Below are 57,671 nucleotides of genomic sequence, written 5' to 3' on the forward strand. Positions count from 1 at the left end.
TGATCGCTCTTCCGCATCTCCTCCAAATAAAATCCACCCATGCGACCAAAGCCTATTATACCTACTTTTACTTTTTGATTCATATTCTATCTTTTAAAGATTCACACTGTTTTTGCCAAAATTAAAGCCCCTTGAGTCAAACAGTATTGCACTTTTCTCTCAAAATTATTACCTATCGTCTCAACAAACAGTCTTACAAGGAACGGCTTTTAAAGCCAAAAACCGAAGTCTGGACATTGAAACAAAATGAAAAACAATGATACGATACTGCTATGGAAAGTCTAGGAAAAGGCTTTATATTGCGCATGAAATACAAGGGAGATCTATGAAAAAAAACTTGATGAATTATTTATACGTCCTATTATTTGTAGTAACCGCAATAGAGCTCAACGCCCGGTCATACTACTTTAAATCCTATGAGGTAGAAGATGGATTAAGCAATAATAACGTGACATGTTGTGTCCAAGATCATTATGGCTTTATGTGGTTTGGAACACGGGACGGGCTCAATCGATTTGACGGGAACAAATTCCATATCATAAAAAATCAAACCAAACAGAGAGGAACTTTAATAAGTAGCTGGATTACCGACTTGGCGATAAGCCCTTCCGGTGAACTCTGGGTGGGTACTAATATGGGAGTACAAAAATACGATTACCAAACCGATACTTTTTCCTTGATAAAGTTCACGAAAGGAATCGGCTGTACCTATCTGGAATTTGATCACCAAGGGAATCTGTGGATGCTGTTATCCGGCTTTTCCCTTATTAAATATAATGAGCAATCCGAGCTACACCAAAACTACCTGTATAAGGATAGTGATCCGATCACCTCTTTCTATATCACCCCCCAAGATCAGATATGGGCCACCACGCTAAACGGTAATGTCGTTCTCTTAGACCCGACCGATAACAAATTCATCCCTCTAAATATCCATAACGGTAGCGACACCCTACATATAGATAATATGACGACTCTATGGGCATCCCCGTCCGATAATACATTACTGATAGGTACAAGCGATAACGGAGTCAAACAAGTCAATATACAAACAGGTGTTTGCCGAAATGTTCTTACCCGGCAAAAGAACAGCCCCCTCTATACCCGGGATATTTTCCAAGTGACAAACGACGAGGTATGGATCGCCACCTACAACGGTATCTATATCTACCAAATCCCCTCAAACAAGACCTTTCACATTGAGCAAGACAAATGTGATCCATATTCACTATCCAACAACGCTACCAAACAGTTTTGCAAGGACCGGGAAGGTGGCTTATGGATCTGTACGGATAATGGGGGCATTAATTACCTTCCTCCTTATCTCAAATTCAAGAAAGACTACAATATACCCGGGAAAAAAACAATTAACGGTGATATTATCCATGATATTTGCCAAGACGCTAACCATAATATATGGATAGGAACCGAAGACGCTGGTCTCAATAAACTCGACATCCGTACGCAAACCTATAAGAACTTCCAAGATAAAGACGGTCTTTCCCAAAGCTGTATCCACGGGCTTACCGTGATTGGAGACTATCTATGGATCGGGACACACGCTAACGGGGTAGACGTGATGGATATCCGTACGGAGAAAATCATCAAGCATTATACGATCGCCCCGAATCCTTACGCCTCCCAAAACGATATCATCGTATATCTCTATAAAACCCGGAAAAATAACTTGCTCATAGCTACGGCATCCGGCATGTATCAATATAATCCGGAGAAAGATATTTTCGAGCCTCTCGATCAATTCCCCGGTAATTGCAGGATACAAACGATCTTCGAGGATCACGAAGGGGTTATATGGGCCGGAACATTCAATATCGGATTATATTATTTCGACCCAATCCGGCAAAAACACGGCGAATTTAAATTGGATTCCATAAACACGAACGCCAACCGGACGATCAATCACATCCATGAGGATACTAAAAACAATCTATGGTTCGCTACCGGAAACGGAGTGAAAATGTATGACCGGAATTTAAAGAGTACGACAAGATACACGACTCAAGACGGCCTACCCAGTAACGTCATTTACCGGATCGAGGAAGACCCTAAAGGCCACATGTGGATCAGTACCACAAATGGCCTAGCCGTACTTAACCCAGTCAATCAAGAGATCAAGGTGTTCAAAAAAGAACATGGGCTCCTGTCCAATCAATTCAACTATAACTCTTCTTTAAAAGCTAAAGACGGCAAACTATATTTCGGGACCTTGAAAGGCTTGGTTCGGTTCCACCCCGATAATATCCAACAGTTCTCTATCCAACCGAAGATTTATATGACACAAATCAATTATTCGGACCCCGACCATAATCTATTGAGGCAAAAAGACATCACTTTTAAAAAAGGGATCACCTTAGAACATAATCAGTCCACATTCTACATCGACTACACATCATTAAGCTACCAAGCCCCCAACCTCACCCAATACGCCTATTGCATGGAAGGGTTAAGTTCCAAATGGTATCATGTGGTGGGCGAGAACCGGGTTTATTTCACGAAACTACCGCCCGGTAATTATACGTTTAAGGTGAAGGCGGCGAACCTGTCCGGTATTTGGAATGATGAGCCGGCGATGTTCCAGATTACGATCCTTCCCCCATGGTGGCTCTCTACCAAGGCGTTAATCCTATATGGGATTATCGCTATCGGATGCGTAGTGTTGCTGATCTTTATCATTTCCCGGCATAATAAGGCCAATATACAGCAGAAAATACAGGAGTTCGAGAATGAAAAGGAGAAGGAGCTTTATCAAGCTAAGATTGATTTCTTCATCAATATCGCTCATGAGATACGTACGCCCCTAACTTTAATTAAAAGTCCTCTGGAGAAAGTAACACGGGACATCAAGCTATCTCCCAGCGCAAAGAATTATCTGACAATTGTGGATAAAAACGCAAACCGGCTACTGGATCTGGTGAATCAACTACTGGATTTCAGGAAGACGGAAATCGAGGGATATAAACTAAACTTCATACATACGGACATCATCGCATTGATGCAAGAGACCTTTGAGCGTTTCCACGACACGGCAGAGCAGGAGGCATTGCAGATGATTATCGAGTGTAACGTGAAATCTTTCTACGCCTTTATCGATAAGGAGGCTTGCACGAAGATACTCAGCAACCTCCTATCGAACGCTATTAAATACGCAAGAAGCAAGATCATCGTTCGGTTCGAGGCGCAAGATGGCGAGCGATTCACGATCGATATCATGAACGATGGAAAGCCCATCTCGGAGGAGATAAAAGAAAAGATCTTCGAGCCTTTCTACCGGGATGACTCCTCTATCCATAAATCCGGGACCGGGCTCGGACTACCCTTAGCCCGTTCTTTAGCGGAGATGCACGAGGGATCGTTGACGTTGGAGGAATCTCCGGCCGGGCTTATCATCTTTAGATTACGTTTGCCGGTGAACCAACCGAACTCATTAAAACTAGAGGAAGAGAAAGCAGAGGTCCTGACCAACCCTGCCAGCGAGCGGAAATATGTCACCCAAGAATCCCGCCCGACGGTTCTCGTGGTGGAAGATAACACCGAAATGCTCCATTTCATCGGTCAAGAGATCAATGTCCATTACAATGTTGTCACCGCCGGTAATGGCGAGGAGGCGATTGCCCGTCTTCAGGAATATGGCATCCAATTAATCATCAGCGATATCATGATGCCTGTCATGGATGGTTTCACCTTATTGAAAAAGATAAAGACTAATCTGGAGTTCAGCCATATCCCGATCATCCTCCTGACGGCTAAGAACACCTTGCAATCTCGCATGGAAGGGCTTGAGCTGGGGGCGGACGCTTACATCGACAAACCTTTCTCCATGGATCTATTGCTTACCCAAGTGACGAACCTGCTGAACAACCGGAGCAATATGCGTGCCTATTATTTCAACTCGCCGATTGCCAATATCAAATCCATGGCTTACACGAAGGCGGACGAGAAGTTCTTGAAGAAACTGAACGATATCATCGACAGCCATATAAACGACGTGAACCTAGACGTGGACATGATAGCGGACTTGATGAATCTAAGCCGTCCGACCCTTTACCGTAAAATCAACGGCCTATCGAACGTAACGCCCAACGAGTTGATCAAGATCAGCCGGCTAAAGAAAGCCGCCGAGTTGATCCTTCAAGGCGATATGAGAATTTACGAGATCGCCGAGGCGGTTGGTTTCAACTCGCAATCCTATTTCAGCCGGGCCTTCTCCAAGCAATTCAACATGAGCCCCTCGCAATACGCGAAAGAAAATAATATCGAATTGAAATAGCCCGCTAGGAAGAATAGGTCTGGAACCAGCGGGTTACCTTCTCGCTATACGTCTTGGAGATCGGGATATCGGGTACTTTCTCGATCCCCAGCTCCAGATAAACGCCCTCCTTCTCCCTGCGGATCACCTTCACTTGGTCGAAATTTACCATGAAAGAACGATGGCAACGGAGTACATTCGTATCAGCGAGGTTCTCTTCGATCGCCTTCAAGGAGTTGCGAAGCATAAACTTCGTGAGCTGCCCCTTATTCAGATACCAGATACAAACGTAATTATCCGCCGATTCAAGATACAGCAGGTTACTTCGCTTCACGGAAAGGCGCAACTCGTTCTTCTCGTCATAGAAAGAGAAAACGCTTTGCCGAACCGCCGCTTCTGTCTGGTTCTCCTCCAACAATCGCAATTGCCGCTCTTTCTCTTTATAAGAGAAATACAGGTGCAGCACGGAATAAGGGAGCAATAAAACCAGACTGGTATTCACCGCCGAATCGTTAAAAACTTCCATATATTCTCGTTCCGGATTCAGTACCAACGTATAAATCGTATAGAAAAGCGACATGAAGAATATCTCCAGCACGATCCAGATCGCATAGGTCCGGACCGTGATAGCATGCCGCTTCCCCCAATGGAACAGAATAATACGGCTCAAGACAACCACCAATACTCCCGTCAAGATAATCAAGCTAGAGAATACGAAGAACTTAAACTCCGAGACCTTGTACCAAGAGGTGGAGCTAAACGGTTTGTAGATGTTGATAAACACCAACGCAAACAAGGCCGTCCACAAAATCAGCCTCACGATATTCTGTTTACCGTATATGTAACTTGGTATTTTTTGATCCCACATTCCCATCTTTTTGCCTCTATTTTGGAACAAATGTAATCATTTTCCCAGACGAAATTCACCCCTCTATAAAAGATTTCACCCCTAAATAACACTTTATGTCCCCAACAAAGCCCGTTTAAACCATTTATTTTGAAGAGATGTTTTTCTATTGTTTGTTTGCAGTAAAAAATCAGAGGATTATGGATATTTCACTTCGTACTAAGCAACTGAACAGTCTTTTCTCTTATGACAAAAAGACTGAATTGGAAGAGAGCCATCTGGAGATCATCCCGTTTCGCTTCACCCAGACCCGTGGCGCCAGCGAGATCGACGAGTTCCAGAAGGGACTTACCCCCACCGGATTCTGTCCGATGACAGACGATCGTATCCAAGAGAACAAATCTTTCTCGTATGCCATATTCACGCCCTCGGGACGTAAAAAGAATAATGAGGCGATTATCCTGTTGCATGGCCTGAACGAGCGAACTTGGGAAAAATACCTCACATGGGCGGAATACCTCACCCATACGACCGGTAAACCGGTCATCCTGTTCCCGATCGCTTTCCATATGAACCGTACCCCGGGATTATGGGCCAATCCCCGTGCGATCCTCCCTTGGGTAAGCAAACGCAAGGAGGAGATAGCGAACGTGACGAACTCCACCTTCGCCAACGTAGCCCTCAGCAGCCGGCTATCCCAAAACCCGTTACGCTTTTACGCCTCGGGCAGAGAATCCGTTTATAATATGTGGCAATTGGTTCATGAGATCAAGAACGGCGAGCATCCTTTGTTCAAGGAAGATACGTCCATCAACTTATTCGCTTATTCCATCGGCGCGTTACTCTCGCAGGTCTTGTTATTAGCGAATCCGGACAAGATGTTTACGGACACCCGTTTATTCATGTTTTGCGGTGGCTCCATCTTCAGTGAGATGGATGGCAACGCCCGTGATATCATGGACAAGGAGGCGTTCGCCAAGGTACGCCATTACTTCCGGCATGATTTCTTGGAGAACCGTACGCTTCCCACCTCGTTCAAGAATGATTTTCTGGAGCAAGCCTTTAAGGCCATGGTACGTGAGGATGTGTTACGAGATTACCGGGAGTCGTTCTTCCAACGGGCTTGCGATCGTATTCGGGCGATCTCATTGAAAAAAGATATCGTTATGCCTACTGGCGGGGTGATCAAGGCTTTAGGAAAAGCGTCCGGCAAGATATTGGAAGAACTGGATTTCCCGTTCGCTTACTCCCATCAAATCCCCTTCCCGACACACTCCCGTATCGATCCGGGCCTGATCAACCAAGCCTTTCATTCCATATTCACGAGGGCGGCGGCGTTTCTCTAAAGAGATCACAAATTGTGACCTCAAACACTCATATTCTTTTTTAGTTCATGCAGGTACAATAAAAAATCGCTAAATAACTAATATTACGTTATTTAGCGATCATCCATCGTGGTCCCACTTGGGCTTGAACCAAGGACTCCCTGATTATGAGTCAGGTGCTCTAACCAACTGAGCTATAGGACCTGTTCAGAGCTAGGCTCTGAAATCGGGTGCAATATTACGATTTATTATCGAGATATGCAAATGTTAAAGGGAAAAACTTATTTTTCCGCACTTTCTTCTCCGGCGAACTCCATCAAGTATGCTTTGATGAAATCGTCGATCTTTCCATCCATCACACCGTTCACGTCGGAAGTCTGGTAGTTCGTACGATGGTCTTTTACGCGACGGTCATCGAATACGTAACTACGGATCTGCGAACCCCACTCGATCTTTTTCTTTCCGGCCTCCACCTTGGCCTGCTCGGCCATACGATGCTGCAACTCCTTATCGTAAAGGATGGAACGCAATTGACGCATAGCGTTCTCACGGTTCTTGGGTTGGTCGCGAGTCTCGGTATTCTCGATCAAGATCTCTTCTTCCTCGCCTGTATACGGGTCCTTGAACTGATAACGCAAGCGAACTCCGGATTCCACCTTGTTCACGTTCTGTCCTCCGGCGCCGCCTGAACGGAACGTATCCCAAGAGATAGCCGCCGCCTCTACCTTTACCTCGATCGTATCATCCACCAACGGGGTGACGAATACGGAGGCGAAAGAGGTCATTCGTTTACCTTGGGCGTTGTAAGGAGATACACGTACCAAACGATGCACGCCATTCTCGCTCTTTAGATAGCCATAGGCGTAATCGCCCTCGATATCGATCGTAACCGTCTTGATACCGGCCTCATCCCCTTCCTGATAGTTGGCGATAGAGATCTTATAACCGTTATTCTCAGCCCAACGCTGATACATACGCATCAACATGGAAGCCCAATCTTGGCTCTCGGTACCACCGGCACCCGAGTTGATCTTGAGCACGCAGCTCATTTGATCAGCCTCGTCACGAAGCATATTGCGGAACTCCAAGTCTTCCAGTAAATGAAGGGCCTTCTTATAAGCCGCGTCCACCTCTTCCTCGGTGATAATCTCTTCCTTTACATATTCGTAAGCCAACTCTAGCTCCTCAGCCGCCGCATGTACCTCACCGTAAAGCTCGATCCATTTCTTTAGCTCCTTTACTTTCTTCATCTGGACTTCCGCGCGTTTGGCGTCTTCCCAGAAACCGGGGTCTTGCGTACGTAGCTCCTCCTCTTCTAACTGAATGGTCTTGCTATCGATGTCAAAGATACCCCCTCAGCGCCTTATCGCGCTCCAACACGTCATGTAGTTGGTCTGATGTGATCATATGTTCTTTTCTTTTTTAAATTTACCGCGAAGATAAGAAATAGTTGATAGCCGACAAACTCGTTATTCCTCGTACATCGCCTCTATCTCGGTAGCGTACTTCTGCAATACGACCGGACGGCGCAACTTTAGCGTATCCGTCAGCTCGCATCCCATCATGAAGGGTTCCGGCAACAAGGTAAAGCGCTTGATCTTCTCGTAAGAAGCCAAGTTCTTCTGGTGCTCCTCTACCCTAGCCTCGATGAAACGAATGATATCCTTGTTCTTCACCAACTCCTCCCGGCTCTCGAACGAGATGCCTTTTTCCCCGGCATACTTCTCCAACAATGGATAAGCCGGCACGATCAAGGCGCTCACGAACTTACGTTGATCGCCGATAACAGCGATTTGCTCGATATAATTATCACCGCTCATCACCATCTCGATCGCTTGCGGGGCGATATATTTTCCGTTTGAAGTCTTATACAAATCCTTGATTCGTTCCGTAAAGAATAACGTATTACCCTCCAAACGACCAGCGTCGCCGGTACGGAAGAAACCATCTTCGGTGAAAGCCCTCTTCGTCTCTTCCGGTTTATTATAATATCCGGACATCACGGTCTTGCCTTTCACCAAGATCTCGTTATTCCCCGGATCTATTTTCACTTGAACTCCCGGCATTACCTCACCAATAGAACCAAACTGGAATCCGATCTCCGGGTAGAAACAAACCGTAGCCGTCGTCTCGCTCAGTCCATAACCATAAGCGATCGGGATATTCACGGACTGCAAGAACTCATTAACCGTATCCGATAACGGAGCGCCCGCCACCGGGAAAAACCGTCCACGCTCAATACCCAATACCCTTTTCAATAAGGTGAAAACCGTTTTATTGTAAAATTGAAACTTCAACTTCAAACCACACGGGGCCGGAATACCTTTATTCTTATACTCCAGATTATACTTTCGCCCGGTCTCGATAGCATCCAAGAAAATCTTCTTCATGGCCGGAGAGGCGGAGTTGATCTTCTCGTGCACACCCGCATACACCTTCTCCCAGAAACGAGGCACATTGCACATCAAGGTAGGATGAACCTCCGGCAATGTCTTCTGGATCATTTTCGGGTCTTGGTTGATAGCGATCGTAACCCCTTTATGGAGACAATAATAGCACCAAGCTTTCTCGAAGATATGAGTCATTGGCAAGAAACTCATGGATAGATCCTTGTCGGTTACCAGAGGCAGACGGACATCATGTATCCGCATCGCCTCCAGATAGCAAGAATGAGGAAGCATTACGCCTTTCGACTCACCTGTCGTACCGGACGTATATATAATGGTAGCCAGATCCTCCGGAACGGCTTCCGTCATACGTATTTTCACCGTGCTCTCCGCATGCGCGTTATCCCCCAAGCGCAAGAAATCATCAAAATAAATGGACGTCTTATCTTCCGGATTCATCTTGACCGCCGGATCAAAGACAACCAGACGCTCCAGATACTTAGAGTCCTTCTGTACCTTGAAAGCGTTATTATACTGCAATTGCTCACCCACGAACAACGTGCGGATCTTAGCGTCATTGATGATGTACTCGATTTGTCCCGGAGAATTCGTCGCGTACATCGGGATGGAAACCACCCGGTTACCATACGCACCGAAGTCCGTATATAAACACTGAGGCATATTCTGGGAATAAACTCCGATATTCTCTTGTACCTTTATCCCGAACTCAGCCATCGCCTTGGCCGTAAGCATAACCTTATCGGAAAACTCCCTCCAAGAAATCTTCAACCATTTCCCCGTAGCGTTATCTCTATGTTTCAACGCTGTACGGTTCCCATATTTCTCTGCCTGACGGTGTATTAACTCGGCGAAATGATAATAAATCATAATTCCTTATTTTGAATTGATACCGCAAAAGTACGCTTTTCTCTTCTAAAAGACACGACATCAGTCCTTTTTTTACACATAATTGCTCTTTTTGTGCAAGTGTTCGGTTAAATAATAATAATTCATAGTAGCATGTATTGCATAGTACATATGTAATACATACATTTGTAGCATAAAATTAAAAGAGATGAATGCAGAGAACGTAAAATCACAAATGAGGAAAGGGACGCTGGAATATTGCATCCTCCTGCTTCTCAAAAAGGAACCCGCTTACACCTCTGATATCATTCAGAAGTTACAAGAAGCGAAGTTGATCGTTGTGGAAGGCACTTTATATCCTCTTTTAACCCGACTAAAAAATAGCGAGCTATTAAGTTATCAGTGGATAGAATCTACGCAAGGACCGCCACGCAAGTATTACCAACTGACCGAGAAAGGAGAACTATTCCTCGGCGAGCTGGAGGCTTCATGGCAGGAACTAAATGATACAATAAACCACATCAGAAACAATTAAAACGAAAGAGTGATGAAGAAGACACTTACTGTTAATCTGGGAGGCACAGTTTTCCACATTGACGAAGACGCATACCAATTATTAGACAAATATCTGTCGAACCTGCGCATCCACTTCCGAAAAGAAGAGGGTTCGGATGAGATCATGGATGATTTCGAGATGCGTATCTCGGAACTTCTTAACGAGCGTGTCCGCTTAGGCTACGAGGTCATCACGATCGAGCAGGTAGAGGAAGTGATCAAACGGATGGGTAAGCCGGAAGAGATTTTCGAGGACGAAGAGAAAAGCACCGACCACGAGGATAATTACCGGACACAACAACAGGAGACTCATACCCAGACAACCAAGAAACGCTTGATGCGTGACCCGGATAACCGTATTCTGGGAGGTGTCGCCGGAGGTTTCGCCGCCTACATGGATTGGGACCCGACTGCCGTACGTATCGTGCTTTTCCTTCTGATGTTCTTCTATGGAATCACGGTTCCGCTTTACTTTTTGTTGTGGATCATCGTACCGATGGCACGTACGGCGACCGAGAAACTCGAGATGCGCGGACAAAGCGTGACGGTGGAGAATATCGGAAAGACCGTGACAGATGGATTCGAGAAAGTCAGCAATAACGTGAACGACTTTATCAGCTCGGATAAGCCGAGGAACTTCTTCCAAAAGCTGGCGGATGTTTTCGTTCTGGTCATCGGGTTCATCCTGAAGTTTTTCATCATATTGGCCGGAATCTTCCTGTTGCCACCGCTAGTACTAGTCGTATTCATTCTGGTAGTCGTAACATTCGCTTTGCTCATGGGTGGAGCCGGATTCATCTATAATCTCTCTCCGTTCGGAGCGGACTTGATAAACGGAGCACCGCTGTCAATGGCAATCATGGGATGCATAGGGACGATCTTATTCATCGGCATCCCCATATTCTCCCTGATATACGCGATTTGCTGCCAATTGTTCAAGGTACGTCCCTTACCGACGCAAGCAAGATGGATATTATTAGCCTTATGGCTTATCTCCCTTGTATTATGTGGCGTATATATCCATCAATCCGGTATGCTATATGACTGGCATGATTACTGGAACGGTGTACACGGTTGGAACAGGCATGCCGTTTGGCTCCCCTAATCCTATTCGAAGATGTAAGATGAAGATATCAATTTAGTAGTTTATAATGTTTATTGTGTGTTTAAAAAAAGAAGGCCGCTCTGTCACAGAGGGGCCTTTCTTCTAAGGTTAACAAATTTATGAGTAAAAACCACTAATGAATCATATTAATGATTTGCTGTCCCCTTTGCATGATATTGTCACGCATAAAACAGCGGGTACAAATATAACCAATTTTTTATAATTAAAAAATTATATTCAATTATTTGAATTCTTTTCTAATCTTAGCGGCGATCTCGGCCAATTCTTCTTGACTTACAGCCAATTTCTTCCCGCCGAAATACATATCGGACTCCTTCGTGATAGGAATCAAATGGATATGCGCATGGGGCACTTCCAAACCCATGACAGCCAATCCTACACGCTTACACTCGATAGCGGTCTCTTGAGCACGAGCTACCCGTTTAGCGAAAGCTACCATCCGTCCCAGCATCGGATCATCGATATCAAAGATATAATCGACCTCCTTCTTAGGAATTACCAAGGTATGCCCCAAGGCTACCGGATTGATATCGAGGAAAGCAAAAAACTCATCGTCTTCCGCAACCTTGTGGCTAGGGATCTCACCCGCCACGATTCTACTGAAAATAGTTGCCATACGTCTTTCTGTTTTTAAATTGAAATATCCATAATCTCAAACGTCATCAAGCCGGAAGGCACACGGATCTCAACGACATCCCCTACCTTCTTTCCCATCAAACCTTGGGCGATCGGCGTGCTTACGGAGATCTTTCCTTCTTTTAGGTTAGCCTCCGAATCCGATACCAACGTGTAGGTCATGACAGCGTTATTCTTCGTATTCTTAATTTTCACCTTGTTCAAAATCTGAACCTCATCAGTTTTCACACGACTCTCATCGATCAGACGGGCGTTTGAGATCAAACCTTTTAACTGCGCAAGCTTAGCCTCCATGATACCTTGAGCCTCTTTGGCGGCATCGTACTCAGCGTTCTCGGATAAGTCACCCTTATCCCTCGCCTCAGCGATCTGGGCTGATATTTCAGGGCGCTTCACGGTCTCCAAATAGTTGATTTCAGCTAAAATCTTATCGTAGCCGTCCTTTGTCATATAACTAACAGCCATACTAAATCCTCCTTATTCTTTATATTAATATTGATTGATTATCGCATAATAAAAAAGAATCCCGACCAAGTCATATGGCCGGAACTCCCCTTTTTTATCATTTCAAGACTCCGCAAAGTTAGGTTATCTTTCTAAGATGAACAAGTTTACGAAAGTGCTTTATAACATATAAATCTGATGATTAAATCATGAACAATTTACAATACGGACTTGATGTCAGCCTCAAGTTTCTTCACGTCGTCCACCCGTTTAACCAAGTTTCCCTTGCGATCCAAGATAAAGATCGCCGGAAGCTGTTTCACGTTATACAACGCCGCGGTCTGAGAGTAAACCGACTGTGGATCACGCACGCAAGCCCAAGGTAAATTAGAAGCGGCGTTCTTCCAGAAGTGAAGATCACTATCCAAAGAGATCTGGTAAATCTCCAAGCCCTTATCGTGGTACCTCGTATATAAATCGCCAAATTCCATATTCAAGGCAGGAGACCATTCGGACATATAGGCCGTGAAGTTGATCAACACCACCTTACCTGTAGCGACAGAAGACAATTTCGTGTTTTCCCCATGTACATCCGGCAACTCGATATCCAAGAAACTAACCTCTTTCTTCTCCACCTTATCCAAGTCCATCGGGCGCTGGCTACGAATCACCTTTATCGATTGAAGAGCCAAGTTATACAGATGCTTAGCACGAGGGCTTTCCGGATAATAGTGATCGAAGCTGGTGGCTACGGCGCCATAAGCCTTCGAGTCGTTCTTGTCATACAAATCGAAGAACAGCAAGCCGTCAATTTGCTGGAACAAGGCAAAGTAAGCGGCAGCGGACATCGGGGCGGAATAAATATACTTACGAGCCACGTCCTTATAAGCCTCGGCGGCCTCGAGCACCTGGCGGGAATATACGGAATCCGCCAACAGACCGGACTCAGATTCTTTCCGTAAACGATGGATCGCTTGGTTCGCATCTAATTGAGCCAAGGTAATATTCTTGATCGCCTTGCAATTCTCTGAGCCCTCCACGCTATAAGAAGTAGCGAAAGTCCCGGCATCGGCCACGAACGAGATCGTCTCCGTAGAATCTACCGAGAAGTTGATCAATTGGTTATTCAGACGCAAGCGATAAAAATCTGGGAATGCCGGACGAGGCTTCGTAAAGCTGAATTTACCGGCCGCCGTCAGTTTTACGGAGTCCATCAACTCTACCGTCGACACACCTACATTCTCCAGATACATCATCTGGCCGTCTGCGCCGGACACTACACCTTCCACCGTAAAATCAGAATTCTTCTTACAAGCCGTGAACAAAAGCAACATAACACACAGCACAGCTAGTAAATTCGTAGATATTTGTTTCATTATTCCAGTTTGTCTATATTACTAATCCGGTGCAAATATACATTATTTTACAATTGTGGCACTATTATTCCGTATTTCTTCAAGGCTTTTTTCAAAAAAAGTGCTTTAAGACTGTTATTTCTTTTCATTTTCATGCAATTACAGGTAAACTTTCATTACATTTGCACCAATTTTTGACAGATAGAAAAATAAGAAAAAAGATTATGCTTAATCCAATTAACAAGACGATCGAGTTAGGTGATGGAAGAACCATTACCATCGAAACCGGGAAATTGGCCAAACAGGCGGACGGAGCGGTTACCGTTCGTATGAACAACACCGTGTTGCTCGCCACTGTTTGTGCCGCTAAAGACGCGAACCCGGGTGTTGACTTCATGCCGTTGCAAGTAGAATACAAAGAGAAATACTCCGCTTTTGGACGTTTCCCCGGAGGTTTTACAAAAAGAGAAGGAAAAGCTTCTGATTATGAAATCCTCACATCTCGTTTAGTAGACCGTGCGTTGCGTCCTCTTTTCCCAGACAACTACCACGCTGAGGTATATGTAAATATTATATTGTTCTCCGCTGATGGCGAAGATTTGCCGGACGCATTAGCAGGTTTGGCCGCTTCCGCCGCTTTGGCAGTTTCTGATATTCCTTTTAACGGACCGATCTCTGAGGTTCGCGTAGCTCGTACGGATGGAAAATACATCGTCAACCCAACTTCCGCAGAATTGGAGAAAGCTGATATCGACATCATGGTTGCCGCTACCATAGACAACATCATGATGGTTGAGGGTGAAATGAACGAGGTTCAGGAATCTGAGATGCTTGAGGCTATCAAGGTCGCTCACGAGGCTATCAAGGTACAATGCAAGGCTCAATTGGAATTATCCGAGGCTTGCGGCAAATTGGTAAAACGTGAATATTGCCACGAGGTAAACGATGACGAGTTGCGCAAGGACGTACACGACAAATGTTACGCCAAGGCTTACGCCGTAGCCACATCTGGTAGCGGCAAGCACGAACGCAGCGAGGCATTCGAGAAAATCGTAGAAGAATACAAGGCTCAATTCTCCGAGGAGGAGTTGACGGACGAGAAACTGGAAATGATCGGTCGCTACTATCACGATGTAGAGAAAGAGGCTATGCGCCGTGCCATCCTTGATGAGGGTAAGCGTTTGGATGGTCGTAAGACTACCGAGATCCGTCCGATCTGGATCGAGACAGATTGCCTGCCGGGTCCTCACGGTTCCGCTATCTTTACACGTGGAGAGACACAGTCTTTATCTACGGTAACTTTAGGTACGAAGTCTGATGAGAAAATGATAGACGACGTATTGAACCATGGATACGAGCGTTTCCTTTTACATTATAACTTCCCCCCATTCTCCACAGGCGAGGCCAAAGCAACACGTGGCGTAGGCCGTCGTGAGATCGGACACGGCAACTTGGCTCACCGTGCGCTGAAACGTATGATCCCGGACAACTATCCGTATGTAGTACGTGTAATCTCCGATATCTTGGAGTCTAACGGTTCTTCTTCTATGGCTACGGTTTGCGCCGGTACCTTGGCGTTGAGAGACGCAGGTGTCCCGATGAAGAAACCGGTATCCGGTATCGCTATGGGATTGATCTCCGAGAACAAGGGTACGAACTACGCGATCTTGTCTGATATCTTAGGCGACGAGGATCACTTGGGTGATATGGACTTCAAGGTAACGGGTACGAAAGACGGTATCACGGCAACTCAGATGGATATCAAGGTAGACGGTTTGTCTTACGAGATCCTTGAGAATGCTTTGGCTCAAGCTAAAGAGGGTCGTATGCATATCTTGGGCAAGATATTGGAGGCTCAACCGGAAGCTCGTGAGGATTTGAAACCTCATGCACCTCGTATCGAGACGATGATTATCGGTAAGGAATTCATCGGTGCGGTAATCGGCCCGGGCGGTAAGATCATCCAAGGTATCCAAGAGAAAACGGGAGCTACGGTATCTATCGATGAGGTAGACGGCGTAGGAAAGATCGAGATCTCCGGCACGAATAAGGCTACGATCGACGCGGCTGTCAAGGCGATCAAGGCTATCGTCGCTGTTCCTGAGATCGGAGAGGTTTATGAAGGAAAGATTTCCTCTATCATGCCTTATGGTGCATTCGTTGAGTTCATGCCGGGTAAGGATGGTTTGCTTCACATTTCCGAGATCGATTGGAAACGTCTGGAGACCGTTGAGCAAGCCGGCTTGAAGGAAGGCGATACGGTTTCTGTCAAGTTGGTTGATATCGATCCGAAGACAGGCAAGTTCAAACTTTCCCGCAAGGTATTGCTTCCGAAACCGGAAGGTTACGAGGAACGTCCGCCAAGACCAGAAAGAGGTGAGCGTGGACCTCGCCAAGATCGTGGAGACCGTGGTCCTCGTCAGGATCGTGGTGATCGCGGACCTCGCAGGGAGTACAGAGACTAAGATAAGGTCTTATACATTATATATAATCCCGGGTAGATTAAACACTATCCGGGATTTTTTTATCAAATCATCTACCACACCTACAACTATAGCTATAATCAATTGGTCATAAGTTATTTATCGGGTGGTGGTAGATAAATAGCATCTACCACTATCGGCTCGTATCTACCACCATTTACTACTTTTCAATCACAAAACACCACCGTCCCCTACTCGCCAACCGTATTATTAGTCCTATCTTTTTCAAGAAGCGACCGAAGACGGAGACATTGCTTAGCCGGCAAGCTATCTATTTGGTCATGCTTCATATATCATCTAAAAAACTGATTAATTGACATTTATAGTTTTTCTTGGTATAAAACAAAAGTTTTCCGCTATGGAAACATTTGTTTCCTCATGAGGAAACCTTAGTTTTGTGCTTACGAAACTTTAGTTTTCCCTAGGAGAAACTATTTGTTCGCCTAAGGGAAACGCTTTTCTCATGCCGGAAAAGTCAGTACTACTTACTTATCCATGGGATATATACTGCAAGTGGCATAGAAGATATACTGCGTTGGCAAGGTAAGTACTACTGATAATTTAGGATCATGTTGCCAAACATGCCTTTTGAGGGATAACGCTTCTCTTATACCTTACGGTACGTTCGTTGAGTTTATATCGGGCAAGGATGATCTGCTTCACATTTCCGAGATCGGCTGGAAGCGTCTGGAGACCGTGGTCCTCGTCAAGATCGTAATGATTGCGGGCCTCGCAGGGAGTACAGAAACTAAGATAAGGTCTTATACATTAATATATAATCCCGGGTAGATTAAACGCTATCCGGGATTTTATTTTATAGGACGTTACCATCTCCTAAGAAGTTCTTATATCTCGTTCTCCCAACGAATTTAGTCTTTATACTCCGTCGAACGATGTATCAAATGACCTATTAAAACTTATAGGCTACACCTGCCGCCAAAGCAAATTGCTGGAAATCCTTCGTAAGCTGGTATTTCCCTTCGGCACTTACATAAAAAGACGAGGAAATCGGATATTCCACACCAGCTCCAATATTTCCCCCAAATTCATTAGTCATGAAATGAGTATAAGTGACTCCCAGCAAAGGATAAACCTGCCATGTGTTTTTTATCGGAAATAAATAATGTACATCCGCACTAACCACATAAGAGGTACTACTGGCAAAATAGCAATCGAAAGAAGGCGACAAACGAATATGATCCGTTGCGTTCCAATTGAACTCAGCACCTAAGCGAAACGACTCAAAACTACTTGCTGTGCCGTAACCCACATTTATCCCGACACTTTTCTCTCCTTGTTGGGCAAAAACACTCAATATTTGTGTACACAAGCCCACGCAACTCAACAAAGTCAAAAGTAAAATTCTTTTCATCCCATTCATTTTTTGACTGCAAAAGTATCCGATAAGGTTGGATTCGGGGCTAAAACACTGTTCGCTTTTTGTTCGCTTTTTGTTCGCAGAGTTGTATAAGGCTAAAGACCAGCGATTAATTCATCCAGTTCATTCGGGGTTCCATCCTCTCCCTTTATTTTTTTATAAAGCCGTTTACGGGATGAGGATACGGAGGGTTTGGAGCGACCCAAGATTTTTGCCATATCAGTTACCTTGACTGATATCTTTATCAAGTAACAAATCCGGAGTTCTATCAATGACATTCCCGAGTATAGCTGATATAGACGATTCGTAAAATTATTGTATGTCTTATCTAACTCCTTCCGTAAAGCATTCCAATCTTCTTCCCTGATTATCTGATCTGCCTCATTCGTGGAATGGAATTTCATATAGATATCCGAATGCCTTAAATCCGACTCTAACAAATCACGCTCGGTACGCCGCAACTGTATTTGTTCATTGGTCACTTGCAAAAGTTCTTTTCGCACATGAAGCAATGAATTTGTATCTTCATAGTCTTTAGATAGTAAGGTTCCCAATTCATTCAATTTCGCGTTATTCGCTTCTACATATTGAAAACTTCTCTCATATTGTTCTTGCTTTTCCCGCTGAAGCGCCTCAAACTGCCTAGCCAACCGCTCTTTCTGCCGTTTCAGTCTATATATAAACAATAAGGTTATCGAAAGCCCCAATCCGAACAAGGATAATATCCGGTAAATACGAATCTGCATCCGGTCATTCTCGCCCTTTAGCCGTAAATTCTCAGTTTCCCGCTTCTGATAATTATACAAAGAGGTCATTTTACGGATTTCCTCCGAATCGGTTATCTTGCGGATGGTATCTTGCACTTGCTGGCCAAGACGGACATAGCGAATAGCCTCCCGATAATTCAACCGACGCTCATACAAAAGCGACAAGTACTCATAAATAGCGTCTCTAACATGTAAGTTAGGACTATCCAGGCACTTTCTTAAATAGTAATCGGCAGAATCCAATTTATTGAGTTCTAAATAAGTATTCCCCAAAACCGAATAAGTAGGATACATATTCCGGTCTACGGAATCTTTTAATGATTCAGACAAACATTCCAAAGCTTTATCATACATTACCAATTCCCGGTAAAGATCACCCAGCTCAGTCAATATACCGGAATATCGATGTCTATTTCCTGTTTCATTCGCTATAATTGCCGCTTTTTGAAAATAGAGAAGCGCACTGTCATTCTTATCGACCATATCATATACTCGGGCAATATCTCTCAGCACAAGAGAAAAACTAGTACTATCTCCTTTCAGTAATTTATACTCAGCCGCTTTCTCATACATACGGATCGCCTCTTCATATACATTCTGATAATCATAAAGCATCCCCATCTGCGAATAGACATTGGACAATAATCGGTACTTTCTCGTATCCCCCGCCACATCCAATGCCTTTTGGAAATACTTCAACGCTTCCGGGGCATCATTCAAATCCCGGTAGACACGGCCCATATAGTAATAAGACTCTAGTAATTTGTCTCGATCGCCATATGTCTCATAGAAAGCGGTGATTCGTTTGATCAAAGAATCAGAAGTATGCCGGACATACATCTTATCATTGACCTTCAAGTCGAGCAAGTCATAATACATACGCTGTTCCTCATCAAAGGACGAAAGGCTATCCCGCAATCGATCCAACAAAGGGCGGGCTTCCTCCGGATTTGTATCCGCAAGGGATTCGATCCGTGACAGGGTAGCGGGGTAAGGCTTCCCCCGATGATCGCAAGCATAAAAAGCCGAGATCAAGACCGACATCAAGAGGATGTATATACGAGGCATTGGAAATCTGTTTTATCACTTAAACGCAACAAAGGTAAAAAATTAAAGTGTAATAGTTTCATTGATATTTATACAAACTTTTGAAAGCCAATACGCAAAGTACGCTACGACCGGATACTTACAGGTTTTGCTTTTTACTCTTAACAAAAAAACACCAGATTTGCTTTTTGCCCTTAACAAATCCATGTACTTTTTGCTATCTATCTTGAATAAATCGTATATTTGTCATTCATTCAATCAGCGTATGGATAGTCTATTTATTAAACAAGAACGATTACTGGCACAAACGAGTACCCATATCATAAGGGAACTCATGAACCAAATTCACTGGGATAATCCTCTGATCGCCATCAGAGGATCAAGGGGTGTCGGAAAAACAACACTCATGTTGCAATACATCAAACTGAATTTCCAGCCGGGAAGCAGGGAGGTACTTTATTGCACGCTCGACAGCATCTATTTCAGTAATCACACCCTATCTGAACTGATTGAGCGGTTCTATTTGCAAGGAGGAAAACAATTATTCCTTGATGAAGTACATAAATATCCCACTTGGAGTAAAGAGATAAAAGAGGCCTACGACCTGTATCCATCTCTACGAATTGTTTTTAGCGGTTCTTCCCTATTGAATATATTGAATGCGGATGCCGATCTTTCCAGACGTTGCCTACCATATAATATGTACGGACTTTCCTTCCGGGAATTTCTCATGTTCTATAAGCAAATTGATATACCTGTCTATTCCCTACAAACGATACTGGAAAATCCAGGAAACATTTGCCGGGAAATAAATGAGAAATGTCGCCCCGTACAAATGTTTAACGAATATCTCCACGAAGGGTATTACCCCTTTTTTACGGGTAACAGAGAAGATTATTATATTAATATCGAGAATGTGGTCAATCTCATTATTGAGCAGGAACTCCCGTTGCTGTGTGGCGTAGATCCTGCCTATACACGGAAGCTAAAGGCTTTGATGGGTATCTTAGCTACCTCTGTTCCTTATGAGCTGGACATCACGAAACTAGCGGGAATGATCGGACTTTCCCGAAACTCTGTCATCAATTACTTACAGAATTTGGACAAGGCGGAATTGCTCAAGTTATTGTACTCGGATTTACTATCTGTCAAAAAGATGCAAAAACCGGATAAGATTTACCTACAGAATCCCAACCTATTGTACGCCATAGCTTCCGCTCCCGTACAGATCGGGACGGCAAGGGAAACTTTTGTCGTCAACCAGTTATCCGTAAATCATAACGTGGAATATGGAAAAACAAAAGGTGACTTTATCGTAGACCATGCCTACACCTTCGAGGTAGGAGGAGCGGATAAAACATTCAAGCAAATAGCGGATCTCCCCGATTCCTTCATCTTGGCTGACAATATGGAGTTCGCCACCGGCAAGAAACTACCGCTGTGGATCGTGGGATTAACCTATTAAAAAAACACGTACGACTTTTTTTTTAGAAAAAAGCGGTATCCAGCTTGCCGCCGGATACCGCTTTTCATTTATCTTTACCGATCAAGGAATCAGCAACGAGGCTTGATCTGCTTGAAGAAGTCATTACCCTTGTTATCTACCAAGATAAATGCGGGGAAGTTCTCTACCTCGATCTTCCAGATCGCTTCCATACCCAATTCCGGATATTCCACGCACTCGATGCTCTTGATATTGTTCTGAGCCAGGATAGCCGCAGGGCCACCGATAGATCCTAGGTAGAAACCGCCGTGATTCTTACAAGCGTCCGTAACTTGCTGGCTACGGTTACCCTTCGCCAACATGATCATGCTACCGCCATGGCTCTGGAACAAGTCAACGTATGAGTCCATACGACCCGCGGTCGTCGGGCCCATAGAGCCACAAGCCATACCTGCCGGAGTCTTAGCCGGGCCCGCGTAATAAATAGGATGATCCTTGATGTATTGGGGAAGATCCTCGCCACGATCCAGACGCTCCTTCAACTTAGCGTGAGCGATATCACGGCCCACGATGATCGTTCCGTTCAATGACAAACGAGTAGATACTGGATATTTATCCAATTCCTTCAAGATATCCGCCATCGGTTGGTTCAAGTTGATCTTGACAGCGTCGCCCTCACCCGCTTGACGAAGTTCCTCCGGAATCAATTCGCCGGGATGGCTATCCAACTTCTCGATCCAGATACCTTCCTTATTGATCTTACATTTAATATTACGGTCCGCGGAGCAACTTACACCCAAACCTACCGGGCAAGAAGCGCCATGGCGAGGCAAACGGATGATGCGAACATCATGTGCCAGATATTTACCACCGAATTGAGCGCCCAAGCCAATATTCTGGGCGGCGGCCAATACCTCTTTCTCCAACTCCACGTCGCGGAAAGCACGGCCACCCTCGCTACCGGTCGTAGGCAAGCTATCATAGAAACGGGTAGAAGCCAACTTCACCGTCAATAAATTCTTCTCAGCGGAAGTACCGCCAATCACGATCGCTATATGATACGGAGGACAAGCGGCCGTACCCAATGTCTTGATCTTCTCTACGAGGAAGGGAACCAATGTACCCGGATTCAAGATCGCTTTTGTCTCTTGGTATAAATAAGTCTTATTGGCGGAACCACCTCCTTTTGTCACGCAAAGGAACTCATACTCCATGCCTTCCGTAGCCTCGATATCGATCTGGGCCGGCAAGTTACATTTCGTATTTACCTCATCGTACATATTCAGCGGAGCGTTCTGGGAGTAACGAAGGTTCTCTTCCGTGTAGGTCTTGTAAACACCTAAGGAAAGCGCTTCTTCATCACAGTAACCGGTCCAGACCTGCTGGCCCTTCTCGCCGTGGATAATAGCCGTACCGGTATCTTGGCAGAAAGGAAGTACGCCTTTAGCCGCTACCTCGGCGTTGCGAAGGAATGTCAAGGCCACGTACTTATCGTTGTCCGTAGCTTCCGGATCGCTTAGGATCTTTGCGACCTGCTCGTTGTGAGAACGGCGAAGCATGAATGATACGTCGCGGAAAGCGGCGTTAGCCATAGCGGTCAAACCTTCTTTAGCGACTTTCAAGATCGGTTTTCCTTCAAACTCAGAAACGGAAACATAATCTTTTGTAAGCAAATAATACTCTGTTGTGTCCGGTCCCTTTTGGAACATCGGCTCGTAGTGAAACGGAGGTGTTGCCATATCTTTAGAATTTAATTATATATTGGTTTTATTTAAGTTTGTCCGTACTTTTCGATTGGCAAACTTAGCGAAAAAACTTGATATATAGATCATGGGGTAAAGAAATATAGTTATATTTGCCCGATATGAAAAAGTTGACCTCTTTATACATTATATTCCTGCTAACGATGCTCGGTTTTCAAGGAAATCTGAAAGCGCAGGTTAGCCACGGAGGCCGCCCGCTTCCGCTATCGCTCATGCGAAGTACAAACGGACAGATGTTTAAAGAAATGCCTCCGTTCGACGTCCAAGAGGAGTTACGCATCGACTCGCTGAATGAGAGCGACCTAAGAAGCGGTTTCCGTTTTGCCTATAAATTCATAACGGATTACAATCGGTACAACTCGGGCGTAACTTTCACCGGGCCGGATGGGACACGTGTATGGAGACTCGGGATCTACTCGCCCGGGGCCCTTTCCATCAACGTGCTCTTCACGGAATATGAACTGCCCGAAGGCGCCCAGCTCTTCCTATATAATGAGGACCAGACACAGATATTAGGCTCGTTCAATCACCTAAACAACTCGGAGTTAAACCTATTGCCGGTCTCTCCTATCCAAGGGGATCGCCTGATCATAGAATATCAAGAACCGGCTAACGCCTCTTTTCAAGGAAGACTGACCGTCGGGGAAGTCAACCATGGCTACCGGAGCTTGCGGGGGTTAGAACCGGGAGACAACACCTCACTGATCGGTAAAATTCCACCGTTAGCTTGCTATCAAGATGGGACAAACGATTACGCCCAATGGGGGCAAAGCGTCGTTCTCCTGATCATAGACGGAAGCGTAGGGTGCACGGGCACCCTGATAAATAATACGGACAATGACGGAAAGCCTTATCTACTCACCGCCTCCCATTGCCTGAACAAGCAATTCACGATGAAAAACCCCGATTATGAGAAAATAGCCGGAAGTATCGTCTGCTTTTTCAACTTCAACAGCCCTTTCTGCGACCCGATCCTAAGGGGAACGGAAGAGATGTCTACCGCATCCACTTACTTCAAGGCGGTTAATGAAATGGCAGACATGGCCTTGTTGGAACTTACCGCCACACCTCCGGTTTATTACAGGCCTTATTACGCGGGCTGGAACGCACAAGAGGTAGGACCTGCCCCCTATACGTGCATCCAACATCCCCAATACTCGGTAAAGCGAATCAGTATATCCGATGAGGATCTGGCTCCCTTTACCTTGACAGATCCAAACATGATTTTTTACAAGAACGCTCATTGGCATGTCAAGACTTGGGAAGTAGGTTATACGGCCAGCGGTTCCTCCGGATCTCCTTTATTCAATGCCGACGGAGAGATTATCGGAGCGTTATCCGGCGGGCAGTCCAGCGAGAATAGCCCGAAGGATGATTACTTCTTCTCTTTGATGAAACCATGGGACGCAATCGATACCCCCGAGAGACAGCTCAAATATTGGCTGAACCCGTCCAATGACGAGACCAAGGTTTGTGAGGGACTTGATCCGTATAAATCAGCCCCTTGTTTCCGGTTGAGCAACATCTATGACTCCGGTAATCAAGAAAACGCCGAATGTACGCTCTATCCCGGGTCTGAAAAAGCGTATTTATTCGGGAACAACCCCGCCAATATCACTGAATATGCGGAAGCTTACCAAGTAGCCGAAGCGGGTACCTTATACGGAGCTTATTTCGTAACACCGCCTGCCGGAGCGAATTACAAACAGATGGAAGTGGAAGTTACCGTTTACAGCGGCGACTCTAAGCCCTCTACATTATTATATACGGAGACATTCCAACCCACCTATAGCAATAAATCGATATTGGACGATACGTTTATTGAGACCGCTAAATCCCTAAATCGGTCACAGGAAAGTTATATCCATTTCTCCAAGCCCGTGAACGTCAGCGGAAAGTTCTACATCGGCTATCAGCTCAAGAGCGTCCCGGAGAACACGTATTTCTCCGCTTACAATTTGCCCAAAGGCAAAACGACCCGGAATACGGCTTGGGTTCATGATAAAAACGGCTGGAGACAAGCTACCGAATATACGCAAGCAGGTTTTAGCACCTCCTTGTTTATCGATCCCGTCATTCAATACGGTAACCCCATCAGCAACGAAAAGCTCGAGGCGAACGAGCAGGTACTCATTCATCTCGGTCCGGAGAAAGGCATGGTACACCTTGTTTTGCCGGATGGAATGGAGAAAGCGACTTATACATTGCACTCGGCACAAGGAAAAGTGTCGGAAAACGGAGAGATCACGGACAGGCAAGCTACACTCCATTTCCTAAAATTAACATCTGGAGTCTACTTTCTAACCGTGCATTATGGCGAGGAGCATTATACACAAAAGATTATATTTTAATCAAAAAATATACAATAAGAGTTCTGGGAAACCATCCATTGAAAAGAATGGCAAGAGGTACACAGCCATATTTTTTCAATAATTCTACCCATATTTTATGTATAAAACAAGCCTAGGATTCATTAATAAGTATTAATTAAAAAGATTTTATCGCTTCTTTGCTATCCATAACAAAAAAATACTTTAGTTTTGCACGATAATGGCTAAGGGATAATTTGGAAGTGAATATATTAACATAGTAACATTTTAAACTTACATCAAGATTATGAACAAAAAGTTTTTATTGCCATTCTTCGTATTGGCAGCCATTTTAACTCTTTCTTCTTGTTCAAACAAGTTGAAACCGTTGGCAGAACAGTACATTAAAGCAGAGCCGCAGCCGCTAGAGGCTATCGGAGGCAAAGTTCCTGTAACGATCAATGCGACTTTCCCCGCTAAATGGTTCAACAAGAAAGCTGTTGTAACTGTAACTCCGGTATTGCGTTACCAGGGTGGCGAAGCTTGGGGCACTTCTTACACTTACCAAGGTGAGAAAGTAAAAGGTAACAACCAAGTAATCCCTCAAAAAGAAGGCGCTAACGTAACTATGAAGTCTTCTTTCACTTACAAACCCGAGATGAAAAAATCAGAATTGTATTTGACTTTCGACGCGAAGATCAAAAACAAGACTGTTAAATTGCCGGACGTAAAGATCGGTGAAGGCGTTATCGCTACTTCCGAATTGGCAGACGCAGCTACTGCTACAGCAGCTATCGCAGCTGATAAATTCCAACGTATTATCAAAGAGGCTCATGACGCTAACATCATGTTCTTGATCCAACAAGCTAACCTTCGCGCTCAAGAATTGAATTCTGACGCTATCAAAGAATGGAAAGATCTTGTTAAGAACGCTGACGAGGCTCCGAACCAGAATGTAGCTATCGAGATCAGCGCTTACGCTTCTCCTGATGGTGGTTTCAAATTGAACAACACGTTGGCTGAGAATCGTGAAGGTAACACTTCTAAATATTTGAACAAGGAATTGAAGAAGATGAAAGTTGACGCTCCGGTTGACGCTCGTTACACAGCTCAAGACTGGGAAGGCTTCAAGGAATTAGTTTCTGCTTCTAACTTGCAAGATAAAGACTTAGTATTGCGTGTGATCTCTATGTACCAAGATCCTGAGACAAGAGAGAAAGAAATCAAGAATATCTCCGCTGTTTACTCTGACTTGGCTGAGACTATCCTTCCGCAATTACGTCGTTCTCGTTTGACCGCTAACATCGAGATCATCGGTAAGTCTGACGACGAGATCAGCGCTTTGGCTAAGAGCAATCCTTCTGAGTTGAATATCGAGGAAATCCTTTACGCCGCTACATTGACTAACAACGACGGTGAGAAGATGGCTATCTATACAAAAGCTTCTGAATTGTATCCTAACTGCTACCGTACTTGGAACAACATCGGTATGATGGCATTCAAGGCTGGTGATTTGGCTAAGGCTGAGCAAATGTTTAACAAGTCTAACTCTGTTAAGAATAACGCTTCCGCTAACATGAACTTAGGTTTGATCGCATTAACGAAGGGTGACCAAGCTAAGGCTCAACAATTGTTCGGTAACGCTGCCGGCGTAAACGAATTGAGCGAGGCTCTTGGCGTTCTTTACTTAGAGCAAGGCGAATATGCTAAGGCTGTTAACTCTTTCGGTTCTGTTAAGACTAACAACGCTGCTTTGGCTCAGATCTTGGTTAAGGATTACAGCAAGGCTTCTCAGACTTTGAACGGTGTTGCTAAACCTGATGCTATCACCTCTTACTTGAAGGCTGTTGTTGCTGCTCGTACAAACGACGCTAACGGTGTAGTAAGCAACTTGAAGGCCGCTATCGCTGCTGACAAGAGCTTGGCTAAGGAAGCTGCTATCGACTTAGAGTTCGCTAAATATGCGACTAACTCTGACTTCTCAGCTTTAGTAAAATAATTAGAAAATATTCTTTCTAAATAAGAAAAAGACCTCATCCTTTTGGATGGGGTTTTTTTATATTCCACCCACTCAAGCCTATATTTCAGAATATTGCAACACTTCAAAATAAATATTGATTATCAATGACTTTTTTATAAAATAAATCCGTAGATTTGCAAAATTCAATAAAGTTGTTGTAAATATTAATCAAATAGGGTAAAGAAATTATGAGATCACAAATCTGGAAACAAATGGTGTGGGTATTTTGTCTGCTCTTCCTTATGGAATCATGCGTTAAGCATGACATTTATCAAGGAGAAGACCCCTCGGTATATCCTCAAGAACCTACCAAAGAAGAAGAAGATTACATAGCCCAGTTCGAGAATTTCGAGAACATACAGGTTAACATATCTTCTCAGCATGAAGGGACCCTATATTCTATTTATTATGAATATCCTTATGAGGAAGGCTCTTTAGTCAAAGATCCTTATTTAATTGGTAAAACTCCGATCCATATGGCTCTGGAAGTACCTACACACGTAAAGAAACTCTATATCCTAAGAGGGGATGGGGAACTTATTGAGAGCGATGTAAAGGATATCACGATCGGTAGCGGAACCAAAAGCAGTTTACGGGCTACAAATGCGATCAGTGATGAAGTCCTTCATCTGATCAATAACAAATACTTCCCGGAAAAGTCATACAATGTGAAAAGCGAAGATTTATATAGATGTTCTGATCTAAAAATCACGGAAACCGTTTTTACCAGTAGCTTTGAGAAAGCGGATATTTGGCTAACCTATATAAGCGACGGAGGAATGTCCAAAGGCAACAGTAATATGCATGGTAAAATTTGGTTCTATACATATCCCTCCGAGAAGATGGAGAACCTTACTTTAGATGACTGCACCTTCTATGGAAAAACTAATGGTGCTATCCAAGTCACTGACTTCAATACGATCAACCAAGGCGATAATTATATATTCTACTCCAAAGAAGAACAGCCAAAGGCCCAAGCAGGAGAATATACCCGAATACCCTTGGGAAGATTCGACAAGGGGCTCAACGTCGGCTTCGTATATCGAGGCACAGACCGTCCACAGTTCTCCACTCCGGCATTAAATGGGCCGGATAACAATAAAGTACCAGATAATGGGACATTCTCCCATAATTACGTAGGCCATACCTTAAAATATGGTAATTCCTCTTTCAAAATAGAGAAAAACGTAGCAAACGGCTTCATTCACCACATTCAAGAAGGTGATTTTGAAGGAAATGTACTGGGAATGGAAAATCGCTGCCCAAACTATAGGGCCTATGATGGAGACTACAACGATATGCTTTGTCTAATCGAAAGTAATCCCGTTGCCATCGAGCCGGCAGAGCCGGTAACCCCTCCCGTCATAGAATCGCAAACGAACAAGAAAGGATTCCTCTTGTTCGAAGATAATTATCCAAACCAAGGCGATTTCGATTTCAATGACGCTGTCATATATTATAGCATCACAGCATATACCGATAAGAGTACCGCAGATGTTTATGCCCAGTTACTGGCTAAAGGCTGTACATTCCACAACCAATTTGGATTTAAGGACGCCAATGGACTAACTCCCTTTTTCTCCGATGTCAATGGATATGTCAATGTGAGAAAATTCGACAAGGAACCGGAAAGTGGGATTACAAAGACATTAACATATAGTGCGACTCAGCTGATCATGCCTTACATTGATAACGGGAAGGGACCGGTAAGTAAAAACGTCAAGAATACGGATCTATACCCATATGTATTGGATATTCCTTATTCGGAAAATCAACCTTTCCGTTGGTGTATAGAGAATAAAAGCATCGACGAAGCTTATAATTTTGACCAAGATTACCGAAAGGCACATGGAGATTGGTATGAGACTCCTAAAGATGAATCGTTAGTGATACAATTTACCACTCCGGATGAAGAGAAGAAAGATCCGGAAAATAAAGAATGAAGGATACACACTCATTGAAGGATCTCTAAAATCCTAACATCATATAAAAAACGGCGGGCTTTTTAAAGGCCCGCCGTTTTTTGTATCTATTAATAGAAGAATATATTATCTACCTTGGCGCTTACGCTCTGTCTCATCCAAGATGATCTTACGCATACGCATATTATTCGGGGTGATCTCTACGTACTCATCGCCCTTGATGTACTCAAGCGCATCCTCTAGGCTGAATACGATAGGAGGAGCCAAGGAAACTTTGTCGTCCGAACCAGAGGCACGCATATTCGTCAACTTCTTGGATTTGGTAACATTTACCACCAAGTCATTGTCCTTGGTATGCTCACCAACCACCTGTCCAGCGTAAACCTCCTCGCCCGGGGCGATGAAGAAACGTCCGCGGGATTGCAAGTTATTCAGGGCATAAGCGAAAGCCTGACCTGTCTCCATAGCGATAATCGAACCATTCATACGTCGTTCGATATCACCCTTCCACGGTTGATATTCCAAGAAACGGTGTGCCATGATAGCCTCACCGGCAGAGGCGGTCAATACGGCGTTGTTCAAACCGATAATACCACGGGAAGGAATCGTGAATTCTAAGTGCATACGACCATTCTTGCTTTCCATCATGGTCATCTCGCCCTTACGCTTCGTTACCATATCGATAATACGGCTAGAGCATTCCTCCGGAAGATTCACCGTCAATTGCTCTACCGGCTCACATTTCTCACCATCGATCTCCTTGATGATAACCTGAGGCTGACCTACCTGCAACTCGTATCCCTCACGACGCATCGTCTCGATCAATACAGACAAGTGAAGCACGCCACGGCCATATACCAACCAAGAATCAGCGGAATCAGTAGGAACTACGCGTAAAGCCAAGTTCTTATCCAATTCTTTCTGCAAACGGTCAAAAATATGACGGGAAGTAACAAACTTACCATCCTTACCAAAGAACGGAGAATTGTTGATCGTGAAAAGCATAGACATCGTAGGCTCGTCGATAGCGATCGTTGGCAATGGCTCCGGCTCGTTCACGTCGGCGATAGTCTCACCGATCTCGAAACCATCGATACCGATAATAGCGCAAATATCCCCGGACTGCACGGAATCAACTTTCGTACGTCCCAAGCCCTCGAATACATCCACTTCCTTGATCCTCGATTTCACCATACTACCATCACGCTTACAAAGCATGACATCTTGGCCCTCTTTCAACTCGCCACGGTGTACACGTCCTACGGCGATACGACCTACATACTTAGAATAATCCAAAGAAGTAATCAACATCTGCGGAGTACCCTCCAACATCTTTGGTTCGGGGATATACTTGATGATCGCATCAAGCACAGCCGCGATATCCTCTTTCGGCTCCTTCCAATCCTCGGACATCCAGCCCTGCTTGGCGGAACCATAAATAGTAGGGAAGTCAAGCTGCTCCTCGGTAGCATCCAGACTAAACATCAAGTCGAATACCATTTCCTGCACTTCCGACGGGCGGCAATTCGGCTTATCCACCTTATTAATTACCACGATCGGCTTCAAACCCAGTTGAATCGCTTTTTGCAAAACAAAACGAGTCTGCGGCATAGGCCCCTCAAAGGCGTCTACCAATAGCAAACAACCATCCGCCATATTCAAGACACGCTCCACCTCGCCACCAAAGTCGGCGTGGCCCGGAGTGTCAATAATATTGATCTTATATCCCTTATAATTGATAGACACGTTCTTGGCAAGAATCGTGATACCTCGTTCCCGTTCCAGATCATTGTTATCCATGAACTGATCCGGTTCTGCCTGTCCTTCACGGAAAAGCTTACCGGCTAATAACATCTTATCCACGAGCGTCGTTTTGCCGTGGTCTACGTGCGCGATAATCGCAATGTTTCTGATCTTTTGCATTGAAGACTAATTTATTGGCTGCAAAAATACGATATTTTTACGATATATATATGACATTCATGCTTCAAAACACAAAAAAGATAGCAGAATCTATTGCAAATCAAAAAGGAATGCCTACCTTTGCGACCGCTTAGATAACATAGTATTAATTTATTAAAGTAAAAAGAATCATGTATTTAGATTCAGCAAAGAAACAAGAATTATTTGAAAAGTATGGCAAATCAGCTACTAACACAGGTTCTGCTGAGAGCCAAATCGCATTGTTCACATTCCGTATCTCTCACTTGACAGAGCACTTGAAAGTGAATCACAAAGATTACGCTACGGAAAGATCATTGAAGATGTTGGTAGGTAAACGTCGTCGTTTATTGGACTATCTGATCAAGACTGACATCGAGAGATACCGCGCTATCATCAAAGAACTTGGTATCAGAAAGTAAGAAAAAGCTTACTCGAAAATATTAAAAAGGGCAATCCCAAATGGGTATTGCCCTTTTTATTTGTCTTAATCCTAGATATAATAAAATATTAATGTAAATTTGCGCCGTTTAGTATCAAATTATCAAACATTACAGGACTATAAATAACAAATCATACACATGGGAAACAACAAAATTATAGGCGCGAAAATTAAAAATATCCGGGAATCGAAACAACTCTCTATCGAGGAGGTAGCCGAACGCTCCGGGTTAGGTATCGAACAGATCGAACGTATCGAGGGTAACTTGGATTTTCCATCTTTGGCCCCTCTTATCAAAATAGCACGGGTATTAGGGGTACGTTTGGGTACATTCTTGGATGACCAAGCGGAGCTAGGCCCGGTCGTATGCCGCAAAAAGGACAGCGAGGCCGATGGTATCGGGTTCACGAACAACGCGACACAAGGGCACAAGCATATGGATTACCACTCGCTCTCGCAAGATAAGTCCGGCCGCCATATGGAACCCTTCTTGATCGAGATCGCTCCCTCCGAGGAAGGCGAGGATTTCATCCTGTCCACGCATGAGGGAGAGGAGTTTATCTACGTATTGAATGGCGTCGTAGAGATCAATTACGGAAAGAACACCTATATCCTAGAGGAAGGCGATAGCATCTATTATGATTCCATCGTGGCGCATCATGTACATGCGGCAGCCGACAACAAGGCCCGAATCCTAGGAGTTGTCTATACACCTTATTAAATCCAGCGTTTTATGGAATTACATAACAGAACCCTTGGCCAATGGCTGGAACATTGGGCCGAGACTACACCGGACAAGGAATATATCGTTTATTCGGACCGTGACTTACGTTTCACTTGGAGCGAATTCAACAAGCGTGTGGACGACATGGCGAAAGGCATGCTGGCGATCGGTATCACTCATGGCACACATGTCGGCGTATGGGCGACAAACGTACCGGATTGGCTGACTTTCTTATATGCCGGAGCCAAGATCGGTGCCGTACTGGTCACGATCAACACCAACTATAAACAAAGCGAACTGGAATATCTGGTTGAGAACGCCGATATCCATACGATGTGTATCACAGACGGCGTGTTTGATGGAAGTTACGTGGACATGGTCTATACCATGTTGCCGGAATTGAAGACCTCTCAACGGGGGTATTTGAAAAGCAAGCGTTTCCCACGCTTGAGAAATGTAGTATATATCGGACAGGAGAAATACAGGGGTATGTACAATACGCCCGAGATGTTGCTCCTCGGACAAAATATCAAGGATGAGACGTTAGAGGCTGCCAAAGCGAGAGTAAATTGCCACGACGTTGTCAATATGCAATATACTTCCGGTACGACCGGCTTCCCGAAAGGGGTCATGTTGACTCACTACAACATCGCCAACAACGGTTTCTTGACGGGTGAGCATATGAAATTCACCGCCGACGATAAGCTTTGTTGCTGCGTACCTCTCTTTCATTGCTTTGGTGTGGTATTAGCTTCCATGAACGTATTGACGCATGGATGTACGCAAGTGATGGTCGAGAAATTCGATCCGCTATTGGTATTAGCTTCTATACATAAAGAGCGTTGCACGGCCGTGTACGGCGTGCCTACCATGTTCATTGCCGAGCTGAACCACCCGATGTTCGAGATGTTCGACCTCACGTCGTTACGTACCGGTATTATGGCAGGTTCTCTTTGCCCGGTTGAACTCATGAAAACCGTGGACGAGAAGATGCATATGCGTGTAACCAGCGTGTATGGATTGACAGAGACCTCACCGGGTATGACCCACTCCCGTATCGAAGATCCGGCCGAGGTGCGTTATAATACCGTAGGCCATGAGTTCGAATTTACCGAGGTACGGGTTATCGATCCGGAGACTGGCGAGGAATGCCCCGTCGGTGTACAGGGCGAGATGTGTAACCGCGGTTATAATAACATGAAAGGTTACTATAAAAACGAAGCCGCCACCAATGAGGCGATCGACAAGGATGGCTTCCTGCATTCCGGCGACTTAGGCGTGAAAGACGAGAACGGCAACTATCGGATCACCGGCCGTATCAAGGACATGATTATCCGCGGGGGCGAGAATATCTATCCCCGTGAGCTGGAGGAGTTCCTCTATCATTTCCCCGGCGTGAAAGACGTGCAAGTAGCTGCTGTTCCTTCCAAGAAATATGGAGAGGAAGTGGGTGCCTTTATCATCCTTCACGATGGTGTGACGGCTACGGAGGAAGAGGTGAAAGACTTCTGCCGCGGAAAGATCGCCCGGCATAAGATCCCGAAATACATCTTCTTCGTCGATACCTTCCCGATGACCGGAAGCGGAAAGATACAGAAGTTCAAGTTGAAAGACCTCGGGCTGAAACTATTGCAAGAGCAAGGTATCACGCCGGCCTAACGATTTAGTGGACAGTTAACAGTTACTTTAAAATCCTCATAATGGGCGGCACGATCTTCCCGTGTCGCCCATTTTCCTAAAGAACGATGGACGGGATCAACACACTGCGTTACTCGGATTTATTTTTAGCGATGTATTTCGATGGCGGAAAGAGCTGCCTGCACCGGAATCATTCGCATGTGTTGGTGTATGTATACTCCGGAGAGATGGTAATCGACGAGAAAGGCCAAATCACCCGGTTACATAAAGGAGAATGCGCTTTCATCCGCAAGGACTTCAGCGTACAGATGACGAAACAAGCATGGAATGGCGAGCAGTTCAAGGCGATCTTCTTGATGTTCACCATGAAGTTCCTACGCGACTTTTACAGCAAATTAGATCGAAATACTCTCCCTAAAGACGCCAAGCGAGATCAGGTAAGCCTTTACAAGCTACCGTCCAACCGTCCCGATATCGTAAGCTTGTTTGAGTCGATGACCCCTTATTTCAATTCCAAGATCCAACCGACAGACGAATTGCTTCAACTAAAAATGGTCGAGGGCGTCTATGTGTTGCTCAATACCGACAAGAATCTATATGCCTCTATCTTCGATTTTACCGATCCATGGAAGATAGACATACTGGAATTTATGGAGCGGAATTATATGAACGATATTTCCATGGAAGAAATCGCCAACTATACGGGACGCAGTCTCTCCACATTTAAACGTGATTTCAAGAAATGTAGCGCTCTCTCGCCCCGGGAATGGCTCATCCGACGCCGCCTTGAAGCCGCACATGGGCTGATACGTAAGGGGGGACGTAAGGTCTCGGAGATTTGTTTCGAGGTAGGCTTCAAGAACCTTTCCCATTTCTCGAAAATCTATAAGATAGCGTATGGCGTACCGCCAACCGAGGATATATAATATTTATAATGGCCCACACAACAAAGCTATTTGAACCACATAACAAAGCCTCTATACCACTCCCTCCTTATCTTCGCGACATAAATAATAACAAAATGTAAATCAAATGATCATGACAAAGACAACGGAAGAGAAAGTAGCTTTAGTAACCGGTTCAGCGATGGGTATCGGACTCGCTTGCGCTGAAGCCTTCGCCAAGGCTGGATACATAACCGTATTGGCAGACATCCGTGAGCCGGGAGAACAGGTAGAGAAATTAGTAGCCGAGGGACATAAGGCCGTAGCGTATCGGTGCGACGTGTCAAACACGCAAGCCGTAAAAGAGATGATCGACTGGACCGTAGCTACCTACGGAAGACTGGATGCGGCTCTTAACAACGCAGGCATACAAACACCGCAACGCCCAATGGCGGAAATCACCGACGATGAATTCGACCGTACCGTGGCTGTCGATTTGAAAGGTGTCTGGAACTGCATGCGTTATGAGATCCTGCAAATGCTGAAACAAGGCGGCGGCACCATCGTCAACACCTCATCGCAAGGTGGAGTCACGGGATTTCCGGGGCAAGCGGTCTACATAGCCTGTAAGCATGCCGTTATCGGACTGACACGTACCGCCGCTATCGACTATGCGGCAAAGAACATCCGCATCAATGCCGTATGTCCGGGCGTTATCCGTACGCCGATGGCGGAAGACTTAATGCGGCGTGACCCTTCCTTGGAGAAGGAGCTGGTGCGCGACATTCCCGCAGGGCGGCTCGGCAAACCGGAAGAGATCGCCAACGCCGTACTTTGGCTATGCAGCCCGCAAGCGAGCTTCGTCGATGGCCATGCGCTATTGGTAGATGGAGCCTTCAGTATTCATTAAAGCGCAAAACTACAGAGAGCCCAATACTGCAACGGCGTTGCAGTGTTACTGCAATGCAGGTTGCAGTAATGCTGCATGGCTGTTGCAGAACTGCTGCATGGCAGGTTGCAGTAACGAACCCACCGTACCTCTCAGCAAGCCTCTGCCCTAGATGGAAATTCATAGATAAAGAACACCTACTATCAACGCTTTTTCGTACCTTCGCGTCTCAACCATTTATAGTATTAATTTATGTCACAATTATTTCCAACTAATCTGCCTTATAAAGTGGCAGATATGAGTTTGGCTGAATTCGGTCGCAAAGAGATCGAGATCGCCGAACACGAAATGCCGGGATTAATGGCGCTACGCCAGAAATACGCCGATCAGAAACCCTTGAAAGGCGCACGTATCACCGGCTCACTGCATATGACTATTCAGACGGCAGTGTTAATCGAAACATTAGTTGCGTTGGGAGCGGACGTTCGCTGGGCTAGCTGTAACATCTTCTCCACACAGGACCATGCGGCGGCGGCTATCGCAGCGGACGGCGTACCGGTATTCGCTTGGAAAGGCGAGACGCTGGAGGAGTATTGGTGGTGTACGGACATGGCGCTTCGTTTCCCGGAAGGCAAAGGTCCTCACATGATTGTTGACGATGGCGGTGACGCTTCCTTATTGATTCACATGGGCTATCGTGCGGAGAACGATGCGGAGACCATCAACCGCAAAGGCGGGAATCATGAGGAACAGGTTATTCTAGATACATTAAATCGTATCCTTCAAGAAGATAACAGCCGTTGGCACCGTACGGTAGCCGAGATGAAAGGTGTGTCGGAAGAGACGACCACCGGCGTTCACCGTCTGTATCAGATGATGGAGAAAGGTGAGTTGCTGGTTCCGGCTATCAATGTTAATGACTCCGTGACGAAATCCAAGTTCGATAACCTATACGGTTGCCGTGAGTCTTTGGCGGACGGCATCAAACGGGCTACGGACGTAATGATCGCCGGCAAGGTAGTAGTCGTGGCCGGATACGGTGACGTAGGTAAAGGCTGCTCTCACTCCATGCGCTCTTACGGGGCTCGCGTACTCGTGACCGAGATCGATCCGATCTGCGCCCTGCAAGCCGCTATGGAAGGTTTCGAGGTTACGACCATGGAAGAGGCCGTGAAAGAGGGTAACATCTTCGTTACAACCACCGGAAACTGCGATATCATCACGATCGAGCATATGACACAGATGAAAGATCAAGCGATCGTATGTAACATCGGTCACTTCGACAACGAGATACAGGTGGATAAGCTTGTCAACTATCCGAATATCAAGCACACGAATATCAAGCCTCAAGTAGACAAATATACGTTCCCGAACGGAAACTCCATCTTCTTATTGGCAGAGGGACGCTTGGTAAACTTAGGTTGCGCTACGGGACACCCGTCATTCGTAATGAGTAACTCGTTCACGAACCAAGTGCTTGCCCAAATGGACTTATGGCAAATGGCTTATGAGGTAGGTGTATACCGCTTACCGAAACGCTTGGATGAGGAAGTTGCCCGCCTACACTTGGAACGTATCGGCGTGAAATTATCTACATTATCACAAAAGCAAGCTGATTATATCGGCGTACCGGTAGAAGGACCGTACAAGGCTGATCATTACAGATACTAATTAATTGAAGATTGAAAGTTGAGAATTGATAATGAAGGGAGGGCAGCTCCTGTAGTTCTCGATTCTTAATTTTCAATTTTCAATTCTTAAATTTCAATTACCATGCGTTTCGCTATTCTCTCCCCTATTTATCCCTATCGTGGCGGTATCGCCCAATTCAGCGGGATGCTCTATACGGAATTAGTAAAGGAAGGCCATGAAGTGAAAGCTTTCAACTTCAAACGCCTCTATCCGGATATCTTATTTCCCGGCAAGACCCAATATGTAGAAGAAGGAGACCGTGCGATCAAGATCGAGAGCGTGCGAGTATTAGATAGCATCAACCCGGTTAGTTATTTCAGCACCGTAAACGCCATTCGCACTTATGCGCCAGACGTACTGATTATCTCTTACTGGATGTCTTTTTTCGTTCCCGGATACGCCCACGTAGCGAACCGGATGAAAAAGCATTGTAAGGTAATCGCGCTTATCCACAATGCGATTCCCCATGAGCCACGCTTCTTTGATAAACCTTTAGCTTCGTTACTTTTCAGGCAGTGCCATGGCTTTATCGTAATGAGCGATAACGTGCGGCATGATTTGTGGAAACTCTATCCGGGCGCTAAATATATCCAGAACCCACACCCGCTTTACAATCATTTCGGAAATAAGATCGAAAGAGACGAGGCGTGCCGGAAACTAAGTATCAGTCCGTCCCAAAAGAACCTCTTATTCTTTGGATTGATACGGGACTATAAAGGGTTAGACCTGCTGATAGAAGCGATGGGACAGCTTAACGAGGATTACCATCTCATTATAGCCGGCGAATGTTACGGTAGTTTCGAGAAGTATCAGGCTCTGATCGACGCATCTCCGGCAAAAGAACGTATATTCATCCACTGTGAATATATCAGCGACGAGGAAATCCCCATTTATTTCTCAGCGGCGGATGCCTTGGTACTCCCCTATCGCTCCGCCACTCAAAGCGGTGTCGTATCCGTAGCCTACAATTACGATTTACCTATGTTAAGTACTCCCGTAGGCGATTTCAAGAACAGCATCGAAAAGCCGGGTACAGGCATCGTAGTGCCTGAGATATCCGCGACGGCCCTCGCCCAAGGTATCGAGGAACTTTTCACCCCCTCACAGCAAGCCACCATCCCTGCGAACATATCCAAAGAAAAAGCAGCCCTCTCGTGGGAAACCCTAACGAGAAAACTGCTCGATTTTATCAATAGCGGTTTCATCTAGTTGTAGAGACGGGGCGTGCCCCGTCTCATCCTAGCAAAACAGTAACTTAAAATACGATCAGACAGTAGAAAGACGGGGCACGCCCCGTCTCTACAACCAACCGGAATTTATATCTCTTTTTGCTTTCTAGCTTTCCAAATCGAATATCCTACCGCACCAATCAATAACAACAAGATAATCAACGAACTGAAAGAAGTAATATAAGCCGCCGTAATATAACCTTGCGGTCTAAACTCAAATACGATCTGATGCTCTCCCGCAGGAACTAACATAGCCCTTAATATCCAATCCGCCCGGAAATGCGGAGCGGGCTTCCCATCAATCGTAGCTTCCCATCCCGGTTGATAATAGATCTCAGAGAATACCGCTAATTGCTCAGAATTCGTCTTCGTCGTATAAACTAACTTATTAGGGCGATAACTATCCAATGTTATCGTAGCGGTAGAGTCCAATTGAGGCGTGAAACCTTTCACCTCATTGGCGAAACGTTTATCGACAACCGCCGTCGTTAACGGATTAATCGTATTCAACGCCGCTATTTCCGCATCCGCATTCTCCACGACCTCCACTTTATCCACAAACCAAGCGTTGCCGAAAGCAAACGGATTCCTCAAAGGCGGTTGCTCCGGATTATAGATAATATAACGTGTATTGAGCATATTCAAGGACGGGCAAGCAGCGAACGCCCCCATCAAATCCTCTGCGGTCTGCGCTTTCTGGAAAGCCCCGATAACCGAGTTAAGCTCTCCTTGCAGACGGTGGTCGATCAATTCTTGGTACCGTCTCAGCTTCGCAGCGTAATAACCACCGACGGAATGGTGATAGTACGAGGTCGTTGTCTCCAAGAAAGGATTATTCAAATTCAAGACACGATAAGAAAGGTCCTTATCCTTCATGATTTCTTGATCGGCTACCGTCTCTTTATATACCTCTGTAGGTTTCTGACGGATAAAGTTACTATCGTTCAAATACCGTTTATCCACCGTCCATAAGTCAACCAACATCAAGACCGCAACACCGATCCCTACGAATGTCGCCACCTTTTTCCGATCTTTCGAAGTATAGAACCAGAACAACAAAGCCGCCCCTAATAAGATAAAGACCAAAGAGCGCAACGCATCCGCCGAAGCCAAGGAAGCACGATCCATTAACAAGGCGTTGTAATACCAATCCGGCAACTGATATTGAGCGTCGAAAGAAGAACGGAAATCCAACAGCATACTCGGCATCAACCAAAGGATTAAAGAAAGCCCCCCCGTGATAGCCAAAGCAACGATCAATCCTCTCTTCAACAAGGCATCGCTCACGGTCTCCGATAGCACCTCTTTCAATCCCCATATAGCGATAATAGGAAATACCATACCCGGAATAACCAATGCCATCTCTACGGTACGGAACTTATTATACATCGGCAAGTAATGGAACATAAAGTCATTGAAGCTATCAAAATTACGTCCCAATGCCAGCAATATCAAAAAGACAGAACCTCCGAATAACCACCATTTCATCGGATTCCGGATCACGAACATTCCCAGAACAAACAAGAAGCAGACCAATGCCCCGAAATAAACCGGCCCGGAAGTAAATGTCTTCTCTCCCCAATAGGTAGGAGCCTGTACCTCTTTTCCGACTTGAGCGCCTTTCGCCCTTAATTCCTTATATAACTCAGAATCCGGGCCTAGCATTCCACCCGAACTTCCACCATAGGCATTCGGAACCAACAAGGTCAACAACTCCCCTTTTCCATAGCTCCAAGCGAACGCATAATCCTTGTCCAAGCCGGAAGAGATCTTCTCGCCCGAAGGGGTCGTTGTCGTTAATTCCGTAGCCCCACGGATAGAGTTCTGTCCCAAATCCCATTGAGCATACATATTCTGGGCATTCGGCAACACCGCCAATATCACGCATCCAGCCATAATAGCGGTTACCGTACCCAGTTCTTTATAAGCTTTTTCCTTCAGTTTATTGAACAAATATCCCAAATAAACGAAGAAGCAAAGTAATAATAAATAATAAGTGATTTGCAGGTGCGTATTCGCGATAGAGAAAGCGACACCCAACAAGAACACGACCGCCCCCCATAAATACTTACGCTTGAACAACAGGGCCATACCCGCCAACGTTAATGGCATATAAGCGATTACATACGCTTTCGTGACATGGCCGGCCTCTATAATGATCAGATTATAAGACGCTAAAGCGAAAGCGATAGCACCAGCGATCGCCAACCACCAATTTACGCCCATGACACACATCAAGATATAGAAACAAACGAATCCGGTAAACACCATCCCCGCATCCATATACCCCAGCGCTTTTAAAGGCTTCTCCACTAAAAGATATCCGGGAAATCGTGGAGCCGGATTTCCATATCCCGACACATAAGGCATTCCGCCAAACATGGCATCGGACCATGCGCTGAATTCTCCCGGTTGGGCCGTCTTCTCATATTCATCCATCTGGCTATTCCCCATACCGATAGCCTTTTCCGTATCCCCTTGCCGGACTACCTTACCCTCAAATACGGCCGGAGAAAAATAAATCACTGTCAATACCAAGAATACGGCTATCGCTGCGATATGTTTTCCCCATTTACTCATTATACTCCGCATAAAACTTATCTATAATTTATTGTTTATACTCTACCTTTAAACCATTTGGCAAAATAGAATCTCACGGCGAACCAACCATGCAACAGAATCGTCGACACCTTGCCATAATACTTACACATGACCTCATATCGCTCCTTTAAGGAAGCTTTCCGGTTCACACTACTTAACCCTTCCTCCAAAAAATTAGACAGGATCAAACGTGTATTATGTATTCTTTTCGATCGTCTCAGACATTGGATACACCAATCATAATCCGCCGTCAAACGGTATTCCGTATTATATAACGGAGCGATCTCCCGTTTTGATATAAACGACTGGTGACAAACCAACATTCCCATCCGGAAACTTTTCCAAGTCAGTTTCTCCGGTGCTTTCAATCTGCGCATCCCTAATGATCTACCCTCCGCGTCAACGATCCGGGTTTCTCCGTAAATCACGTCTGGCAAAGATACTTTCTTTTTCAAAGACGCCACAATTCTTTGCACGGTATCTGCGGTATAAAGTGTATCACCCGCATTCAAGAACCACACATAGTCCCCCGTAGCCAGCTTCAATCCCTTATTCATAGCATCATACAAGCCTTTATCAGGCTCGCTTATCCAAGAAGCGATACCGGACTCATATTGCTTGATGATCTCTACGGTCTTATCCTTCGACGCTCCGTCAATCAATATATACTCGATATTCGGATACGACTGGCTAAGTACGCTCAATATCGTACGTTCCAACCATCGCTCCGCATTATAGGTGATCGTTATGATCGAAAATGTAGGTTGCTGATTCATTGTTGTTTCTTTTTATATGCTTGATTAGGATGATTTGGAGTAGTAGGATATAAACGTTCTAAAAGCCCATCTTTCAATAATTGAGATACTATCTTATTCTTCAGATATTTTGAAGTACGTCGGGTTTTTACCGCGATCTCCTCGATTGTTAAATACCTACTTGAGCAAATTTCTACAATATAAGACTTTAATTCTGAGCTTTTAATTTCTTGCATATTTCTGCCAAGGTGTCCATCTTTCTTGTCCGAGGTGTCCATCTTTTCATTAAGGTGTCCATCTTTCTTGTCCGAGGTGTCCATCTTTTCATTAAGGTGTCCATCCAAGTTCTCAAATAAACTTCCTTGTTTAAGTCCTATTCCCTTATTCAAATGATAAGAAGTCCAACGTCCCTTATTCTCTGGATTTAAATATCCTTGCGAACATAAATCTTTTAACATAATAGATATCTCCGAGGAATGTTTATTAAGTAAACCCTGTAATCGAAGATTTGAGACAACCCCTTCTATCTCAGCGGTAGACAATATAACCAAAGCATCCCCATACATATTACGAACATCCTTCCCAAATATATATTCTAAGTGCTCCAAACTATCCTTAGGCAACAATACTTCCATTTTTAAATCTAGACAAACACGATCCGGTCTATTGGTCATAGATATAAACGGTTTTCTCCAATGCGCACTAGCCCAAGCCGACATTATCCGAAGACTACCCGACCCTGCTTTTTCACCATAACCTAATAAAGAGAACATGGTTTGTATCGTAGTATTCCTCGGGACACTACATCCTCCTTTATAATACTGTTCCAAAGGAACTAACATATAACCCGGATTCACGAACAGGAATCGATCCGGATATTTCTTTATAACAATTCCTCCCTGCCCCCTATAATCCGCATGAATAATACTGTTTGCAAAAGCCTCACGCAAAGCTTCATGGATAGCACCTTCATCACGTCTCCTCCCATTCTCCAATAAAAATGGTTTGGGCAAAGAAAAACTTAATTTAGGCCATACCCTATGAAAAAATTGAAAAAGATTAGCCTCCCATGTACCATCTGGATATATACGGTCTATCCAGCGACTCCCTTGATTGGATATCTCTTGGTAATCGACATGATAGTCCGGGAAAAATTCTTGTATTGATTGTGTTTTTCCGAACATCAATAATCCTGCGGCAGTTAAACCATAAGTTCCTGTCGCTCGATTTACTTTCCAAGCTCCCAACCTCTGCAAAAAAGGAAGATTATCAAGTGTCAAAAAGGGATGCATGGGTTTAACACTTCGAAGAATATTTCGATATTGATCTAATGTTGGCAAATCCAAGTCCTCTATCGTCGAATGTTCCAACACAAGAGAATCGGGTTTATCAGGCAAGGAATCTGCCAACATTCGCTTTACTTCCTCTGGCATGCACCTATAGTCTCCAGTATGATCTCGCCTATAAGTTCCTTTTAACATATCCGTTCCTATATAAACCGGACGATAACGAAAACTTGCGGGAGGCACCCTTATGATTAATACATTAATATCATCTTTCACCTTTTCTATACGAACATCCTTAGCCGTCAAAAGGTTAATGCTCACTTTTTCTTTATTGTTTATCTGATTCCAAAAATCATCAAGCCACTTACGCACAACATCCTCTTCTAAACCATCCAAATAACAATAATTATCTTTTTCGGAAACGCCAAGAATAATTGTACCTCCCTCGGAATTAGCAAACGCAGAATAAGACTCCCAAAGAGACCGAGGAAGCCCCCCCTTCGCACTTTTGAACTCCAGATCATACGATTCGTTCAAAACGCCTTTTTCTTCCAATATCTCTAAAACATTTGATAAATACTCTTTCATCTCATAGCATTCCTTCCTATACTATATAGTAACTTCCATTTTTCACAAAAGTAACTATATTCTTGATATAGATGAAATATCCAAAGAATTCATTCTAAGGCGAAGTTAAACTCCGATACAAATCAATATACCTCCCCGCTACAACCGATTCTTGATAACAATCATGGACCTTTCGAATGCAAGCCTCACTTAATTGTAAAGATTCCCGACTATCTATTATCCACTTAATTCCCTCCGCTAGATCTTCAGTATCCTTATATTTAGCTACATACCCATTCTTCAAATGATCTATCATCTCCGGAATCCCTCCTGTCTCAAATCCCACACAAGGCGTACCGCATGCCATCGACTCCATAATCGTATTGGGTAAGTTATCCTCCAACGAAGGAATAACGAACATATCGGCACAGGCATAAACGGAAATCATAGAGTCTTGATCCGATATATATCCCAGCGTATTCACCTTAAAAGGAAACTGGCTAATCAATTCTTCCGAGCTATTTCCCATCAACACGATTTCTATGCGATCTTGGTATTTCTCTTTTAGTTTTTCGCAAGCCTCGATCAAAAAAATCGCTCCTTTCCGAGTATCTGAAAGCTTAGCGGCGGCAAAAAGAAGAAGGAACTTATCTTCCGGCAGGCCGAATCGTTTACGGGCCACCTGCTTTTCCATACGCTTAAAGGCTGTCACGTCAATCGGGTTAGGAATCGAGGTAAAACAGGCTGTTCTCAACCAATTGCCTTTTTGGGCCTCTTCCATTATCCATCGGCTGCAACCGACAAACGTAATCTTAGATAACCCAATTTTCCCTTTCTCCTTAAAAACAGAAGCCGCTAAATCAAAAAACGGATTTCGTTTCAGCATCGGGCACTGATAACAATTCGATATATACTTCTCACATCCTCCCGGATAATGACAAATAGCCGTAGCTGGCCACAAATCATGCATAGTCCACACAATAGGTTTTCCGGTATTTACTAATTTCTTAATATCAGAAAGACACAAAAATCCTTGATTCACCCAATGCAGATGAATCACATCCGCCTGTTGCACTAATGGGTGCTTCGATAAATCCGTGCCTGTATTGGCTATGGAAACTTGAAAAAGGTTCTTCTTGCTAAAGAAGTTACAGATAAAGATTATCAGTCGTTCCCAAATGAAGCGAAAAGAATTAAGCCTATGTGAAATCCATGAATTATTTACAGAGAAAACTTTTACATGGTCTGTTTTCCGATCACGTACTAACATAGAAACCTCTACACCAGATTTACCCAATGCTTTCGCTAGTCGGTTCGCAGCGACTGCCGCTCCACCGGTTAATTCAGAAGTATTTAATATCAATATATTCATGGCTTCTCTATTATTTTCCAATAACCATTTTTCTTAGCTCCAATGCGTTCAATCCAACCATGCTCTTTCAATTTTTTTATAAGCTTCCGGATATACTGCTCTGTCAAATCCAAACGATTTGCTAAATCTATTTGACGGATAGTAGGCTCCTCTCGCAAGATCTGATATACCTCCCGTTCCATATCCGACAATTCATTTATCCGCTCAAAACCAAGCACTGATAAAAGGAATTGTTCAGGTTAGGCCGATTATTATATAATTTATCCATGACATCCTAAGTTATTATTAGAAGTATTGATTATCCGATGAAGCTCTACGTCTTTATCAGAATAGAGGTCATACAGCTTACATATATTCTTTTCACATTGCTCTTGCGTAAAAGCGTTATTCCAAATACGCATCCCCCCCGCACTCAAAGAAGAAAACCCCGTCTTATACCAACCCACTTGGCAACCATTCAACCATGTACGTAAACACAGCTCTACATCATCGAATTGGAATGGAGCAAAATCAAAATCAATATGTTTTAATTTCTCTAAGAAAAGAGAACGATTAAGCCACATCGGAGCTCTATTAACATGAGGGACAAAGCAAAAATCAATATCCTTCGTAGGAAGATCATAATCCAATATATCAAATCTGCCTTTTTGTTTATCTATAGCAAAATCAAGGCAATCTCGTCCTCCCAAAATGGCCAACTCAGGATATTTCTCAAAATAAAAGACTGCGTCATCTACCCACGACAAATCCTTAAAATCATCATCATCCTGTAATAACGCCACAAACCGCCCATTTACCATGCGAATTGTTTTGTCATACATCACATTCTCATACAAATCATTTGCTCTTAGTAGAAACTCATTACCCCTATTTAAAAAACGCATCAAGGAGATATGGTGATTGTAATCCGAACCATCATCTATTACAACAATCTCGGCTCTCGGGTAATTTCTCAATTTATTAACAACATGTTTTACCTGTACACTTTTATTATGAGATTGTATGATAAAACTCACTGTAGGATCATTAATGTATCCTTTCGCTTTCCAGTCTCCATACGTTTTCTGCTTTTTTTTCAAAAAACGCTTTACTAACGCCCAATACAACCTTTCCCAAATTAAACGAATATCCATTTTGTATCAATTAATTGACAAATATAAACACTTTAACAAACAATCCATCCTCTCCGCATATCGAATTTGCATCTTATTACCTTTCAATGCTATCTCTTCAAGTCCAACAGCACCCATCAGTGCTTTTTTAAGCTTATGGTATAAACCGGACTCATTAGAAGGATCAAATACTAAACCATTTTGGGGTTCATCTATTAAACAAGCCGATCCTGCGATAGATGAACACAAAGTATAGCAACCAGACAGTAGCGCCTCATTCACAACCGTACCAAAAGGTTCATATAAACTAGGTAAAACAAAGATTTGTGCTAAATTATAATAAGCCAATAGGTCTAAACCTTCTTGTTTTCCCATAAACCGTATTAAACCCGCAGATATATAGTCTTGTACCTGAGACTCCAAATCTTCTCGTAAATCTCCATCACCTACAATCAACAATCTAGCATCTGGAAAATCAGCGTTAACTTGACGAAACGCCTTTAATAAAAGAGATACGTTTTTTATCTCAACCAAACGCCCCACATATAAAATATTTTTTTTCCCTATTAAACTATACCTATCAGCTATAGAAACAGAAATTGATAAAGCTTTTAGCAATCGTTCTCTAAAAAAGTTGTCTGACTGAATGATCGGGAAATAAACATATTTCGACTTAAATCTCAAATTGCTTTCATACCAGGTCAACACATTATTATCGGCTAGTACCACGATCGAAAGGATATGTAACATAACGTAACGGGTAAGCTTTTTAACAAAATGCGTTCCTTGAGCCATCGATACGTTATCATCGCATATAGATACCACTGTTAGATTCCAGTTAAACAACAACTTATAAAAACATACTAAAAGTCCTAACAAATTATACTCTGAAACAAAAACAACATCAGCCTTATTCTTCCACAAAATAGTCAGTACCTCAAGCCTCAGATTCTTAATACCCATAAAACCTGAAGAAAGAAAATGAGGTGCGAAACACAATCGTTTTCTAAGTTTTTCCTGATCAAAAGCCTGTTCCAAAGCATTATCAAACTCAAAATAAAAGCTTGCATCAAACTCTTTAGCTAACGAATTAAAAAAATCAACTCGATAAGGAGCTATCGCCGGATGTAGTATAATCGCCCGTTTTTTCATATGACTCTATCTGATATCCTTTTGCAAAGCCGTACGTAAAGCCTCCAAATAGCCTCTGCCAAAATTCAAATCCGGCTCCACATAATTTCCTTCAGCCCATTCATTCCAAGACTTCAGAATCACGATCCGATGATCATCATCCTTGTTTAAGATCAAATGAACTGTTTGCTCTACATGTTTCTGGAAAAGTTGAGGAGTCGAATCTTTTAAAATAGCACCATAACGTCCTGTCCTAGGAGAATGATCCCAATTGGGAATTATTGTAGGATAAGCATTCTCTCTCTCATCCTCTTTACCAGAAAAATATTTCATCGCATCTTTGTACTGACACCAAAAGCCATGTTTAAAAACCTCCCTATTTACCTTATTAAGAACTTTCTGTACAAAAGATATTCCTATTCTCTGGTACTCAAACAATCTCACGACATTAACTGCGTCATATCCCATTGACAGAAAGTTATCTATATCATTTGGTTGATACGTATGAGCGACAAAATGAATACCCGTTAAACCATTCCGGGCAGCCAAACGTTGCCAACAGTCTATAAACTCCCTTGAATCCGGAATTTCCGCTGGAGCGAAAATTAAGAAAAAAGGTTTTCCGTCAACAGTCACATATCTCTTATCCTCAAACGCTGGCAGTACGTCATAGAAATGACGCTCATAATCAGAAAGTCCACCATAAGTTTGATCGATTAATGACTCTTTCGTCTTAACTCCATTATAGATACCTCTCCAAGAGTGATTGGCCCAAGCTAGACAAAAGGGGAAATCTGGCTTACCCGATTCTAAGACTTCATTAAAAGGCCTTTCCAACAAACGCCTTCCATTCCCAAACCAATAATGCCAATAACAGAATGCTTCCACCCCATACTCTCTTGCCATATCTGCCTGAGCCTGGCGTGTTTCCGGAACTCGCAAATCATAATATCCCAAGTCTGCCGGAACCCGTGGTTGGTAATGCCCCCTGAACAAAGGCTTAGCTTTACCTACGTTCGTCCATTCCGTAAAACCTTTTCCATACCACTTATCATTTTCGGGTATTGGATGAAATTGTGGCAAATAAAATGCCAAGACTCTTATTTTATTTCTATTCATTATCGTCAATAAATAATAGACTAATCCAAATTACGAATTAAAGAAAAATCATTATACCAATGATAAAATTTCAAGTTTGATTGAATATAACTCCGCAGCCAAAGAAGAATAAGAACTTGCTAAAGAACCATAGATCTTTGAGGTATGAGCCAGAGTGTACAATTCAACTAAAGCGTCGACAATACCACTTTCGTTATCTCGCCTAACTTCATCAAATCTAGTAATAATCCTTTCGCCAAACAGATCTTTTAGTTTTTTCTTTTCCGAGAACGAGTCTGAAGCTACATAAAAATAAGTATTCGGATCAAGAGTAACCTCCTCCTCAATTTTTGAAATAAATAAAGACAAAGGACTTCCTAATGTAGGAGTCGTATGATCTCCTCTCCTAATATGCATACCTATCACATGTTTGTCCTCAAAAAACTTCGTTCGTTCATCTATCTGCTGTTGAATAGGTTTTATCGGAGATAAGCATTTAAACGTTATTTCATTTTTATAGAAAGAACGAAATTGGACCAAATAAACAGAATCATGCTTTTGAAACGAATTTAACAAGCTCTCCACCGAAAACCGGTTATAAATATCTTTTTCATAAAATCTTTCCGGGAAAGCAACTTTTTGATATAAATAAGGGAGCCAAAAATTTCTCTTCCTAGGCCGATCATAAATATAATCTTGCCAATGCGCATCCACAACTTTTATATTTGATAAAATCGGAGCTAAGTCTAATAAAGAATGAAAGTCAGCCCCCATCCCCCAATCTTTAAACCAAATGACATGAAGCCGGATCCCATACATTTGACAAAATGATATAGCTGATGATATTGCATAAAATCGATTCGCCACCCCCCCGATCGGAACTAAGACTAAAACTTTCATCTTACTCATATTATTCATAAACTCTTATTATAAACGTTCCACTCTATTTCGAACAAAAAAAAGAAAATCCTTCCAATATTGTTTCAATGGATAATATTTTCTCAAAGTTTCCCCTCGATCTCTTTTAGCCCAAATCGGATAATATCCCATAAAGAACCAAGTGTATGACCATATATGAGTTATTGGATATATCTGTGCCTTATTCAATTTCATCAAAATTGAAAAAACACTTTGATCATGCCTATTCTCCTTAAAATCCAAAGCATTAGGAGTGGATGAAGGGGAGTCATCTATCAAATTTCTATTTTCCATCATCACTTTTTTCCAACATTCTACAACCTTTTGAGTATGATCATCTTTTCTTAGAAAAAAAGTGGTAGCATGTATTTGTCCGCTATTATAAATATCATCATCTTCTTGTATACCAAAGTATGAGAAAATATCACCTTTTGTATATTGTCTCTCTAATGAACCTTTGCGAGCGCCAAATACCAAAAATCCCGAAGGATGTTTTTTTACCTCTTTTATATATGCAAGAAACATATTCTTCCCCACCTCATTTATATGACAACCAGCATCTGTGTAAAGCAAAATATCGCCATATTCCATTTGTTGTAAGCATTGAAGTAAAATCTGGGGTTTCCAAATCCAATATCCAAACCCTCGCACTTCCTGTTTTAATAGATCCGCAGCCTCTTGCCGGAAAAAGGCAGATAGATTTTTTTCCGTACTACATTCGACACGATAAAACCAACCTGTCTCCTCAGCCTGAGCTCTCAAACGAGATAAAGAAGACAAATAACTGGAATTACCAAATGAGCATAAAAATATCCGATCCATACTAATCTTACTTATCTAATATAGTTTTTTCACCCCACAAGCTCCTGATATATTTCCATTTGCCATACAAAAATAATGGAAGAAAATAAGCTCGCACTTTATTCATAATACTTTTTGTATTCCCTCTTAACTCAGACCGGCAGACATAAGTGATCCACCCCGCTCTAAAAATGCCTAGAATCCTACCCGACGAAAGATACAACGCATATTGATAAACTAAAGGCTCCTCCATACTTAAATAAGGAAGCATTAGCCGGTATCGATCAGATATCTCCAAACGGTTTCTTTTACCCAACGATAAAAACCCATCCAGATAGCCTCTAAACCCTCCTTTCACATTTTGCAACAAATTAGAGCTAGCATGAGGATGGCGTCTAAAATATGTTAAATTCTCGACCTTATGTAAAAGACTGCGTTTAGATCTCGCTACTAAAGCCAACGCAAAATCATATACAAATTTCTCCCGCACCTCTTTAGGTGTTATTTGGATCAGCTCTTTCCGCATGAGGCAATCATGTCCCAATACACCATACTGCAAAGAAATGAATCGTAATCCCGTAAGAACAAACTCTTCTTTCCTCGCCGCAACATAAGAGGGAATCTTATCGAAGAAACTCACAGAATCCGCATAAACCATCAGATAATTTCCTATACAACCAACCAAGACCTCTATCTTGGTATCTACCCAAATATCATCTTGATCCGAAATCGCAATATAATCACCTGTTACTTTTTCGAAAGCCTTCCAAAAATTTCGATTGAAGCCCAGATTATTCTTGTTTCGATAAAATCTAATAAAAGGATATTTTTCCTTATATTCCTCGATTATTAAAGGTGTCGCATCTGTGCTACAATCATCCTGTATCAATAATTCATGGATAGGATAAGTCTGAGATACGATAGATTCCAGCTGTTCACGGATATATTTCTCACCATTATAGGTACATAATACGACAGAAACTCGTTTCAAACTCATCTTTTCCATAAGAACCCTATGCATTCTTTAAAAATTACAGACTTCACACCCCACATAATTCCAATGTATAAAATCGCAGACACAATAATCTTCAAAGCAAACCGTATATAAATATTCCCCGAGAAGAAAGAGACCCACCAAGCGCAGCTCAAAACTGAGAGAGTGATAAGAAAATAAGGCAATATGTCTCTTATTACATGATATAATCTAACACCTATCAAATGGCTCGCAAAACAATGCCACACAAGCAGCCAGCAAAGGTAAGCGAGCACATAAGCCGCAACCATCCATAAAATTCCATAAGGCAACATCATTATCAGCAACAATATCTGGAGTATGCCAAATATTACGTTAGCATACAAATAAATATTAGATTTCCCATGACTGATCACGATATTTTTATAAAGCTCGCATATCGGGGAAAAAGCTCCCCAAACGCACAGTAATTGCAAAATAGGAACACAAGGCGCCCACTTTTCCGTAACCGTAATCAGGATCAATTCATTTGCGACCAACGCCATGCCAAACATCAATGGAAAAGATATAAAAGCCGTAAAACGGATCATCTTTCTTAAAACCTGTACTTGCCTCTCCTTCTCGTAAGAGACTTGAGCAAATACCGGCTGGGCTACTCCTGATATCATTCCCGTGATAAAACTCCCCCCCATATTCATCCATTTATAGCCTTGGGAATAATAACCGACTTGCTGAACCGTATAGAACTTACCCAATAGAATAGAGAATATATTCGTAGACATCTGGCTAAACAGATTTGTCAATAACAACCTTGCACTAAACGGGAACATCTCCCTCAAAGGCTGAAGGTTAAAAGAGAAAGTTGGCCTCCAAGGTGAATAATACCACCTAAGAAAAGTGCCTAAACCGATATAAAGTACTCCTTGAATAGCAATCCCCCAATAAGCCATACCATTCAACGCCATGATCAGTGCAGCCGTGTTGGATAATAACAACGCATAGATATCAATCTTTGCCCTTTCCTTGACCATCAAGTTTTTAAACAAATAAGCGGCTTGAGCTGTTCCAAAACAACCAAACAAAAAACTTAAAAATACGATACGGGATACCCACAACAAATCCGGCTGATCAAAAAAAACGGCAATCAAAGGCGCCGAGAAAAACAAAATCACATAAAGGCCAATCCCTACTACTATATTAAACCAAAATACCGAGTTATAATCCTCATGCTTAATATCCAACTTATTTGTCAAGGCCGCCGAGAAGCCGCTTTCTTGAAGAGCATTCGCAAAACCCGTAAAAATAGTTAGCATCCCGACCATCCCATAATCTCCCGGCGATAATATGCGAGACAAAAAGATACCAAACAGCAATGCGAGTATCTGCTGCACCCCATTGCTCACCCCTCCCCAGAAGAGCCCTTTCGCTGTCTTATCTTTTAGTGATTGTTCTGCCATTTGATATTTACGGTAAAAGTGCCACAAAGATAAACATTTACTCTTGGGTAACGGGCAAAACCCGGAAGCTTTTCATACTTTATGTATAAAATAACAAATAGTACGTATGGAAATATGAATTAGTATCAATAGAAAACACCAATTAGTATCAATAGAAATCCGGATTTCTATTGATATTAATTAAAAAGTCTCGCACCTACTAGATATAATAAACTAATAATCAAAAATATACAAAACAGGCCCATTCTAATATAGCTTATTGTACATTTTTACATTTTACTAGTCTTGCGAACTAAAGGATGCGAAACAGGCACTCGTAGACTAATAGGCACATACACGGACATTGACAGACATAAACCAACACAGACCGATTTGCCTCATACGGCTTGCGATACCTTTGTCATGCTTTCGAAAACAAGGTAATTCATTTAATCATCTTTTAAAATTTAGAAATTATGGCAGTAAAGTACAGATTGATCGAGAGAAAGAACTTGGGTAACGACAAGACAGAAACACCCAAGAAACAGTATGCGCAAGTGATCTATGGAGATCTTGTAGAGTTCGAGACTTTCCTCGAGGAAGTGGCAGATGGAAGTGGAGTAGGCTCCGCCCAAGTCAAGGCGGTACTCGACCGTATCAATATCGTGTTGAAACGAAATCTCGCGCAAGGGCGCAGGGTGAATGTAGGCGAATTGGGCAATTTCCGTTTTGGGGTAGGCTCTACGGGAACCCCTACCACCGAGGAATTTACCACCAGCTTGATCAAAGAACCTAAAGTTGTCTTTAGCCCCGGAAAGGCCTTGAGAATAGCTAAGAAACTCACTAATTTCGAGAAAAAGGAACTCTCCGAACCGCAAAGCGGGGGTAGCCAAGACAGCGAAAGCCCTGACGAGATCTAAAATCTCAATCTCTATTCGCAGTGGATTTATGCTTTCAATACGTAAATCCACCGTATTGTTTCCAATATAAAACAAATCATCCCCATTTTATTTCGCATACAAAATAAAATAGCTTATTTTTGTTTTACATACAAAACAAAAAGCAAGCGGATGTGTTTCTATATCTTAAACGTATGATGATTATCACTCGAGACGAGAAACGAACCATCCAAGTCCAAGAGAGAACGATCGAGGTAGTCCCTATCTGGGAATGGATTCTCACGCCTTCCCCGCATAAATCCTCCGTATAATATCCACCACCTTCATACCTTCCAAGACGTTGGTCGTTATGATCTCGCCGGGGGCGCCGGAAAGGACATTGACCACGTTACGGATCACGAAGTTGTGGTTCTGGGCGGAGCCTTTGTAAGGGCCATAATCATTGCCGGGGTTGGTAGGAGCCAATTCCGGCATCTCATAATCCTTGATATGGCAATATTCTACCTCATTCATATATTGACCGCCGATTTTCACGCTGCCATTCTCGGCCACGATCAGCATGCTGCTTTCCAGATTCTTGTCCCATACCGCCGTTGAATAACTCAAGCTTCCCATTCCTCCGTTCACGAAATTGAAATTGACGAAACCGGAATCCTCGAACGCCGTTAGCTTCTCATGGTTGAAATCAGCGAAACGGGACTGGATATTGCAAATATCCCCGAATAACCAATACATAATATCGATGAAATGGGAGAATTGAGTGAATAAGGTACCTCCATCCAAGGCAGCGTCGCCATGCCATCCTCCGGGTTTATAGTAGCGTTCATCACGGTTCCAGTAGCAATTCAGCTGCACCATATAAATCTGGCCTAATTTTCCGGACTCAACCATCTCCTTGATCCAGACCGAAGGCGGGGAATATCGGTTTTGCATTACGCAAAATACCTGCTTACGGAATCTCAACGAGGTATAAACCACTTTCTCGGCATCCGCCAAGGTCAAGGCCATAGGCTTTTCTATGACCACATGATGTCCGCTCTCTATCGCTTGGATCGCCATCTCGGCATGTAAGCCGTTAGGTGTACAAATATTCACCACATCTATATCCAATCCCAAACGGAATAGTTCATCTATATCCCGGGCGAAAGGGACCGCATAAGCCTCGATCCCCAGCTCCTCTTTCGGACGGATATCACATAAAGCGACCAACTCCGCTCCTTCATCCCGGGTAATCATCTCGGCATGACGCTTACCTATATGACCACAGCCGATCACGGCGAAACGTATCTTCTTATTCATAAAACACTCTTTATAGATTCTATAATATAAGCCTGCTCCTCTTCTGTCATCTCCGTATGAATCGGCAAGGATAATACGGATCGGCTCAAGCGAGAAGCGACATTCAAATCCCCGGAAATCCGGCATCGCCCCCTCATCACCTCTTGCTCCTGCAAAGGCAATGGATAATAAATCATAGAAGGAATGCCTCGTTCTTTTAACGCAGCTTGTACTTGATCCCTCTTTTCTACAGCTAGCTGTACCGTATATTGATGATAAACATGCGATGAAAAGGCTGATTTTAGTGGTTTGCGTACAGCATCCAATCCGGAAAAGGCAGCATCGTATCTAGCAGCCACTTTACAACGAGCGGCGGCAAATTCATCCAAATACCGAAGCTTAACATCTAAGACAGCGGCCTGCAAGGTATCCAAACGGGAGTTGCAGCCCACCAAAGCATGATGATATTTTACCTTTTGCCCATGATTGGCGATCATTCGCAGTCGTTCGGCCAATCGTGCGTCGGAAGTAAACATCGCCCCACCATCACCATAACAAGCCAACGGTTTCGAAGGGAAGAAGGAGGTCGTTCCTATAGAGGCGATCGTACAGGCTTTCTTCACCGTTCCATCCGAGAAAGTATAATTAGCACCGATGGACTGGGCATTATCCTCGATCACATATAGATTATGACGGCTGGCAATACGCAAGATCGGTTCCATATCACAACACTGGCCAAAAAGATGAACTGCGATAATAGCTCTCGTCTTTTCAGACAAGGCATCTTCTATCTTTTCCGGGTCTATATTGAATGTACCGGGATCTACATCCACTAATACCGGCACTAGGCCAAGAGCCAAAGCAACCTCAGCCGCAGCGATATATGTAAAAGCAGGAACGATCACCTCATCGCCCGAATGTAAGTCTAATGCCATCAAGGAGATTTGCAAGGCATCCGTACCGTTGCCGCACGGGATCACATAAGGAACACCTAAATAGTCCGATAAATGGTTACAAAATCCCTTCACCTGAGGGCCATTGATAAAGGCACAAGCATTTATCACCGTTTGCATGGCGGCATCGATCTCACTACGCAAACGTTCATACTGCTTCCGCAGATCTACCATCTGTATCTGTTTCTCAAGCATCTTATCCATTCAAAAAACAGGGCTATCCCGTCGTTAAAACGAAATAGCCCCCTCATTATTGCGTTTACCTTATTATTTCACCTCACTACCCGGTTTCACCTCTTTCTCCGGAGTGATAACCGCCAGCTTTCCATCAAAATTCTCAGCGGAGAGAATCATGCCCTCGGAAACAATGCCTTTCAGCTTACGGGGAGCTAAGTTAGCGATGAAGCAAACTTGCTTGCCTACCAATTCCTCGGGTTTATAATGTTGGGCGATACCCGATACGATCGTGCGTTTCTCCAGACCATCGTCTATACGGAACTGAAGCAGCTTATCCGCTTTCGGAACCTTCACGCATTCCAGAACCGTACCCACACGGATATCCAGTTTCATGAAATCATCGAACTCGATATTCTCACGGATCGGTTTCGCCTTATAATTCGCTTCCTCATTCGCTTTCTTCGTATCCAATAATTTCTGTACTTGGGCCTCGATCACGCTATCCTCTATCTTCTCGAACAACAACTCTGCCTTGCCCAATTGATGACCGGCCTCCAATAGATCCGTAGCACCTAGGCGATTCCATCCCAACGGCTCTACATTCAGCATCTTATTCAGTTTCTCCATGCTAAACGGCAAGAACGGCTCAAAAGCGATCGCCAGATTAGCCGTAATCTGCAAAGCGATGTTCATGATCGTAGCGACACGAGGCATATCCGTCTTCGCCAACTTCCAAGGCTCCATATCAGCGAGATACTTATTTCCGATACGGGCCAGGTTCATCGCCTCTTTCTGAGCGTCACGGAAGTGGTAGGTATCCAACAGGCGTTCCACGTTCTCTTTCACATCTGCGAAATCCTTCAAGGTCTGGCGATCATAATCTGTCAACTCGCCAGCCGCCGGCACCTTACCCTCGAAATACTTATCCGTAAGGACTAACGCACGGTTCACGAAGTTCCCTAAGATAGCGACCAACTCATTATTATTACGAGCCTGAAAATCTTTCCATGTGAAATCATTATCCTTTGTCTCCGGCGCGTTGGCCGTCAAGACATAGCGCAACACGTCTTGCTTGCCCGGCATATCCACCAGATACTCGTTCAACCAAACCGCCCAGTTGCGGGAAGTAGAGATCTTGTCACCCTCCAAGTTCAAGAACTCGTTGGCGGGGACATTCTCCGGCAAGTTATAAGAACCTTCCGCTTTCAGCATGGAAGGGAACACGATACAATGGAACACGATATTATCTTTACCGATGAAATGGACCATTTTAGTCTCCGGATCCTTCCACCAAGTCTCCCAGCTATCCGGCAGCAACTCTTTCGTATTAGAGATATAACCGATCGGAGCGTCGAACCAGACATACAGCACCTTTCCTTCCGCCCCTTCCACGGGAACAGGGATACCCCAATCCAAATCACGACTCACCGCACGGGGTTGCAGTCCCATATCCAGCCAGCTCTTACACTGCCCATATACATTAGGTTTCCATTCCTTATGATCCTCCAAGATCCATTTACGCAAGAACGGCTCCCACTTGTCTAAAGGCAGATACCAATGCTTCGTCTCACGCATCACCGGCTTGCTGCCACTGATAGCGGATTTCGGATCGATCAAATCCGTCGGGCTAAGAGACGTACCGCAAGCCTCGCACTGATCGCCATACGCCTTCTCGTTTCCACAACGCGGACAAGTACCCGTGATATAACGGTCGGCCAAGAATTGCTTCGCCTCCTCATCGTAGTATTGCTCGCTTGTTTTCTCGATGAATTCACCTTTATCATACAATGTACGGAAAAAATCCGAGGCCATCTGATGATGCGTAGCGGAAGTAGTACGAGAATAGATATCAAACGTGATACCGAACTCCTCGAACGATTTCTTGATAATACCGTGGTAACGATCCACCACATCCTGCGGCGTGATCCCCTCC

42 protein-coding genes and 1 tRNA gene (1 of these 43 only partly in view) are annotated in these 57,671 nt (G+C 43.8%); 17 read left to right on the forward strand and 26 right to left on the reverse strand.

What is annotated here, in order from left to right; genetic code table 11:
• Positions 1 to 340 precede the first annotated feature (340 nt).
• On the forward strand, positions 341 to 4,288 hold the full coding sequence (locus tag QVP94_RS07300) for a hybrid sensor histidine kinase/response regulator transcription factor (protein WP_022192276.1): 3,948 nt from the start codon (positions 341 to 343) through the stop codon (positions 4,286 to 4,288).
• A 4-nt stretch (positions 4,289 to 4,292) separates the two neighbouring features.
• On the opposite strand, the gene QVP94_RS07305 is transcribed toward QVP94_RS07300, so the two are convergent.
• Positions 4,293 to 5,135, reverse strand: a complete 843-nt coding sequence (locus QVP94_RS07305) for a LytR/AlgR family response regulator transcription factor (protein WP_022192277.1) — start codon at positions 5,133 to 5,135, stop codon at positions 4,293 to 4,295.
• Between the two features lie 179 nt (positions 5,136 to 5,314).
• Here QVP94_RS07305 and QVP94_RS07310 point away from each other — a divergent pair, with 179 nt between their 5' ends.
• Positions 5,315 to 6,460, forward strand: a complete 1,146-nt coding sequence (locus QVP94_RS07310) for a DUF6051 family protein (protein ID WP_022192278.1) — start codon at positions 5,315 to 5,317, stop codon at positions 6,458 to 6,460.
• 109 nt (positions 6,461 to 6,569) lie between these two features.
• Here the strand turns inward: QVP94_RS07310 and QVP94_RS07315 are convergent.
• From QVP94_RS07315 to QVP94_RS07325, 3 genes are all read right to left on the reverse strand, one after another.
• A tRNA-Ile gene (locus QVP94_RS07315) sits at positions 6,570 to 6,643 on the reverse strand.
• Positions 6,644 to 6,720: 77 nt separating this feature from the next.
• Positions 6,721 to 7,846 (reverse strand): peptide chain release factor 2 gene (gene prfB, locus QVP94_RS07320; protein ID WP_121963098.1). Its coding sequence is split into 2 segments (ribosomal slippage): positions 6,721 to 7,782 and positions 7,784 to 7,846, totalling 1,125 coding nucleotides; the frame shifts between segments, so codons are not numbered across the junction.
• A 62-nt stretch (positions 7,847 to 7,908) separates the two neighbouring features.
• A complete protein-coding gene (locus QVP94_RS07325) occupies positions 7,909 to 9,714 on the reverse strand; it encodes an AMP-dependent synthetase/ligase (RefSeq protein ID WP_005860830.1) in 1,806 nt (601 codons plus the stop codon).
• A gap of 187 nt (positions 9,715 to 9,901) precedes the next feature.
• Between QVP94_RS07325 and QVP94_RS07330 the strand changes: the two genes are divergently transcribed.
• Together QVP94_RS07330 and QVP94_RS07335 are read left to right on the forward strand one after the other, a co-directional pair.
• Positions 9,902 to 10,228, forward strand: coding sequence for a PadR family transcriptional regulator (locus QVP94_RS07330; protein ID WP_005860828.1), 327 nt, complete (start codon positions 9,902 to 9,904; stop codon positions 10,226 to 10,228).
• A gap of 12 nt (positions 10,229 to 10,240) precedes the next feature.
• A complete protein-coding gene (locus tag QVP94_RS07335) occupies positions 10,241 to 11,353 on the forward strand; it encodes a PspC domain-containing protein (RefSeq protein ID WP_005860826.1) in 1,113 nt (370 codons plus the stop codon).
• 241 nt (positions 11,354 to 11,594) lie between these two features.
• On the opposite strand, the gene QVP94_RS07340 is transcribed toward QVP94_RS07335, so the two are convergent.
• The 3 genes from QVP94_RS07340 to QVP94_RS07350 all read right to left on the reverse strand — a co-directional run bounded on the left by QVP94_RS07340 (position 11,595) and on the right by QVP94_RS07350 (position 13,830).
• Positions 11,595 to 11,990 (reverse strand): HIT family protein, encoded by a 396-nt coding sequence (locus tag QVP94_RS07340; RefSeq protein WP_005860824.1) that lies wholly within the window; start codon positions 11,988 to 11,990, stop codon positions 11,595 to 11,597.
• A 14-nt stretch (positions 11,991 to 12,004) separates the two neighbouring features.
• Positions 12,005 to 12,475: a transcription elongation factor GreA gene (gene greA, locus QVP94_RS07345; RefSeq protein WP_005860822.1), complete on the reverse strand. Its 471-nt coding sequence runs from the start codon at positions 12,473 to 12,475 to the stop codon at positions 12,005 to 12,007.
• 197 nt (positions 12,476 to 12,672) lie between these two features.
• Positions 12,673 to 13,830 carry a TlpA disulfide reductase family protein gene (locus tag QVP94_RS07350; protein WP_005860820.1) on the reverse strand — a complete coding sequence of 386 codons (1,158 nt, stop codon included), beginning with the start codon at positions 13,828 to 13,830 and terminating at the stop codon, positions 12,673 to 12,675.
• A gap of 203 nt (positions 13,831 to 14,033) precedes the next feature.
• On the opposite strand from QVP94_RS07350, the gene pnp reads away from it, so the two are divergent.
• Positions 14,034 to 16,274: a polyribonucleotide nucleotidyltransferase gene (gene pnp, locus QVP94_RS07355; RefSeq protein ID WP_005860818.1), complete on the forward strand. Its 2,241-nt coding sequence runs from the start codon at positions 14,034 to 14,036 to the stop codon at positions 16,272 to 16,274.
• Positions 16,275 to 17,202: 928 nt separating this feature from the next.
• Here the strand turns inward: pnp and QVP94_RS07360 are convergent.
• Complete coding sequence (locus QVP94_RS07360; protein ID WP_005860816.1) at positions 17,203 to 17,664, reverse strand: outer membrane beta-barrel protein; 462 nt, start codon at positions 17,662 to 17,664, stop codon at positions 17,203 to 17,205.
• Between the two features lie 101 nt (positions 17,665 to 17,765).
• Positions 17,766 to 19,505 (reverse strand): tetratricopeptide repeat protein, encoded by a 1,740-nt coding sequence (locus QVP94_RS07365; protein WP_022192279.1) that lies wholly within the window; start codon positions 19,503 to 19,505, stop codon positions 17,766 to 17,768.
• 244 nt (positions 19,506 to 19,749) lie between these two features.
• Here QVP94_RS07365 and QVP94_RS07370 point away from each other — a divergent pair, with 244 nt between their 5' ends.
• On the forward strand, positions 19,750 to 20,949 hold the full coding sequence (locus QVP94_RS07370; protein WP_029257263.1) for an ATP-binding protein: 1,200 nt from the start codon (positions 19,750 to 19,752) through the stop codon (positions 20,947 to 20,949).
• Positions 20,950 to 21,038: 89 nt separating this feature from the next.
• Here QVP94_RS07370 and QVP94_RS07375 read toward each other — a convergent pair whose 3' ends face one another.
• The gene (locus QVP94_RS07375) at positions 21,039 to 22,667 is read right to left on the reverse strand and encodes a fumarate hydratase (protein WP_005860810.1); all 1,629 of its coding nucleotides are present in this window, start codon (positions 22,665 to 22,667) and stop codon (positions 21,039 to 21,041) included.
• A gap of 125 nt (positions 22,668 to 22,792) precedes the next feature.
• Here QVP94_RS07375 and QVP94_RS07380 point away from each other — a divergent pair, with 125 nt between their 5' ends.
• From QVP94_RS07380 to QVP94_RS07390, 3 genes are all read left to right on the forward strand, one after another.
• On the forward strand, positions 22,793 to 25,042 hold the full coding sequence (locus QVP94_RS07380; protein ID WP_022192280.1) for a trypsin-like peptidase domain-containing protein: 2,250 nt from the start codon (positions 22,793 to 22,795) through the stop codon (positions 25,040 to 25,042).
• 265 nt (positions 25,043 to 25,307) lie between these two features.
• Positions 25,308 to 26,999 (forward strand): tetratricopeptide repeat protein, encoded by a 1,692-nt coding sequence (locus QVP94_RS07385; RefSeq protein WP_022192281.1) that lies wholly within the window; start codon positions 25,308 to 25,310, stop codon positions 26,997 to 26,999.
• Between the two features lie 209 nt (positions 27,000 to 27,208).
• On the forward strand, positions 27,209 to 28,963 hold the full coding sequence (locus QVP94_RS07390) for an LruC domain-containing protein (protein WP_005860804.1): 1,755 nt from the start codon (positions 27,209 to 27,211) through the stop codon (positions 28,961 to 28,963).
• Positions 28,964 to 29,068: 105 nt separating this feature from the next.
• Here the strand turns inward: QVP94_RS07390 and typA are convergent, their stop codons facing one another.
• Positions 29,069 to 30,865: a translational GTPase TypA gene (gene typA, locus QVP94_RS07395; protein WP_005860802.1), complete on the reverse strand. Its 1,797-nt coding sequence runs from the start codon at positions 30,863 to 30,865 to the stop codon at positions 29,069 to 29,071.
• Between the two features lie 170 nt (positions 30,866 to 31,035).
• On the opposite strand from typA, the gene rpsO reads away from it, so the two are divergent.
• From rpsO to QVP94_RS07430, 7 genes are all read left to right on the forward strand, one after another.
• Positions 31,036 to 31,305: a 30S ribosomal protein S15 gene (rpsO, locus tag QVP94_RS07400; RefSeq protein ID WP_005860800.1), complete on the forward strand. Its 270-nt coding sequence runs from the start codon at positions 31,036 to 31,038 to the stop codon at positions 31,303 to 31,305.
• Between the two features lie 159 nt (positions 31,306 to 31,464).
• A complete protein-coding gene (locus QVP94_RS07405; RefSeq protein WP_005860798.1) occupies positions 31,465 to 32,046 on the forward strand; it encodes a helix-turn-helix domain-containing protein in 582 nt (193 codons plus the stop codon).
• 12 nt (positions 32,047 to 32,058) lie between these two features.
• Positions 32,059 to 33,708: an AMP-binding protein gene (locus QVP94_RS07410; protein WP_005860796.1), complete on the forward strand. Its 1,650-nt coding sequence runs from the start codon at positions 32,059 to 32,061 to the stop codon at positions 33,706 to 33,708.
• Positions 33,709 to 33,794: 86 nt separating this feature from the next.
• Positions 33,795 to 34,613 carry a helix-turn-helix domain-containing protein gene (locus tag QVP94_RS07415; protein ID WP_005860794.1) on the forward strand — a complete coding sequence of 273 codons (819 nt, stop codon included), beginning with the start codon at positions 33,795 to 33,797 and terminating at the stop codon, positions 34,611 to 34,613.
• 112 nt (positions 34,614 to 34,725) lie between these two features.
• Positions 34,726 to 35,481, forward strand: a complete 756-nt coding sequence (locus QVP94_RS07420; RefSeq protein ID WP_022192282.1) for a glucose 1-dehydrogenase — start codon at positions 34,726 to 34,728, stop codon at positions 35,479 to 35,481.
• Between the two features lie 231 nt (positions 35,482 to 35,712).
• Positions 35,713 to 37,131, forward strand: a complete 1,419-nt coding sequence (gene ahcY / locus QVP94_RS07425) for an adenosylhomocysteinase (RefSeq protein ID WP_008774364.1) — start codon at positions 35,713 to 35,715, stop codon at positions 37,129 to 37,131.
• A gap of 102 nt (positions 37,132 to 37,233) precedes the next feature.
• A complete protein-coding gene (locus tag QVP94_RS07430) occupies positions 37,234 to 38,361 on the forward strand; it encodes a glycosyltransferase (RefSeq protein WP_022192284.1) in 1,128 nt (375 codons plus the stop codon).
• Between the two features lie 107 nt (positions 38,362 to 38,468).
• Here QVP94_RS07430 and QVP94_RS07435 read toward each other — a convergent pair whose 3' ends face one another.
• From QVP94_RS07435 to QVP94_RS07490, 12 genes are all read right to left on the reverse strand, one after another.
• Positions 38,469 to 40,973: a YfhO family protein gene (locus tag QVP94_RS07435; protein WP_022192285.1), complete on the reverse strand. Its 2,505-nt coding sequence runs from the start codon at positions 40,971 to 40,973 to the stop codon at positions 38,469 to 38,471.
• Positions 40,974 to 40,996: 23 nt separating this feature from the next.
• Positions 40,997 to 41,758 carry a glycosyltransferase family 2 protein gene (locus QVP94_RS07440; RefSeq protein ID WP_005860784.1) on the reverse strand — a complete coding sequence of 254 codons (762 nt, stop codon included), beginning with the start codon at positions 41,756 to 41,758 and terminating at the stop codon, positions 40,997 to 40,999.
• Positions 41,755 to 43,611: an RNA/DNA-binding domain-containing protein gene (locus QVP94_RS07445; RefSeq protein WP_022192286.1), complete on the reverse strand. Its 1,857-nt coding sequence runs from the start codon at positions 43,609 to 43,611 to the stop codon at positions 41,755 to 41,757. The genes QVP94_RS07440 and QVP94_RS07445 overlap by 4 nt, the downstream gene beginning before the upstream one ends.
• Positions 43,612 to 43,705: 94 nt before the next feature.
• On the reverse strand, positions 43,706 to 44,962 hold the full coding sequence (locus QVP94_RS07450; RefSeq protein ID WP_005860780.1) for a glycosyltransferase family 4 protein: 1,257 nt from the start codon (positions 44,960 to 44,962) through the stop codon (positions 43,706 to 43,708).
• Positions 44,959 to 45,144, reverse strand: a complete 186-nt coding sequence (locus QVP94_RS07455; RefSeq protein ID WP_005860778.1) for a winged helix-turn-helix transcriptional regulator — start codon at positions 45,142 to 45,144, stop codon at positions 44,959 to 44,961. Before QVP94_RS07455 ends, QVP94_RS07450 begins: the two co-directional genes overlap by 4 nt.
• Positions 45,145 to 45,222: 78 nt before the next feature.
• Positions 45,223 to 46,095, reverse strand: coding sequence for a glycosyltransferase (locus QVP94_RS07460; RefSeq protein WP_005860776.1), 873 nt, complete (start codon positions 46,093 to 46,095; stop codon positions 45,223 to 45,225).
• Positions 46,096 to 46,101: 6 nt separating this feature from the next.
• Positions 46,102 to 47,226 carry a glycosyltransferase family 4 protein gene (locus QVP94_RS07465; protein ID WP_005860774.1) on the reverse strand — a complete coding sequence of 375 codons (1,125 nt, stop codon included), beginning with the start codon at positions 47,224 to 47,226 and terminating at the stop codon, positions 46,102 to 46,104.
• A 6-nt stretch (positions 47,227 to 47,232) separates the two neighbouring features.
• On the reverse strand, positions 47,233 to 48,324 hold the full coding sequence (locus tag QVP94_RS07470; protein WP_034528001.1) for a glycosyltransferase WbsX family protein: 1,092 nt from the start codon (positions 48,322 to 48,324) through the stop codon (positions 47,233 to 47,235).
• A gap of 51 nt (positions 48,325 to 48,375) precedes the next feature.
• Complete coding sequence (locus QVP94_RS07475) at positions 48,376 to 49,212, reverse strand: O-fucosyltransferase family protein (RefSeq protein ID WP_288213203.1); 837 nt, start codon at positions 49,210 to 49,212, stop codon at positions 48,376 to 48,378.
• Positions 49,213 to 49,230: 18 nt separating this feature from the next.
• The gene (locus QVP94_RS07480) at positions 49,231 to 50,043 is read right to left on the reverse strand and encodes a hypothetical protein (RefSeq protein WP_008781064.1); all 813 of its coding nucleotides are present in this window, start codon (positions 50,041 to 50,043) and stop codon (positions 49,231 to 49,233) included.
• A 7-nt stretch (positions 50,044 to 50,050) separates the two neighbouring features.
• Positions 50,051 to 51,028 (reverse strand): glycosyltransferase, encoded by a 978-nt coding sequence (locus QVP94_RS07485; protein WP_005860769.1) that lies wholly within the window; start codon positions 51,026 to 51,028, stop codon positions 50,051 to 50,053.
• A complete protein-coding gene (locus tag QVP94_RS07490; RefSeq protein WP_005860767.1) occupies positions 51,016 to 52,452 on the reverse strand; it encodes a lipopolysaccharide biosynthesis protein in 1,437 nt (478 codons plus the stop codon). The genes QVP94_RS07485 and QVP94_RS07490 overlap by 13 nt, the downstream gene beginning before the upstream one ends.
• A gap of 455 nt (positions 52,453 to 52,907) precedes the next feature.
• On the opposite strand from QVP94_RS07490, the gene QVP94_RS07495 reads away from it, so the two are divergent.
• Entirely contained in the window at positions 52,908 to 53,351 is a 444-nt protein-coding gene (locus tag QVP94_RS07495; protein WP_005860765.1) for an HU family DNA-binding protein, read from the forward strand.
• A 258-nt stretch (positions 53,352 to 53,609) separates the two neighbouring features.
• On the opposite strand, the gene QVP94_RS07500 is transcribed toward QVP94_RS07495, so the two are convergent.
• The 3 genes from QVP94_RS07500 to metG all read right to left on the reverse strand — a co-directional run.
• The gene (locus QVP94_RS07500) at positions 53,610 to 54,629 is read right to left on the reverse strand and encodes a Gfo/Idh/MocA family protein (RefSeq protein ID WP_022192288.1); all 1,020 of its coding nucleotides are present in this window, start codon (positions 54,627 to 54,629) and stop codon (positions 53,610 to 53,612) included.
• A complete protein-coding gene (locus QVP94_RS07505; RefSeq protein WP_036631781.1) occupies positions 54,626 to 55,756 on the reverse strand; it encodes a DegT/DnrJ/EryC1/StrS family aminotransferase in 1,131 nt (376 codons plus the stop codon). The genes QVP94_RS07500 and QVP94_RS07505 overlap by 4 nt, the downstream gene beginning before the upstream one ends.
• A 72-nt stretch (positions 55,757 to 55,828) precedes the next feature.
• Positions 55,829 to 57,671, reverse strand: the 3' portion of a protein-coding gene (metG, locus tag QVP94_RS07510) for a methionine--tRNA ligase (RefSeq protein ID WP_022192290.1). It continues 197 nt past the right edge of the window; only the last 1,843 of its 2,040 coding nucleotides appear in the window; the start codon falls outside the window, past its right edge; its stop codon occupies positions 55,829 to 55,831.

Origin of the sequence: Parabacteroides sp. CAG:2 (assembly GCF_000436315.1) — a bacterium.
Lineage (GTDB): Bacteria > Bacteroidota > Bacteroidia > Bacteroidales > Tannerellaceae > Parabacteroides > Parabacteroides distasonis.

Bases quoted from the DNA above. Each gene is read 5' to 3' on its own strand.
- QVP94_RS07430 (WP_022192284.1), top strand. From the start codon at position 37,234: ATGCGTTTCGCTATTCTCTCCCCTATTTATCCCTATCGTGGCGGTATC.
- QVP94_RS07420 (WP_022192282.1), top strand. From the start codon at position 34,726: ATGACAAAGACAACGGAAGAGAAAGTAGCTTTAGTAACCGGTTCAGCG.
- QVP94_RS07340 (WP_005860824.1), bottom strand. From the start codon at position 11,990: ATGGCAACTATTTTCAGTAGAATCGTGGCGGGTGAGATCCCTAGCCAC.
- QVP94_RS07335 (WP_005860826.1), top strand. From the start codon at position 10,241: ATGAAGAAGACACTTACTGTTAATCTGGGAGGCACAGTTTTCCACATT.
- QVP94_RS07445 (WP_022192286.1), bottom strand. From the start codon at position 43,611: ATGAAAGAGTATTTATCAAATGTTTTAGAGATATTGGAAGAAAAAGGC.
- QVP94_RS07385 (WP_022192281.1), top strand. From the start codon at position 25,308: ATGAACAAAAAGTTTTTATTGCCATTCTTCGTATTGGCAGCCATTTTA.
- QVP94_RS07300 (WP_022192276.1), top strand. From the start codon at position 341: ATGAATTATTTATACGTCCTATTATTTGTAGTAACCGCAATAGAGCTC.
- pnp (WP_005860818.1), top strand. From the start codon at position 14,034: ATGCTTAATCCAATTAACAAGACGATCGAGTTAGGTGATGGAAGAACC.
- QVP94_RS07370 (WP_029257263.1), top strand. From the start codon at position 19,750: ATGGATAGTCTATTTATTAAACAAGAACGATTACTGGCACAAACGAGT.
- QVP94_RS07325 (WP_005860830.1), bottom strand. From the start codon at position 9,714: ATGATTTATTATCATTTCGCCGAGTTAATACACCGTCAGGCAGAGAAA.
- QVP94_RS07365 (WP_022192279.1), bottom strand. From the start codon at position 19,505: ATGCCTCGTATATACATCCTCTTGATGTCGGTCTTGATCTCGGCTTTT.
- QVP94_RS07485 (WP_005860769.1), bottom strand. From the start codon at position 51,028: ATGGAAAAGATGAGTTTGAAACGAGTTTCTGTCGTATTATGTACCTAT.
- QVP94_RS07415 (WP_005860794.1), top strand. From the start codon at position 33,795: ATGGACGGGATCAACACACTGCGTTACTCGGATTTATTTTTAGCGATG.
- QVP94_RS07450 (WP_005860780.1), bottom strand. From the start codon at position 44,962: ATGAATATATTGATATTAAATACTTCTGAATTAACCGGTGGAGCGGCA.
- QVP94_RS07440 (WP_005860784.1), bottom strand. From the start codon at position 41,758: ATGAATCAGCAACCTACATTTTCGATCATAACGATCACCTATAATGCG.
- QVP94_RS07390 (WP_005860804.1), top strand. From the start codon at position 27,209: ATGAGATCACAAATCTGGAAACAAATGGTGTGGGTATTTTGTCTGCTC.
- QVP94_RS07495 (WP_005860765.1), top strand. From the start codon at position 52,908: ATGGCAGTAAAGTACAGATTGATCGAGAGAAAGAACTTGGGTAACGAC.
- typA (WP_005860802.1), bottom strand. From the start codon at position 30,865: ATGCAAAAGATCAGAAACATTGCGATTATCGCGCACGTAGACCACGGC.
- QVP94_RS07475 (WP_288213203.1), bottom strand. From the start codon at position 49,212: ATGAGTAAGATGAAAGTTTTAGTCTTAGTTCCGATCGGGGGGGTGGCG.
- QVP94_RS07410 (WP_005860796.1), top strand. From the start codon at position 32,059: ATGGAATTACATAACAGAACCCTTGGCCAATGGCTGGAACATTGGGCC.
- QVP94_RS07460 (WP_005860776.1), bottom strand. From the start codon at position 46,095: ATGGATATTCGTTTAATTTGGGAAAGGTTGTATTGGGCGTTAGTAAAG.
- QVP94_RS07490 (WP_005860767.1), bottom strand. From the start codon at position 52,452: ATGGCAGAACAATCACTAAAAGATAAGACAGCGAAAGGGCTCTTCTGG.
- rpsO (WP_005860800.1), top strand. From the start codon at position 31,036: ATGTATTTAGATTCAGCAAAGAAACAAGAATTATTTGAAAAGTATGGC.
- QVP94_RS07310 (WP_022192278.1), top strand. From the start codon at position 5,315: ATGGATATTTCACTTCGTACTAAGCAACTGAACAGTCTTTTCTCTTAT.
- QVP94_RS07465 (WP_005860774.1), bottom strand. From the start codon at position 47,226: ATGAAAAAACGGGCGATTATACTACATCCGGCGATAGCTCCTTATCGA.
- QVP94_RS07350 (WP_005860820.1), bottom strand. From the start codon at position 13,830: ATGAAACAAATATCTACGAATTTACTAGCTGTGCTGTGTGTTATGTTG.
- QVP94_RS07480 (WP_008781064.1), bottom strand. From the start codon at position 50,043: ATGGATCGGATATTTTTATGCTCATTTGGTAATTCCAGTTATTTGTCT.
- QVP94_RS07405 (WP_005860798.1), top strand. From the start codon at position 31,465: ATGGGAAACAACAAAATTATAGGCGCGAAAATTAAAAATATCCGGGAA.
- ahcY (WP_008774364.1), top strand. From the start codon at position 35,713: ATGTCACAATTATTTCCAACTAATCTGCCTTATAAAGTGGCAGATATG.
- QVP94_RS07380 (WP_022192280.1), top strand. From the start codon at position 22,793: ATGAAAAAGTTGACCTCTTTATACATTATATTCCTGCTAACGATGCTC.
- QVP94_RS07500 (WP_022192288.1), bottom strand. From the start codon at position 54,629: ATGAATAAGAAGATACGTTTCGCCGTGATCGGCTGTGGTCATATAGGT.
- QVP94_RS07435 (WP_022192285.1), bottom strand. From the start codon at position 40,973: ATGCGGAGTATAATGAGTAAATGGGGAAAACATATCGCAGCGATAGCC.
- QVP94_RS07305 (WP_022192277.1), bottom strand. From the start codon at position 5,135: ATGTGGGATCAAAAAATACCAAGTTACATATACGGTAAACAGAATATC.
- greA (WP_005860822.1), bottom strand. From the start codon at position 12,475: ATGGCTGTTAGTTATATGACAAAGGACGGCTACGATAAGATTTTAGCT.
- QVP94_RS07455 (WP_005860778.1), bottom strand. From the start codon at position 45,144: ATGGAACGGGAGGTATATCAGATCTTGCGAGAGGAGCCTACTATCCGT.
- QVP94_RS07505 (WP_036631781.1), bottom strand. From the start codon at position 55,756: ATGCTTGAGAAACAGATACAGATGGTAGATCTGCGGAAGCAGTATGAA.
- QVP94_RS07375 (WP_005860810.1), bottom strand. From the start codon at position 22,667: ATGGCAACACCTCCGTTTCACTACGAGCCGATGTTCCAAAAGGGACCG.
- QVP94_RS07470 (WP_034528001.1), bottom strand. From the start codon at position 48,324: ATGAATAGAAATAAAATAAGAGTCTTGGCATTTTATTTGCCACAATTT.
- QVP94_RS07330 (WP_005860828.1), top strand. From the start codon at position 9,902: ATGAATGCAGAGAACGTAAAATCACAAATGAGGAAAGGGACGCTGGAA.
- QVP94_RS07360 (WP_005860816.1), bottom strand. From the start codon at position 17,664: ATGAAAAGAATTTTACTTTTGACTTTGTTGAGTTGCGTGGGCTTGTGT.